Source organism: Bacillus massiliigorillae (genome assembly GCF_000380245.2).
GTDB lineage: Bacteria > Bacillota > Bacilli > Bacillales > DSM-1321 > Bacillus_AD > Bacillus_AD massiliigorillae.
Genome location: NZ_HG428741.1, coordinates 1,702,895 through 1,751,271, shown reverse-complemented (window position 1 = coordinate 1,751,271; position 48,377 = coordinate 1,702,895). Strand labels below are relative to the sequence as shown.

Here is a 48,377-nt window from a genome sequence, read left to right as displayed (position 1 = left end):
TTTTTTTATGTAATTAATTATTGCACTCTATTAATTAAAGGCAATATGAAATAAAAACAGCTTCCTTCTCCTTCTGTGCTCTCAACCCCTATAGAACCTTTATGGAATTCTATAATTTCTTTCGAGATAGCTAAACCTAAACCAGAACCATTATGCTGTTTACCTTCGTAGTTGTTTTTGTAAAACCGTTCAAATACTTGCGTCACGTCTTCTTCTTTTATACCAACTCCATTGTCTATTACCTTAACTTTAACAAAGTGAGTTTGTCTCAAAGCTATCTCTATTGTAATGAATCCACCTTCTGATACGAAACGTTCAGCATTAGTTAAAAAGTTAGCAATAATTTGTTCAATCCTTATTGGATCAATTAATACCATAGGGTCGATATTTGAAGGAAAGTAATCGTGGTAGGTGAAAGTTATTCCTTGCTTTTCAATATCCCATTTATATTTATGGTAGATGAGTTTTATATAGTCTCTCATATTTATTTTTTTAAATTCAAATTGTACTTGTTTATTTTCAATGTTGGTAATGGCTCTTAAATCATCGAACATTCGTGAAATATATAAGCCTTTTTCGTGTACGATTTGAATGAATTTTTTTTCGCTTTTAATTATCCCATCTAACATAGCCTTTGTATGTAAATTAATACTAGTTAAAGGTGTGCTAATTTCGTGGGAAATATTACTAATTAAGCGACTTCTTGATTGTTGAACTTCACTTAGCTTTTCATTTGTGGTTTGTAATTCTTTATTCATGGCTTCTAGTTCCATTGTACGATCAAGGACTTGTTGTTCTAATGATTCATTTAGTACTGCTAAATCTTTGGAAAGACGTTCATTCTTTTCGGAGGATTTAGCATATTTTTTAGAAATGATAATAGATTGTGAAAATAGAAAGAACAATAAACCGATTGATGATAATTCAGCCGTATAAATAACCCTATTAAAATATAAAATATCATTTACAGCTGTTAAGCATATGATCAAGGCACCAAAAGCATTTAAAAACGCATTTTCACGTTTCTTTAAATAAGCTTTTACGTATACAATGAATAAATATATAAATGTTAAGAACATGAATATTTGTAGTAAAAGCATTGTTTTCGTATATATGATAGGTGGTGTAAGAATAACAAACATACTATACAACGACATACTACCGATAATAACATTTCTCCATTTCCAGCTCATATCTTGCGAGAATTGTGTATAGGCGTATAAATAAAAAAAGAGCAAACCTAATGAGGCACCTAAATAACCCAGTTTTGAAGTTACCTCATAACTTAAGAAGGAAAAGAGTATTTCTGCCAATGTTGCTTCTAAAAGTGTGGCTCTTAGTGAAACAATTAAACAAAGCATACCAAAAATAAGTAATGAAGTTTCTTTTCGACGGAAAGAAAACAAGACAATGTGATATAACCCCATTGTTCCTAAGCACATGCTTATCATTGCTCTATAGGTAATCTTCTTATTTTGATAGCCTGATATTGCTTTCTGCTCCCCTAACTTAAGTGAAGTGATCATACCAGATTTCTCATTCTGATAAAAATTTGAAACTTGAATAACAAGATCAACATTTGTAGAAGGAATCTCAAATGAGACGACGTTGGCGTTAACTATAGGTTTTGAAGATTGCTTGTTTTCTCCGACAATCCCTTTTTTCATAATAAGTTTATCATTCACCCATAACGCAGATGAGGTAGGGATATTGGGAATATAAAGACTTTTTATCCTGCCAACTTGGTTTTTCTGAAATATCAATTGTAAACGATATGTTGCATAGCCTGTATTCGGAATTTTCTTTCTTTTTATTATGTAATGGGTCCATGTATTAGGAACTTCTACATAATGTGCGGAGACTAGTCCGTTATCATTTTTAAAATCTGTGGGGCTATATAATTTATTCCAATAAAACTCCCATTTTCCATTGAGCGGAATTACTTCTGTTGGAGATTGTTGTTTAACTTCAAAAACTCCCTTCTCAGCTGCTGAATTGGCATGTGCATCATGTACTTTATAGGTTATTAAGATTAATAGCATAGTAAGAAGAATGATTATATGTTTCCCTTTCATTTCTTATATCCCCAACTTTTCTAATCTGTTTTAAAATCAATGATACCATTTAATGATTGTTAGAGTGTTGATTTATTGTTTTTTTTGGTATAATGTTAATGGAATTTAAGTGGGCTTTCTCATAAATTTATTATCATAACCGTTGAGAAAGCCCTGATAAAGTTTATAACTTAATATATTTTGGAGGATGAGATGACCAATCTAATATCTGCTCTAAATCATGAAATGAAATAATAAGTGTTGTTGTATTTATATTTGGATGAATGCTAACTGTGTCTTCATGATCAATGCGTTCAAATGGAATTTCTAATTTTTCTAGTATCTCATAAGCTTCTTTCTCTGTAGCTTTTACCATTCATCTTTCCTCCTATAATTAAATAGTTTTATATATTAACTATTAAAGCATGAACAAACGATGTACAAATGTATAATCCTTGTGTAATTATTGAATGTTTAAGTGAAAAAACATATTTACTTGCTTTTTTTCTTAATTTCATCAAAAATAGAAACTGTTGTTCTTCTATTAGAATAACAATAGTAAACTAAGTGTATTTAAGGAGAAAAGTAATGAAAAAGTGGTTAAGTCTATTATTGACACTAGCTTTATTAACAGGCTGCAGTGATGTAGATTCTAGTTCAAGTTCTAAAACAAATGAAGTTGAAAATAAAAACATAGTTTCAGAATATCCTACATATGAAGCAACTGTTGAAAAGGTTACAGATGGAGATACATTAACAATCTCATATAAAAATAAACAACAAAGAGTTCGATTATTATTGGTTGATACTCCGGAATCAGTGAAACAAGGTGTTGATCCACAGCCTTTTTCAATTGAAGCCTCTAATTTCGTTAAGGAATTATTACCTATTGGTACTAAAGTAATCATTGAACCTGGTGTAGAAGGTCACGAGTATGACAAATATAATCGTTTACTTGCCTATGTATATGTAAATGGTGAAATGTTGAATAAAACGCTTATACGTGAAGGATTTGCTCGTGTTGGATTTATCTATAAGCCAAATACTCGCTATTTAGATGAGTTCTTAAAAATTCAAGACGAAGCGAAGTTGAATAAGAAGAACATCTGGAGCATTAAAGGGTATGTAACAGAAAAAGGATATAATGTAGACGCAGCAACAAATGCAACTATGAATACCACTAATCAATCAGAAAATAATTCTTCGCGAAACCAACAAGAAAAAATTAAAGGAAATACGAACAGTAAAATATATCATGTTCCTGGTGGGAAATATTATGATACACCGATGAAGAATATTATATGGTTTGATTCAGTAAAAGAAGCTGAACAAGCGGGATATCGAGCTTCTAAGGAATGAGAAAAACGGCTGATTTAGGTTAATATAAATCAGCCGTTTTTTTAATAAAATTGAATATTATTTGATTTTATTTACCCTTTTTTATCATTATCTTCTACTTTAGCGACAATAACTTTAGACTTTAATCTTTCCTCTTCATATTCTTCAAGTGCATATTTATCATCTTCATTATCTCTAGTTACCTTTTGTACAGTTATTGCCCCTACAACGGTTAATATCATTACTGCAATATAATAACCTTTTTCATTTAACTCCAGATTATCTGCATTATATAATCCAACACTAAGTAACACTATACCTGATATGAACGCTATCCAAGCAAGAAAAGTAAATGCTGTTGTGTTTTTCTTTCTATAACGTTGCATGTATTACACTCCTTTTACATTTTCGTTTAAAAATGAGCAAAGATTCATGTTGAAAATCATAGTTCTGAAATGAGCACTTCTGGAATTATGTTAGATAGACTTGATGTAATTATTAATTGCAAGTTCTTTATTACCTCATAATTATATATGGAATAGAATTGGAAAAACATAAAACTTTAGTTGTGTTTTAAACTGAAATGAAAACGAAAGATGTAAGAATAATAATGAAAGATATGCAAAACAATACAAAGTAATAGTAGTATTTTAAATCATTTATATTTAGGTGAGAATTTTATGAAAAAACAAGTTCCTGAACAAACATCTACAACTGATTCATCTTCAAATCTACAAATAGAAGAATTGGAAAATGCCCTAAATAAAATGGTAGATGCAGAATTTAAAAATCTTGAAAAAAAAGAACAGAAAATCAAGATGATTTACATACGTACTTTAGTTAATTTAGAACGAATAAACGAAAGTATTATCATGCCGTTTCGCTTTGGTAGTTTAACTCTCTCCCCTTTTAGTAAACCGTTAACTGCTAAAGAATGGGGAGATATTTGGAAGAATTGCAAAGTAAATGTTCAATATGAAGTACGTTTTAAACCACTAACAAATAATTTAACTAATAAGCTAATTCATGCCGAATAAAAATAAGAAGCTGTCGTACTTCCGACAGCTTCTTATTTAAATGTACTAACTAGCCTTTATAGTGTAATTAATTGTATTGTTGCTTTATACTGTCCAACAACAATTTCTTCTCCATCTACTTTTTTATCTTGAATAACAATGTTTTGCATGAGTAAATTCTCTTTCAGCATAGGTTTAAACTTTTCAATAACATGTTGTAAATAATCATCAGCATTTACTACAATATCAATGTACATATTAATTGGTAGATTCAACTTCTTACGATACTCTTGTATAGCTCGAATTAATTCGCGTGCCACACCTTCTTGAATTAAATCCTCTGTTAGAGCAACATCTAATATAACGGTAAATTCACCATTGGTAGCGGAAGAGAATCCATCTTTAGCTACTTTTTCTACCAAAACATCTTCAAGAGTCACTTTCACTGATTCACCAGCATCTGTTTCCATCATTCCGTACCCAGTATCTATAAATGCTTTTGCTTCTTCTTGACCTAGTTGTTGAACCCACTTGTTAGCAATGTTAGCGTATTTTCCGAATTTAGCACCAGATTTTTTGAAATCTAGCTTCAGCTTTATTGTAGCAAATTCTCCTTCGTCTCCAATTTCATAAAATGTTTTTACATTTAATTCATCCAATACGATGTTGCGGTAAGAAGACCAATCCATTTCTTGATTAGAGCTAATAAGAGATAGGCTCGCTAATGGTTGTTTTACTTTCATTGATGCTGTATTTCTAATACTTCGACCTAATTCGACAACTTGTAGAACAGCAGCCATTTCTTTTTCTAATTGAGCATTGATTAGCGTATCGTCATATGTCGGATATGCTGATAGATGAACACTTTTACCAGTAAGATTAGTATAGACGTCTTCTGCAATAAATGGTGTTAATGGTGCAAGTAGTTGACTTGTTTTTGTTAGCACTTCATATAAGACTTGATAAGCTGCAACTTTGTCCTCGTTCATGCCATTAGACCAGAATCGTTCTCTTGAGCGTCTTACATACCAATTACTTACTTCTTCAACTAATTTAGCTATCTCTCTTGCTGCATTTGTGAAATGATATTCCTCAAGATTATGCGTAACGGTTTTTATTGTGCTGTTCAGACGTGATAAAATCCAGGCATCTAGTTTATTTTCTTTGCTTCATAGGTTTTATTAGGACTGTATCCATCTAAGTCAGCATAGAGCGCATAGAAGCTGTAAACATTGCCAAATGTATCAATTAATTTTGATTTAGCCTCTTGAACCACTCGCTCTGAAAAACGTTTTGGATTCCATGGTGCACTGTCTACTAATAACGCCCATCTTAATGAATCTGCTCCATACTTTTGAATTAAATCCATCGGATCAAGTGCATTTCCTTTACTCTTAGACATCTTTTGCCCATTTTCATCTAATACATGACCTAAAGATAGAACGCGTTTATATGGTGTTTTGCCAGTATATAAAGTAGAGACAGCTAACAGGCTATAAAACCATCCACGGGTTTGATCGATACCCTCAATAACTACATCAGCAGGGAATTGTTTTTCGAACAATGCTTTATTTTCGAATGGATAATGATATTGAGCAAATGGCATGGAGCCGCTATCAAACCAAACATCTATTACTTCAGGTGTTCTTGTCATTGTGCCACCACACTCTGAGCAGCAAAGTTTCACTTCATCTACATACGGTTTATGCAATTCGATTTCTTCTATTGGTTGAACGGAATGTTGCTTTAAATCTACTATGCTTTTCGGGGCATATTGATGATTACAACTATCACATTGCCAAACATTTAGCGGAGTTCCCCAATATCGTTTACGACTGATATTCCAATCCACCATTTCTTCTAAAAAGTTGCCAAATCGCCCGTGTTTAATATGGTCTGGATGCCATGTAACTTCTTCATTATTTTTTATAAATTGCTCTTTCATTGCAGTTGTTTTAATAAACCAGCTTTCATTTGCATAGTATAAAAGCGGTGAATCGCATCGCCAGCAGTGAGGATAATTATGTTCATGTTTTTCTTTACTGAAAAGTAAATCCTTTTCAGCTAATGCACGAACTATATCTACATCACAATCTTTTACAAAACGCCCTTGAAAAGGATTAATGTCTGATGTGTATTGGCCTTTTTCATTTACAACATTTACGAATGAAAACTCATTTTCTTGGATTACTTTATAATCATCTTCCCCATATGCTGGAGCAATATGAACTATGCCGGTACCACTTGTATCTGTTACATAATCCGCTTCCACTACTTGATGTCCTATCTCAACGGTTACGAAATCAAATGGTGGTATATATGATATACCCTTTAACTCTGATCCAAGATGAACTGATAAGATGTCATATTCATCTTTTAAGACAGTGTCAACTAATGACTTGGCTAGAATGTATATATCATTTCCTTGTTTAGCACGAACATATTTCATATTTGGATTTACAGCTAATGCAACATTGGCTGGTAATGTCCAAGGTGTTGTAGTCCATCCAAGAAAATATTCATTATTCTTATCAACTAACTTAAACTTGGCTGTTGCAGTTAAGTCTTTCACTACTTTATAACCTTGAGCCACTTCATGTGAGCTAAGTGACGTTTGGCAACTCGGACAATATGGAGATACACGATGTCCTTTATTTAATAAGCCTTTCTCATGAATCGTACCAAGGATATTCCAAACACTTTCGATATAAGGATTTTCAAGTGTAACATATGGATCATCCATATCTACCCAATATCCTAGTTTCTCAGTAAACTCACGCCATTGCTTTTCGTATATAAAAACACTTTCTTTACATTTATCAATAAAAGCTTGCACACCATAGTTCTCTATTTCGTGTTTACCCGAAATTCCTAATTGTTTTTCAACACCTAGTTCAACAGGTAGTCCATGAGTATCCCATCCTGCTTTACGAATAACTTGATGTCCCGACATGGTTTTATATCTTGCTACAACATCTTTAATCGTACGTCCTAAAGCATGACCAACATGGGGTAAACCATTTGCGGTTGGTGGACCTTCATAAAAAACAAATGATGGCTTTCCTTCTTGGTTATTAACTGATTTTTTAAATATGTTTTCTTGCATCCATTGTTTTCGAACTTGTTCTTCTCGCTGAATTATGCTTTCTTTTTTCATTGGATATCGCTCCTATACGGTAATTTAAAAGCATACAAAAAACCCGTCCCTATAAAAAGGGACGGGTTGAACCGCGATACCATCCTAATTCTATTGAAGATTCCGTTCATCAATAGCACTTAGCCACGTACGATCATACGCGTTCCTTTTAACGGTAGACACCCGTTCAAGCTTACTTTGTATTCAGCTTGACTTCTCGGAGAGGATTTTCATTAAAGACCTGAACACCAGCTTTCACCAAATTGCCGGCTCTCTTTAGGACAGTTTCTAAAATTACTTGTTCTCGTCAATGAATTTGTATGCTTTTATTGCAATTATATTAACACTATGGAATTTTAGTGTCAAATTACTCTGTAATTTTATTTTGTGTACATTTTCATATATATCTACACTAGAAAAATTAACTAAATACTACACGGTTAAAATTTTGATTATATAGTTTAGGTAAAGAAATAAGTAAGAAATTAAGTTGTTTTTTATGTTGAATTAAATTAACTTTAGTTCCAGCGTCAGTAATACCCTCAAATCTAATCATATCTGAACCACTGTAATGTAGTCCTGTTAAGTAAAAATGAAAAGCTTGTCCGTTATTAACTAAACTAATACCTACTTTTTCATCTTCATTAAGGTTAAGCTCAAAATCTCTTACCATATTTAAGATTTCAGTGTACAGCCCCTTTTCTTGACCTTGTTTATTGCTTAAAATTTCTGGGTCAATATTCAAAGTTGCTAATGTTGTTTCTACACTCATGATAGTTCCCCCTAGTTAATAATTACTTATCTATAAAGGAATCTACCCTATTTAAAAAATTCATAAACCGTGAAATAGATATGAGTTGTAATTCTTCGAAAACTTTTTGGCATCTTGATGTATTACCAAGCAATTATTTAATTGTATTCATATAAAAACCCGTCCTTAACTAATAAGAACAGGTCTATATACTTAATATAATTTATCAAAAAGGATTAGCTTTCATCATTACTTTTTCCAGCTTCTTTAGACAATTGCTCGAATGTTTTTACTTTGCCATGTGGATTTTGAGATTGCTTTCGTGTATTAAACTGTCGCTCTTCTTGACGTTTAGATTGAGTCATTATTGTAATTACTCCTTTTTATAGCTTTACATTTTTTGATTTTCTAGCCTTCTTTGCTTTTTCTTTATGAGCACGATTTGCCGCTGCACTGCCAAATTCCTTTGAAAATTCAGAATCAGTTTTACTAGAGTCAAATCCTTGTTTGTTTTTTTGCTGCGGGTCATTTTTCTTTGTTCGTTTTGGCACGCATATCCCTCCTTCTTGCTTTTAGTATTAGAAGTGAAAAAAGAAATATGCACGATTCATTTATTCAGGATTAGCAAGTACATTAATAACGATGTATCCAATATATTCATCATCAAGATATGCATCCAGTTTTCAAATTCCTGTTGTAGGCAGTTTTAAATATCCTACTAATTCTACATAACCTGGAAATGTATTTTTGCTTCATTTCTAGGAATATTAGTATTTAATAAAGCTTCAATTGGCAATGTTGATGTGTTTTTTAAGACTGTTACTGTTGATGTGTTATCTTTTATCATACCTAGAATGAAGTATGGTTTCATTTATAGAAATAAAAGTGGCTTTTTTATGTAAAATAGTATTCATTATACATAAAAAACAAGCTCACTTGATTTGAATAAGTGAGCTTGTTTCTATTGGAATTATATAGTCGCATTATTTTAGTTTGTATTTATCCCATCATAACAATCGGTTTTACTGTAACACCTGTTTTAGAGTCTTCGAACGCTTGATTAATATCTTTAAAATCATAAAATTTAACAAGCTTATCTATTGGGAACTTACCCGCTAAATAGTAGTCGACTAGCTCAGGAATAAATAGGTGTGGTACAGCATCTCCTTCAATTACACCAACCATGGCTTTTCCTTCTGCCATAATGTCATTATGAACGTCGAATTGCATTTCTGGCGTTACTCCTACAATTGCTACTGTGCCAAGTGGACGAAGAGCATGTAGGCTTTGACGGACAACTGGTGGTACACCTGTTGTTTCTACCGCATAATGTGTTCCACCATTTGTTGCTTTTTTAATTTCCTGAACTACATCAACATTTTTACCGTTTAAAGTAAGTGTAGCTCCTAATTCTTTTGCTAATTCAAGACGACTATCATGAACATCAATAGCAATAATATGTTTGCAACCTACAATTTTAGCAGCCATAATAGCACTTAATCCAACAGCTCCACAGCCATAAACAGCTATTGAAGTACCGAATGCTGGTTTTAGTTTATTCAATACTGTCCCACTTCCTGTTTGAATTCCACAGCCTAATGGTCCAAGCAATGCAAGATCTGCATCTTTATTAACTTTTACAACATTACGTTCATTAACAACAGCATATGTAGCGAAAGAAGATTGTCCAAAGAATGTGGAAACATTATGGTCATGTTGATGTAAACGATCATATCCTTCTCCATCGAAATTTAGAGCGTTGAAATTTTGACAAGTCGATGGATGAGCGCTTAAACAGTTTTCACAGTGGCCACAAGAAGAATAAGATAGAACCACATGATCTCCCTCAGCAATGGTTTCTACTGCATCTCCTACTTTTATTACAATACCTGAGCCCTCATGTCCTAAAACAACTGGAAATGGAGCTAAGCCTAAATCTCTGGCAACGGCATCTGTATGACAAACTCCAGTTGCAATGACTTTTATTAATACTTCATTTGCTTTTGGTGCGTTTAATTCAACTTCTTCTATTGAAAATTCTTTACCTAATTCGTGAGTTACTGCTGCTTGTATTTTCATAGTGATGATACCCCTTTCAGTAAAAAAATGATGTCCCCAACATCTATTATAAAACTATTCTGAAATATTTTCTAATAAGACGGGTTGTTATAACCAATTATTTACTATAGATATCTTTTGGATTCCTTCTGATTTGCAAAAGATTTTCAGGTGTATCAATTAACTTAAAGCCATATTGTGCATACAATTGATGCGCATCTTTAGTTGCTAACATGAATCTACGGACTTGCTGTAACTCTGGGTGTGTTGTAATAAACTGCATCAATTGTTTTGACAATCCGATTCCTCGATATTCAGGAAGAACAAAAACATCACATAGATAAGCAAAAGATGCTAAATCAGAAACAACTCTAGCAAACCCTACTTGTTGTATCGTGCTTTCTTCTTTCTTATAAACACCAAAGCAAAGAGCAGAATGCTGAATGGATTTTATCACAGTTTCCTTTGGAATATTATGTGCCCAGTAAGATTGTTTATTTAAAAATTGAAAAATAATATCAATTTTTAATAAATCTTTATCGGTTGAAATAAAATAGTTTTGATCAATTGTCCACTTTTCCATGTTAAGTCCCCTTTTACAAATAAATCTCTTATTCCTATGCATTTATTTTGCTATAAACATTTGTAAAGTGTTGTAAATTTTCCAACCTTTCCAGTATGTCATGTTTGTATTCTTCTAATTTTTCATACCCTGTTTCAGTAATCTGATATAGTTTCTTCGGTGGGCCAGAGGTGCTTTGCTCCCAATGTGAGATTATGCAGTTGTCTTTTTCAAGTTCTTTGAGAGAGAGATAAATTGCTGCTACATCAATCGTGTTATCTAATAATTCCTCGTTACATCGATGTAATAATTCAAATCCATACGAAGGTTTTTCGGCAATATATAAAAGTATAAATGCAGGTGTATGTCTCCCTCTTTGAAATTTCATTGTGTAATCCTCTCTTTTCCTATTTAGAACTGTTTAATCTTTTCATATATCATCGTCTTAAATGTTTGGACATAAATACGTCCATCACATAGTTTCCTACAGTATATACAATTCATCTACTAATCACATGAATCAAACCTATCAAAAAAACGATTCCTCAAGACGAAGAATCGTTCAATTAAAAATATATTCATCTTCATCTTCATCTTCTAGTTCAGCAAATACCTCAACTTCATCAACACGAATTTGTTTCTCTTCGTAGTCAACAAAACTTAGGACAGAATCATCCAATACTAGAATAGTTACCGTATCATCTTCATTAATTTTTGCTCTAAAAACAATATCTCCAGTTTCAAAGAAATTATTAACTATGAATACTTCACCTGTGTGAGGATGGAAGAAAGCTAATAAACTTTCAGAAGCAGTATTCTGTAATAGTTCCCATCCATTTGTTAATACAATAGCTAAATACTCCATTGCATGTTCAGTCATTTGAAAGACCTCCTACAATGTTAATATTAGGCTTATCATAAGCAAATTTAATAGAAATACCTTCAGATCCTCCATCAAGATCAACAGCTACCCCATTATTTGTTAACGTTAAATTAATAACTTCATTAGAGTATTTAATATCATAAAAGCGTACTTTATGCTCATGAGCTAGCACGATTATATCTTCACCCTTCGGAGTAGACATGATGAGATTATAGTCCCCAAAAGGTACAGTCACTGTTTCGAACTCTTGCTTTTTAATCTTCATCATCTATACCATATTCATCATCTGCATAAGCAGGATTAGCACTAATAGTGGCTGTATGTGTTTTGTGATTTACTGTAATGATTTTATCAAAAGATAAATGTAATATGACCAAACTTTCATCTTCTTCTACCATTAAAGTAGCCATTTTATCATGTTCCCTATCAACGATTAATAATGTTTCTTCATCTTCACTGCGGAATGCAGTCATTTCATTTTCTTCAGTTTGTTCAAGAATTATTGTCCATTTTCCGATTGTTGTCATAGTAAAATCCTCCGTAGATCCAAGCTGTCACAAACGTATTATAGCTTGAATACTACGAAGGTTCTATGCCATTTAGAAAAATTGTTATATTAGAATTATTTCGTTTGTTATTAGGCTAAATAATCTGAAATAATGACTTCAATATTATAAGGTGTTACATTGCCGTTAAAGGCAAAGATACAATCTGCTTCTTTCGGATTTTCTACGATTTCTCCTCTAGCTAATGTATGAAGAAGAAATAAATCATATAAGATAGGCTTTACTAATGACGTCATGGCTCTTCCCATTGCAATAATTCCAGTTTGATTGCCCTCTATATTATTTTCGTAAAATGGATGGCTTCTTAATGCTAAATCACACCAAATCATTTTTCTTTCTTGTAAGTCAATAATTACAGGAATAGAAATGGTTGAATTTGATGCTAAATCTAGTTTATCACCCACGGTTGATAACTCGATAATTTCACCAGAATTAGGTTCATTCCTCATCATCCAACCCGCAAATCTTCAGGTAGAGATATGAAGTGGTGATTTGTAAATAAGTATAATTGAGCTTCAATGTAACGCCCTCCATAATTTTTATATACAAGAAATTAAAGAAATGTTTTCTATATTCTAATTAGTGTATATTTAGTGGTAATAGTTTTTTAATTTTCAGTCTTTATTAAGAGGTGAATATATTGAAGTATGATGTCATTATTGTTGGGGCAGGGCTTGCAGGATTAGTCGCAGCATGTGAACTTACTGATGCGGGTAAGCATGTTTTGCTTTTGGACCAAGAGCCAGAAGTATCATTAGGCGGTCAAGCATGGTGGTCGTTTGGAGGTCTATTTCTCGTTGATTCCCCGGAACAAAGAAGAATGGGTATTAAAGATTCTAAGGAATTAGCTTGGCAAGATTGGCTTGGCTCTGCTGGGTTTGATCGAGATTATGAGGATTATTGGGGTAAGCAATGGGCAAAGGCTTATGTTGATTTTGCGGCTGGTGAGAAACGTGAATGGCTTCATAGTTTGGGTGTTCGATTCTTCCCCGTTGTTGGATGGGCAGAACGTGGTGGCTATACAGCAGAGGGACATGGCAATTCAGTGCCAAGATTTCATATCGTTTGGGGTACAGGTCCTGGATTAGTTCAGCCTTTTGAAGCAAAAGTTCGTCAAGCAATAGACAGAGGAATAGTTGATTATCGGCCACGTCATCGAGTTGATGAACTGCTAACAGATGATGGTACTGTTATTGGTGTACGTGGAAGTATTCTTGAACCTAGTAGTGTAGGGCGTGGTGAAGGTAGTTCTCGTGTAATCATTGGTGATTTCGAATTTCAAGCAGAAGCCATAATTGTATCTAGCGGTGGTATCGGTGCAAACTTTGACCTTATACGGAAAAATTGGCCAACTCGACTTGGTGAGCCACCTAAGCAGATGATTTCTGGAGTGCCTGAGCATGTAGACGGTAGAATGTTAGCAATTACAGAGCGTGCAGGTGGTCGAATTGTGAATCGTGATCGTATGTGGCATTATACTGAAGGATTAAAGAATTGGAATCCTGTTTGGGCTAAGCACGCTATTCGTATTATTCCAGGCCCCTCTTCCCTTTGGTTTGACGCCACGGGACAACGGTTTCCAGCTCCTAATTTTCCTGGATTTGATACATTGGGAACGCTCGAAGCTATTCAGCGCACAGGCTATGATTATTCTTGGTTTATTCTTACTCAAAAAATTATAGAAAAAGAATTTGCTCTATCAGGAAGTGAACAAAATCTCGATCTTACAGAAAAAAGTATTAAAAAAGTATTATCGCGAGCGCTTCCAGGCGCCCCCCCTGCTGTACAAGCATTTATGGATAAAGGTGAAGATTTTGTAGTTGCTAATAACCTTCTTGAATTAGTTGCAGGAATGAATAAACTTGTTGGAAATAATCTGATACGCTACGAAGACATTGAACGACAAATTTTGGCTCGTGATCGTGAGATGGATAATAAGTTTACGAAAGATCTACAGATTACTGCACTACGTGGAGCACGACAATATATTGGAGATAAGCTTATTAGAGTAGCCTCCCCCCATAAGTTTTTAGACCCCAAAAATGGTCCATTAATTGCTGTTCGGCTCAATATTCTAAGTAGGAAAACCCTTGGCGGCTTACAAACTAATTTATCTGGTCAAGTTTTAAATTCATTAGGTTCACCTATTAAAGGCTTATATGCGGCTGGAGAAGTATCCGGTTTTGGTGGCGGGGGTGTTCATGGGTACCGCTCCCTTGAAGGCACGTTTGTTGGAGGATGTCTATTCACAGGGCGACAAGCAGGTCGAGCACTTGTAAAAGAATTAATATAGATAAAAAGCAAACGTTTAAATTATTTTCTAAACGTTTGCTTTTTATTTTACTTCCTCCTTTTTCGAATAGAGTAATAGAAGTATTTATTTCAAAAATCTCGAATAAAATGAAATAAATTCTCTACTCAAAGGAGGTGTTTTTATCTTCTGGAATAAGTTAAACAAACAGCAAAAGCTCCCCGCTTCTCTATTAAAAATAAAAAATGATTTAATAATGACTGATGTGCCAAATGACAAGAAGCATGTTATTTCATCGAAAGAAAAGAAACTTATCGAAAATATAAAAGCCCAAACTAATGCTTTAAACAGTAACAACATAACTAGAACGAAAGCCTATTTAGATTTTTATCAGCGCCACACTGAAATTCATTGGGCCTTTTTAGGTCATATGGTTTCACGTAATGGTGGCTGGAATATGACTGATTTAAATGGAACATTACTATCACGTCTACTTTCAAGTAAACAACGAACGTCATTTTTTACTTTTTTGGAACGTGGAAATTGGCTTATCTTTCAAGATGCTTATCCTCAATTTTTACTATATGAAGAATCTTTAAAACAAGGAAAAAATCTCTTTCACCTTCTTCCCTATTTTCATGTATCAATCTTTATGAGAATCATTTGGAACCATTTCTATTTAAAACGAGATTCATATATTCTTACTATTGCTTTAATCATTAATGAGCAAAGTTATTTAGAGTTAAGGGTCATTCAAAACCCTTCTTATAAAAAAACAATCTTTAATACACTGGAATATCAATTGCAAGATTTACTATCGATGAATCAGATTCTATTTCCATTTCATAAAGATGGAAACGTAAAGTTAATTGGAGCAACACTTCATCATTTTCAAAATTTACATAAGCGTATTTTATTAGGAAAACGATTATATTCCATTCTCTTTAATAATCCTAGTAACTTGAAGTTAGTAGAGCGGTTTGCATACGCTACTCCACACACAGGTTCTAGAAAAGATTATTGGTCTCATATTTTTAATGATGTTGATGAAAGTGTCCCTTGGAATAAATTAAAACCTAGACTAAGATCTTGTCGGTTAAATGCAGGTGCAGCACGTTTCTATAGCCCTAAATTAGAATACGCTTGGAAGAATTACAATCATGCTAGTGCAGAAATTATTGATTGGTATGAAGATTGGCAGATTATAAATTATCTAATCCATGCCGAAGAAAATGTATTAGGAGAGATCGAAGATGAATATTGTCAAACAATCGAAAATATCGAGCTTGCAGCAATTGCCAAAAAAACGTTCTTCTCATTTGATTTGTAAACTAACGAAGTTTCTACCCGCAATGCTTCTTGCTTCCTTGCTTGGAACGTATTTAGACCTTTTTTTTGTTGGAAAAGGCTTATATGTGTTTCCTAAGCGATTATTTCCCGATGTTTTTACTATTAATATTGTATTTACTTTATTCGCTCTCCCACTTTTTATTGCTTTGTTTCTATACATCAGTAAAAAAATAAATTCGTGGGCTAGAGCAGCGCTTATTTTGGTCTTGAGTTTTATCATGTCGATTATAGAGAAGCAATCTGAAACATTTGGTTTTTTTATACATCATAAATCATGGGAGCATATATATTCTTTCTATGGCTATATATTGTTTTTAATAATTATTTATTCATTCCATCATTGGCAAAATAAGCAATAACCTTTAAAAAATAGACTAACTATATACGTCTTAGCAAGCTAGAATAGTGAAATTTACAAATAAGAGTGAAAAATTCCCGAAATAGCTAATCGATTATTAATTAAAGTGAAGATTTTTAAATTTTTTTCAAAAAAATTGTTTAATAATGTAGGATATTCCGAGAATTAGTGTTAAAATGAGCAATAATTCAAATAATTTTGATATAATTGATAACTTTATAAATGGAGATGATTTTGCATGACTGAATTACGTAGCAACATGATTAAGCAAGGTGTAGACCGTGCTCCACATCGAAGCTTGCTTAGAGCAGCTGGCGTTAAAGAAGAAGACTTTGGCAAACCGTTTATTGCCGTTTGTAATTCCTATATTGATATTGTTCCAGGACATGTTCATTTACAGGAATTCGGAAAGATTGTAAAAAAAGCAATTCGTGAAGCTGGTGGTGTTCCATTTGAATTCAATACAATCGGAGTAGATGATGGTATTGCAATGGGACATATCGGTATGCGTTATTCTTTACCTAGCCGTGAGATTATTGCTGATTCGATTGAAACAGTTGTTTCTGCTCACTGGTTCGACGGAATGGTTTGTATTCCAAACTGCGATAAAATCACTCCAGGTATGATGATGGCTGCACTTCGTGTTAATATTCCAAGTATTTTCGTAAGTGGTGGTCCGATGAAAGCTGGTAAAGACAGCGAAGGTAACGCTCTATCTCTTACATCTGTATTCGAAGGTGTTGGAGCATATCAAGCTGGACAAATTGATGAAGCTAGATTACAAGAAATTGAAACAGTAGCTTGTCCTACATGTGGTTCATGTTCAGGTATGTTCACAGCTAACTCAATGAACTGTTTAGCAGAAGGCTTAGGTTTAGCGCTACCTGGCAACGGAACAATTCTAGCTATCTCTGAAGATCGTAAAGAATTTGTGAAAAAATCAGCGAAGCAATTAATGGAATTAATCAAAAAAGATATTAAGCCTCGTGACATTGTAACAATCGATGCAATTGATAATGCATTTGCATTAGATATGGCAATGGGTGGTTCAACTAATACCGTATTACATACCCTTGCATTAGCTCATGAAGCAGGCATTGAATATCCAATGGAGCGTATTAATGAAATTGCTGAGCGTGTACCTCACCTTGCAAAAATTGCTCCAGCATCAGATTATCATATTGAAGATGTGCATAATGCTGGTGGTGTAAGTGCTATTATCAATGAGTTATTGAAAAAACCAGGCGCGTTTAACGGAGATTGCCTATCAGTAAGTAGCAAAACAATTCGTGAAAATGTAGCAGGTGCTGATATTCTAGATAAAGATGTTATTCATCCATTAGATAATCCACATTCTGAAAAAGGTGGACTTGCAGTATTATTCGGCAACTTAGCTCCACTTGGATCAATCGTAAAAGTTGGTGCAGTTGATCCTTCTGTAGGTGGATACCATAAAGGACCTGCAATTTGCTTTGATTCTCAAGAAGATGCATTATCAGGCATTATCACAGGTAAAGTTCAAGAAGGTCATGTAGTTGTTATTCGTTATGAAGGACCTAAAGGAGGACCAGGTATGCCAGAAATGCTTGCTCCTACTTCACAAATTGTTGGTCGTGGCTTAGGCGCTAAAGTTGGTTTAATTACTGATGGACGCTTCTCTGGTGCATCTCGTGGTATTAGTATCGGCCACATCTCTCCTGAAGCAGCTGAAGGCGGTCCAATCGCATTCGTTGAAGATGGTGATATTATCGAATTAGATATGAATAACCGTACTATTCAATTAGAAATCTCTGATGAAGAAATGGCAAAACGTAAAGCCAACTGGAAAGGCTTCGAACCAAAAGTAAAAACAGGTTACTTAGCTCGATATTCTAAACTTGTTACTTCTGCTAATACTGGTGGAGTAATGAAAATTTAAGATAACTACCAAAAAAAACGCAACCTCCTATTTTTTAAGGTTGCGTTTTTCTTATGCAGAGATTGTTTCAAAATTTGTTTGGTACCTTTCTATTACCTTACTAAATAGTGATGCTAACACTTGTTGAAACAGCATTCCAAATACAACTGGCATAGCCACTTTTGCTGGAAAATAAGTACTTGCTACAACAACACCAACAGCGATATTTCTCATACCTCCAGTAAATACGAGAGTTATAACATGACGTTTGTCTTTCCAAAGAATATGACCGATGATTAAAGCAAACGTATAGCCAGATGCTGCAAGGAAGAAAACAACTAAAACGATACCTACCAGTTCCCATGTGAAATTTTTCAAATAAGGAGAAATGGCACTACTATTAATCATGACAATACTGAAAATACATAGCTTAGAAAATGGTGCGAGTTTTTTACTAAGTGTTATCTCAATCTTCCCTTTTGTTAGTTCATTTAATAGAACACCTGTAATCGATGGCAGTACAATCATCCAAAGTAAATTGATTATAAGCGAAGATGTGTCAATAGAAATGGATTCACCAACAACAATATGCAATAAAGTAGGCATAATAAGCGGCGATAATAGTGTATCAATCAATATTATGGATAAACATAACGGAAGATTACCACGGCATATACTCACCCAAATGAAACTGGTAATGCCTGTTGGTACAGCCATTGAGATAATAAAGCCAATTGTTAGTAAATGATCGTGAAAGATTGCTGTTGCTACAAAGTACGCCCAAACAGGCATAAGAATATGTAAGAATGCGATGGTAAATAATATAATAGTATGATATTTAGTAAAGCTCTTTACATCCTTAAAGTTCATACTTAAGCTACTAGAAAACGTCATAAATGCGAAGAGCCATGGAACTAAAAATAAAAAAGAATTTCCAATATTGTCAAACAATGCACCTACCACAAGACTAAGCGGTGTCAAAATAGGCATCCATTTTTGTAGGTTTTTATTCAAACTAGCTAGCAAAGTTTACTCCTCTTTTCCTTACTTAATTACATGCATTTGAGTATACACCTCTCTTTAGTAGTCTGTCTATTCTGTATATTTACACGAGAGATTTTTCAGTATATTTATACAAAATCACTAAAAATTATCCCTTTTTGTCTACAAATTAAAAATAAGATTAAAATGAGACTGATTTCGAACGAAAAATAGCGTAAAAAGGCGTCCCGAAAGTGATTTCAATCACTTTTGGGACGCCTAAGTCATTATAAAATACTAAATTGATCATTCTTTAAATCTGTAATAAACATATAGCCAGGAGCATGAGTTATCATAATCTCTGGTTTTACATGCATAGCTACTGCTTGCGGAGTAACTCCACAAGCCCAGAAAACAGGTATTTCTCCCTGCTTAATAGTAACAGCATCTCCAAAGTCTGGTTTGTTAATATTTTGAATACCTATTACTTCAGGTTTACCAACATGAACGGGCGCTCCATGAACAGATGGAAAACGACTAGTAATTTGTATAGCTCGAATCGCATCCTTTTCCAACATTGGACGCATACTTACGACCATTGGTCCCTCGAAATGTCCTGCTTTAATGCTTTGTATATTCGTTTGATACATAGGCACATTGCAGTTTTCTTCGATATGTCTAATAGGAATACCATTTTTTAAAAGAGCTTCTTCAAAAGTAAAACTACAACCAATTAAGAATCCAACCATGTTGTCGTCCCAAACAGAAGTAACATCGGTTAGTTCTTCTGTTAGCTCTCCTTTTCGGAATACTCTATATTTCGGAATATCAGTTTTTATATTGGCATTAGGAGCTGATAATATTGGTACACCAGAACCTGGTTCAGTAACATCAATAATTGGACATGATTTAGGATTTCTTTGGGCAAATAAAAGAAAATCAAATGCCTGTTCCTTAGGTAATACTGCTAAGTTTGCTTGAATATAGCCTTTTGCCAAACCAGTAGTAGGCTTAATCCATTTATTATTTCGAATAAGTTCTCTAATTTGCTTTGGTGATTTATTTTCCAACCTTAGGTCCCTCCTAATAGTTTATTTAAATAATTGTGGAATACCGTCAATTAATGTTACTACTCCCATATAAGCCATTGTAATTACTATAAGGACGCCAAATATCGTCATCCATAAAGGATGCTTATAATCCCCTACAATACTCTTTTTGTAGACAGCAATAAGCATAACACCTAGTGCAATTGGTAAGATTAACCCATTTACAGAACCAGCTAATAAAAGAATATTAACTGGCTTACCAACCAAGACAAATACTGTAGTAGAGATAACGATAAAACCCATTACGAACCACTTTTGATATTTATCAACTGTCTTGCTAAACGTTTTAATAAAAGAAACGGAAGTATATGCGGCACCTATAACGGAAGTAACAGCAGCTGCCCAAATGATGATACCGAACATTTTATAACCAACATTACCTGCAGCATGCTGGAATACAGAAGCAGCTGGATTATTTGAATCTAATGGCAGACCTTGAGTGACAATTCCTAGAGCAGCTAAAAATAAGAATATTCTCATGATAGATGCAATTCCAATTGCACTTACTGCACTTTTTGTAACCTCAGGTAATGCTTTTTGTCCTTTAATTCCAGCATCAATTAGTCTGTGTCCACCAGCAAAAGTAATATAGCCCCCTACTGTCCCCCCTACTAATGTAACTATTGCTAAAAGATTAATTTCATCTGGGATAAATGATTTTACTACCGCTTCACCAACTGGCGGCTTAGCAGTAAACATAACGTATACCATGAGAATAATCATGACAAAACCCATGATTTGTGCGAAGCGATCCATCGCCTTTCCAGCTTCACGTACTAGAAAAATACATAAGGCGATAATCCCACTGATTAATGCTCCCATTTCTGGAGATACACCGAATATTACATTTACACCTAAACCTGCTCCAGCGATATTTCCTATATTAAAGGCGAGGCCTCCTAATACAATTAGCGCTGCTAGAAAATAACCTAAGCCTGGTAAAACGTCATTTGCGATATCTTGAGCTCGTTTTTCAGAAACAGCAATAATTCGCCATATATTCATTTGAGCTCCTATATCAATGATAATGGAGATTAAAATAACAAAACCAAAGCTTGCCAGAAGCTGTTCTGTGAAAACGGTGGTTTGTGTTAAGAAACCCGGACCAATTGCTGAGGTTGCCATCAGGAAGGCGGCTCCTAATAATAAACTCGTATGAGACTGTTTTTTCATATGTATTTCCTCCTGTTCAGTTGTCATAGATCAAAAGATGTTAAGTGCGGATAGTTCATTATGTTAAGTATGAGAAGAAAAATTGAAGAAAAATATATTATTTTAAGAATTCGGCTATTTTAAGAATATTAATATCAGCGTTCTGAAGTGTAGTTGAAATATATTTTGCGAAATCTAAAGCACTCTCACCATCACCATGTATACAAATGGTATTTGCTTCAATGGCTATTTCCGTTCCTTGTAGTGATTGGACTTTTCCTTCTTTTATCATTTTAATAACTTGTTTAACAGCTACATCACTCTCTTTTATAAGTGCATTGCTATTGTTTCTTGATGTTAATGTTCCATCATGCTGATATGTTCGATCAGAAAATACTTCATTGGCTGAGCACAAACCAATTCGTTTTCCGGCCTTCACAAGTTCACTTCCTGAAAGGCCAAATAATATTAATTCAGGATTCACTTTATAAATCGCTTCAGCGATTGCTTCTGATAGTGCTGTATTTGTTGAAGCCATATTATATAGCGCGCCATGGGGCTTTACATGCTGTAATACTCCACCTTCCGCTTTAACAAATGCATACAATGCACCTATTTGATAAGTAACGATGTCATACACTTCCTGTGGTGATACATTCATATTTCTTCGACCAAACCCTACTAAATCTTGAAATCCAGGATGTGCGCCAATCGCTACATTTTTTTCTAAAGCTAATTGTACCGTTTTCCGCATTGTTGTTGGATCACCAGCATGAAATCCACATGCTATATTGATTGAAGTAATATGATCTAGTATTTCTTCATCTCGTCCCATTTTATAAGCTCCAAAGCTTTCTCCCATATCACAGTTAATATCAACATAAGCCATATGCTTTCTCCTCCTAATGTAATTTGAAATTTATTGCTTTCTTTAAAATATTCATCTTTATTTCTCGTCTTAGATAGAGTTTTTGAGCTTCTTCATGACTAACTTGAAGAAATCTCAGCTTGTCTCCTGGCTTTGCCTGAGCCAAATGAGGTAAATCGACAGAAACGACTTGAGCAATTTTAGGATAACCTCCAGTCGTTTGCCGATCAGCCAATAAAATGATAGGGTTTCCTTCAGCTGGGACTTGAATAGTGCCAAAGCTAACTGCTTCAGAAATCATTTCTTTTTTGTTTTTCAATGTTAGATGAGGACCCTTTAATCTATAACCCATTCTATCTGAACTTATTGATATTTCGAAATCTTCCGAAAAAAACACATTCAAACTATCTTCACTAAACAAATGATATTGTCGTCCTTGGATTACTCTAATTATTTTATTTGAGTTTAAATTAGGAACTAGCTTTGTAGTTGGTCTCCAATTATTACGTATATTAATATGTAGGGGTAAATGTGTTAATTGTATTTGGTCATTTTTTCGCAAAGCTCTACCCTTGAAACCACCTATTTTTCCTCTTAAGTATGTAGATTTACTATTCATTATTTCAGAAATTGCAAAACCACCTGAAACAGATAAATAGGCTCTACATCCTCTCTTAGCAGATCCTATTGTTAATATGTTCCCTCTTTTCACAATGACGGGCTTCCACATCGAAATTAATTTTCCATCTAATAAAGGAGAGAAATCTGCTCCACATAAAGCAATTACTACGTCTTGTTCAAATTGTAGCGTAGGTCCCACTAATGTAATTTCCATTACTGCTTCATCTTCTTTATTTCCAACTAACATATTGGCTATCCGATGTGATAGTGGATCCATTGCTCCGCTTGCAATAACTCCATATTTTTGAAACCCAAAACGACCTAAATCTTGTATCGTCGTTAGGAGCCCAGGTTTTAAGACCGTAATCATATATGTTGCCCCTCCAATTCTAAAAATTCAGTGTAGCTTATAGATTTAAATTTTATGATGTCACCAGATTTGAGCATTGTAGGAGGATTTTGATTAGGTAAAAATAAAGGTAATGGAGTCTGTCCAATAATTTGCCATCCTCCAGGTGTTTCTATAGGATAAATGCCAGTCTGCTCACCAGCAATTCCTACGGATCTTGGAGGTATTGATAATCTAGGAGATTGTCTTCGTGGTGTGGCTATTTTTTCACTCAGACCTCCTAAATATGGAAAGCCTGGTGCAAAACCAATCATATACACGAGATATTCTCCAGAAGAATGAATATGAATTACTTCATCGGTTGTTAAGTTGTTATATTCCGCCACATATTCTAAATCAGGCCCCAATTCCCCACCGTAATATACAGGAATCTCTACTACTCTAGGTTCTAACGTGTTATTCGTTTGTAAATTATTTAGTAGTTGGCTAATCTCATTGCAAACAAAATGGTATGGAAGTATGTAAGAATGTTTACTTAGTATTTTTATTGGGTCATAAAAAAGTGTAATAGTAGTGAATGCAGGAATATATTCTATCAGCCATTCTGGCATAGATTCTTCAATGAAAGTTGAGATAATTTGTACTTTTTGTTGGATATCTGGATGGATTACTTGACCAAACTCGATTAATATAGCTCGATCTCCAAGTGGATAAAGCGAATAATTCAACTTTGGCACCCCCTTTGGGTTGATGATATCAGAAAAGATAGTTTTGTATAAAGATACAATGGATTGAAAGTGTATTGTTTTAATTATACTAAAATAATTTAAAAAATCAATTCTATTTTGTATTTTCTGTTATATTAATGGTGTTTTATAGAGGATTATCGACATTTATTTTAAGTAATTCCATAAAATATTAAAAGAATGCGACAAAATATACATTGAATTCCCAAGGGACAAATCTATGGATGAATAAAATAATGCATATTTTCCAACCTCCTATATAGTTAAAAACCGTAAAGCATCCCAATAACTTTGTGGTTTTTACTTTTATTTATCTAATTTGTTTTGCTGTTTCTTCATGTTCTGTTCGTAATACATTTTTGCGATTCTTATTAGTAAATTTTTTCTTCTAAAGAGTTCATTCTTTTCACACCATCATCACATATGTGGACTTTAGTATAGTATGTATAATTATCCCTGTTAATGTCACCGAGTAATAGTCTTTATTACTGAAAATCATATTATGAGCACAGTATAAAACTATCAAAAACGAAATTGACTGATTTGGTCAATAGACTTATACTTAGTGTATTGACTAATATAGTCAATACACTTTCAAGAAGGAGGTGCTGTAAGATGAATGACAAATTCAGAAACTTACCAAAAGAAAAACAAGACCGAATTTTAAATGGTGCTATTTCGATTTTCGGTAAACACGAATATAAAAAAGCAACTACGGATGAAATTATTACTAGCGCTGGTATTTCAAAAGGTTTACTTTTTCATTATTTTGGTTCCAAGAAGAAGCTTTATCTAAGTTTATTTGAATACTGTATCGAATATTGTGTAAATATCATGAATGATTCGATGGATCAAAGTGAAACTGATTTCTTTGAAATACTAAGAATAACGACATGCAGTAAATTAAAAATCATTCAGCAATACCCTGCTATTTTTGATTTTCTAATGCGTGTATATCATGAAACAGCATCAGAAGTTATCGAAGAAGTTAATACTGAAAGTAATAAGCTATCACAAGAATTTATCGCTTCTTTGTTCCAAAATGTTGATTACAGTAAATTTAAAGAGCATATGAATCTTGAAATGATTATAAATACAATTACATGGGCTGCAAAAGGATTTGTTGACCAAAAGAATCAACAAGGGGAAATTAATCCAGAACAAATTATAGAGGAATTTGATGCTTATTTACAAATGTATCGCCAAGCTTTTTATAAGGAGGAATATGTATGAAAAACGCAATTGAGATTAAAGGTTTAACGAAGCTTTATGGAAAAGAACGCGGCATTCAAGACATTGATTTAAACATTAAAGAAGGCGAAATCTTTGGATTTATTGGACCCAATGGTGCTGGAAAATCAACTACAATTCGTACATTACTTTCTCTTATATACCCTACTAGTGGTACAGCAACGATATTCGGTAAAGATTGCATCAAACATGCTAGTGAAATAGCGAAAGATATTGGTTACCTACCGAGTGAAGTTTTCTATTATGACAATATGAAGGTGAAGGATTTATTAAAGTACTCTGCTTCCTTCTATAAAAAAGATTGTAGTGCAAGAACGAAAGAATTATGTGAAATTTTAGAGCTTGATCCTAATAGAAAGATTGAAGATTTATCTTTTGGAAATCGAAAAAAAGTCGGTATTATTCAAGGCTTATTACATAGTCCCAAACTCATTATTCTTGATGAACCTACCGGCGGCTTAGATCCATTAATGCAAAATAAATTCTTTGAACTCATTAAAGAAGAAAATAAAAAAGGAGCGACCATCTTCTTCTCATCTCACATTTTATCCGAGGTTCAAAAGCTATGTGACCGAGTTGGATTTATTAAAGATGGCAAAATCATTAAATTAGAAACGATTGCCGCATTAAGAGAAAATAGTTATAAAAAAATCACTCTAGAAGCAGATACATCAATTGATGCCGAGATTTTCGAAATGGAAGGTGTCACACAGCTTGAAGTGATTGAAACACATGCTTCCTTTATCTTTAAAGGTAATATTAATGAATTAGTAGCTAAAATTAGTACTCTTTCATTAATCAATCTCGATATTACTGAACCAGATTTAGAAGAGATTTTCATGCACTACTACGATAAGGAATAAAGGAGGCCGTTCTTATGAATGTTTTAAAATATGAAATGAAAATCAATATGAAATCAACAATCGTTTGGGCTATTGCACTTGGCTTGCTTGGTTTTGTTTTCATTTCAATTTTCCCTGCATATACAAGTGATGTAGAAGCGCTTAAAACATTAATGGCGAGCTATCCACCTGAGGTGTTAAAGGCGTTTGGTTTAGGTAACGCTGGTATTGAAACGTTCAATGGATTTTATAGCTTCTGCGTTGTCTATTTAATTTTTGTTGGTGCGATTCAAGCTCTTATTTTAGGAATTAATGTAATCTCTAAGGAAAAAACACGTAAAACGAGTGACTTTCTTTTTACAAAACCAATGAATCGACTGCAAATTTTAGGAGAAAAGTTCATTACAGTATTTATTTGTATTATCTTCACAAATATTATTTATCTTATTGTCACCTACTTTGCGGCGATTACTTATGTAGAAAAAATTGATTGGAACGTATTTTTCTTACTCGTTGGTGCCCTTTTCTTTACACAAATTATGTTTTTAAGCTTTGGTTTTTTCATGGGCTGCCTTTTTAATAAAATTAAATCGCCAGTTACAATAGGAATCGGTATTGGTGCATTGTTTTTTGCACTTGAAATGGTTGCGAATATGTATAATGATACAGCATTAAAATATTTATCACCTATGAGTTATTTAAATCCTAGTTATATTGTTGATCATCACTCCTATGAAGTGTCGACGTTTATTACAGGTACAATTCTTACCCTTTGTTTTATCGTACTGGGTTTTTATCTGTATAAAACAAAAGACATTAATGCTTAAGGGAGGAGAAATAAGATGAGTTTATTATTTCATGAGTGGAAAGCGAATTTTAAATCATTATGTCTTTGGCTAATTGGTACGATGGTTTTAATTGGAATTAGTGTTGCCAAATCGATGGGTATGACAAATGATAACGGACAATCAATGACAGACTTATTAGAGCAGATGCCAAAATCGATGCAAGCCTTATTCGGTGTTGGTATGGTGGATTTCACGAATATTACCGGTATCTTTTCTGTTATTTTTCTATATATTGCTGTTATAGCAGCTTTTCATGCTTCTAGCATGGGTACTTCTATCTTTTCAAAAGAAGAACGAGATCGAACTTTTGAATTTTTATATGTAAAAGGAATGAAACGTTCTCAAATATTGAGTTATAAACTATTAATATGCATGATTAATATGTTTCTACTAAATACCGTTACTTTCTTATATAGCGTATTACTAGTGAAAGTAATTGATAAAACGAATATTTTTCATGACCTATTGCCAATGATGACGGGTCTTTTGTTTATTCAGCTTATATTCTTTAGTATTGGTTTATTCATTTCCTTTCTTACAACAAGAACGAAAATGGCAAGTAATATCTCATTTGGGATTGTAATGGCGTGTTTATTCATGTCTATTTTCTCGGATTTAAGTAAAAAAGCGGATTTCTTCCGATATATCACCCCTTTCAAATATTTTGATGGAAAAATAATCTTACGAGATGGCCTTGATACTAAATATATTTGGGTTTGTGTAGCAGTCTCTATTGTTTGTGTTACTGGCTCCTTCATCTTGCATAATAAAAGAGATTTGAAATCTTAATAATTCAAAAAGCAATGGTGTATTGTATATATTTTTAAATAAGTTAAAAAAACCAGCAAACATGGTATTGAGCCATATTTGCTGGTTTTTTCATTTAGTATAATAGTTATTAATCTTACAAACTATTCTTAATCTATAGCTATATTCTTGTCGGTTCTAAATATGGAACATTTTTAGAACCAATATGTGACTCTTTCACTACTTTCATGAGATTTTCATATATATCTGCCCATGTATCATCTAAATTTAGAGTCATAACTTCCATTGTAGTCCGTTTATTCCAGCGATATATTTCGTTAATTGTGGTGCCGTTATACGGATAAATCAAAATTCCTCTTATGTCTTGGTCTTCTGCTTGATGCATCATGTACGTAAACAATTGATACATATTGTGACTATGAAATGATGATTTACCGAAGTTTTCTTGGAACATATTTTTGTAAAATTTCGCATCAATAATGATTTTTTTAGCTTCTTTTTTATGAGTTAATGAGACATCAGTTCGCATTGTTGGCAGTAAAGAACTATTTCCTTCTAAATTCCATTTCATCACTTCAGATGATACTGTATAGTTTTTTTGTTCAACTCGAAAAAAAGTTAATCAAAAACTTCTCAAAAATGTGATTAAGTGCTTTATCATCTATTTCTGCAGAAAATAAGCTCCAATTACCATGTTTATGAGACAATAATGTCAGTTCATGTAGCATTTTAGCAATATGAATCATTCGTTTATAATGATTCGTATGTCTTTTGAAATGGATGCGTGAAAACATTTCCTTTGTTAAAGCGATATCGTCAATCTCTGTTAACAATTCTAAGTCTATGAAACTTTTCACTCTAGTTTCTTCTTTTACGTAGCGATTTCGACATATAGCTTTCAAAGTTGCTTTCAGCACTTGATTCAGTAGTATATTATTGGAATACTCGTCTTTTTCACAAACCACAACAGGCTTCTTCGATATGATAAATGACATAGACTCATTCATCATGACGCGACCACCAAGTCGACTAGTTTCTTCTTTATTTACAATATAATCTTTTAACAATCCTCGTCGATGTAAATAGTGCACTTCGGTAAGAAACTGTTTCGCGATAAAATCATATGTGATTAAATCTTCATCAACATCGTTTAAGCTATTAACAAGCTCTGGCATTTCATTCATGTAGCTAAGTAAACAATAAAGATTACGAATTGGAACTTTAAAAAGCTGTTCCATTTCATATTTCCTCTAAGATTGTTGCTACAATTTCTGGGCGATCGTAAAAGTATTCTTCAAGTAGTGGACTAATTTCAAAAGAAATAATTCCATCAAACCATATTTGTTCATCTAAGCTTTCTGGCTTTGAGGTAAAGAAAGAATGCCCTATTAAATAACCTTGTCCTAGTTGAAAATCAGATGAGATCTCTTTATTCATTATGTTTACAGCTCGAAGAATTCTAGAAATCATTTGATCTGAAATTCCATATTGATGCATCGTTTGCTTCCATTTCTCATTAAATGCAGGTACAAGTGTGATGAAAGCGAAACGGCGACGTAAAGCAATTTCTAGCTGAGCTAAAGATCTGTCAGCCGTATTCATTGTTCCGATTATATAAACGTTACTTGGAACAGTAAAACGGTCTTTTGAATACCCCATCGTTACAAATTCATCCCTTTTATCACGCTCAATTAGCATGAAGAGCTCTCCAAAAATCTTTGATAAATTTCCTCGATTAATTTCATCGATAATAAAATAGTAATCTTTTTCAGGGTTTTCTAATGCCCGTTGACAAAAATCATAAAAGACACCAAATTGAAGTGAAAAACCATGTTCATCTGGACGGAAACCCATTACAAAGTCTTCATATGCATAGTTTTGGTGAAACTGAACTAATTCTACACGAGTTTCGTCTTTAACACCCATGAGAGAATAGGCTAATCGCTTCGAAACAAATGTTTTCCCTACTCCTGGAGGTCCTTGAAAAATGATATTTTTCTTATATTGTAATAAATTAACAATAGTCTCATATTGATCATCATCAATAAATACTTCTCTTAAGAAATCATCTTTCGTGTATGCTTCTAGAGTACTGTTTCTAGAAGTTACTTCTAATGCACATTTTAAGTTTGGTTTTAGAATCCAGTTGAAATGTCCATTTTCCAGCTCTTCTCCTTCGAAAAGCATATTCCAATAACATAGGGATCCATCTTCCCTAGTATGCTTTGGAACTTTATTTGTCGCTTCCATAACACGTTTTGATAACTGAGCAACAGCACTATTAAATGAAGAAGGATGCTTATCTAAAGCTTGTGCCAATTGAGTTGCTGTTGCTTGCCCACCTAGTTTATACATGGTAGATAGATATTTAAAATCTATCTCTTTAAAAATAGTTTCATCCTCAATAAGATTAATCCACGATTCAACTGTTATTTCTTTATTATTATCGTCCACAGATAATGGCTCTTCCTTTTCTTGAAATGTATTTAATACATCGATCATTTTTTGTTGAAAAAGATTATATGAGAATAGTTCTATATCAGATTCGATGGAAGTGTCTTCTTGTCCCCTTTTCGGATGTTGATCACCATATAATAAACCATATCGTACTCTGTTCTCATCAATTGAGACAAAGAATTGAGGAGCCATCCGATGTGTGGAATAACCTTTTTCATAGACAGCTAGCCAACATTCTGAACAGCCGAAATTTTGATTCCAATTGAAGCCATTTAATACTTTTTCCTCTTCGAAATTTATACCTTGAAATGCTTCAAATGAACGTATTATTTCATGGATTTTTCTTTGTTCTTCTTTAACTTTCTGTTTAGTATTGTAATAATACAATTGAAATAAAATAGTGAAATTATTCCATGATTGCATAATATTCGTATCGTATCTCTGTTTAACTTGATTTTTGAATTCTTCCATTTCAATAAGAGTAATAGAGCCGGATTCTATTATTTGATCTAATACCATAAATTTAATAAGGTTAATTTTTTCCTTATTTCGATATTGTTCTCTTAATTTAAGCAATGTTTCACTGTCTTGTTTACACAGTGTTTCCAATAATAATTCGGGCTGTTTCATAAATATGCTTAGTTTTACTGCTTCACTGTATAAGTAATCAACAGCGCTTTCGACGATAACTTGATTATATTGCGTACTGCAATAAAAGAAGTCTTGTACATCTAGAATATTTATTTCGGAATATGTTTTTTGTAAATACTTGAGAGTTATTTCACATATTTCTACAAATGTTCCATAATTCATTCCAACAGAGCCTAGTTTTAATTCAATACCAAAGCTTTTTTTGATTGCAGTGAATATCTCCTGTTTATATAGAGGGTATTTCTTATAATCAAAAGCTGCAAATAAATAACCGAATAAAGGCGCTCCTAAGGAAATGGTACTGTTAAACTCTTTAGCTTTTTCACGGAACGCTTCAATTCTTTCTTCTAATGGTACAGTAGTATAAAATAACATATTTAGTAATTCTGCAACTTCTTCAGGACGTTCATCGGCATAATGCGTTAAATCTGCTGTATTACTCCAATGAACAAAGCTACCAGCTGATGGGTTTTCTTTTTGGATTTTTTGCACGATATCTTTAACTGTTAAACTATTGATTTCCTGCCCTTTTAAAAAAAGATGGAGACGTGTTAATATTTCTTTTTTATAATACTCATCATATAAATCTGTTTGTTTAAAAGCTAAATACCTTTTGTATGAAAGAATGATGTAATCATCTTTTAATAAGCTCTTCTTTAATTCATCATATGTCATATCTGCACCTCTACGTATGTTGTCAGTTATCATTATATTATAAATTTATTGATAAATAGAGAAAATGAGGTATTCAAGTAAATTTTAGTATTTAAAAAGTGCAATATACATGATTATAATTTATAATTATCTTACTTTGTACGAAGAGACAAAATTGTCTCAATACTCCGTAAAATTAGGAGATAATTGGTAATTTTACGTAATTATCAAAAACGTACATTTCCTCATTATTTCATCACATTTACATTCTATACTAGGTTTTAGGTAAGACATTATCTTTATTATTTATCTTATTATGAGGTGAAAATTATGAATAAAATCGATTCAACTATTTATGTAAAATTTGAACAAGAAGGACTAACTGCAGGTGAAAAGGCAGCTATATGGATGGATGTTTTTCCTTCTGATGTTGTAAGTACATTTTTCAAAAAAACACTTTCACTTTATGACAATTTTGCAGACAATAATTATTTTCCTAAAAATCCTTTTTTTCCAGAAATCTTAAATCATTTATTCTCCACTGATCAAGAGCTAGCTCAACTTTTCATTAAAGAATTTTTTCCAGAGCATATTTATCAAGCATTCATGCGCTCGGAAGAACTGACTCCAACGCATTAACTTCTAAATAGACTCACCTAAGAATAGGTGAACAAAAAAGATTATTGTTAAAACCTACCTTTAACCCAAATGGGATAAGGTAGGTTTTTTTGTTGTTATGTATTTGACATAAAAAAACCGAAATCCCTTTATATGATATGAGGAATTTCGGTTCATTTTTTTGAATATAATTATGCTTTAAATGGAATTTAATACCTCTTCACCTTGGTAAATTCGATATGCAGGTACAACAGTATCTGTCACGATTTCTTTTCCTTTTTCACGAATGAAGTCAAGTTTGTAATATGCATCAAAGCGCTGACTAATTTCTGTTTTAACTAGCTCTGGTGGTGTAACAACGATAAGTTGGAACTTTAATTTATCAGCAACAGCAAAGATTGGATCTAAAACATGGGCTGATGCTGCTTGACCGAATGGATTATCACAAACAAGCGGAACCCAGTTAGTATCATTTTCACTTTTAACTGATAGTAGCATCATCATCATAACCATACGCGCTGATAGTTTTTGACCGCCACTACCATCAGATTTTGTTCTTGAACCTTGGTTGATAGTTTGCCACGTTGAATAATGCTCTTTTTGTGGCTTTCCGTACATAAAAGCATTATCTGTGCGCATATTGTACACCAATAATTCAGGATAGCGATTTCGTAGTGATACAAATAGAATTTGTTCATCACCGATTAATTGCTTAATTTCTTGCTCAAGTGATTTATTATTATTATCAATTGTTTCATATTGACGTGTAATTTTATCAATGGCAGATACGAAATGCTGCTTAAGTAATGGCTCTACTTCTTCAGCTTTCTTCGGTAAAATATCTTCTTTTAATTGAACAAGTGGAAATGCTCCACGTTCATTTTTAATTTTCATTTTAGCAATCATCGAACGAATAGAGTCTGCAATACTCATTACCTTCATGCTGGCACGGCTTGCCCAGAAATCTTGTGCTTTTTCAGCTCGTTCTTTATCGCGATCTAATTGTTCTAACCCGCTATAAGAGAAACGTTTCATATTTTGAACAATCGTTTGAATATGCTCGTAATGGCGAGTGTCCATGTGGTCAAGTGAGGTTAACACTTCATTTTTGAAACGTAATTCCCAATCTTTCGCTTCTATTGTTAGCTTTAATTTACGTAAAGATTGTTCTAGCTTTAAATGTTTTGCTTGCTTTTCCTCTTGAACATTTTGATGAGAATCACACCAATTTAAGATACAAGTTTTTCCTTGCTTTTGTATTTGTTCAAGATGAGTTGCTGTGAAAGTTGAAGCTTCCTGCTTAAGAATAACAGATAGTGTAAGCTTATCACCTTCATATCCAGTAATATTAGCTTCCGTTTCTTTCTGTTTCTTCTCTGCTTTCTTTAAAGCATCTTTCGTAAGCTTCGTTTGGTCTTTAATTTCAGTTTCTTTAACATCTAAATCAGCATCTTCCCATGGTTCTGGTTGTTTCTCATGCTTAGCTACTTTCTTTTCCGTCTTTTCACATTGAACTTTTGCATGATTTAATGAAGTGTCCGCAACTGTCACAGCTGTTCCTTGCGCTCGCTCTTCTTTTTCCGCTTCTTTTGCCTCTTTATGAGCAGCCTGATGCATTTCTTCTAGTATTCGAATTGGTTCTTCGGCAACGGCTACATCTTTCCACTCTTCATTAAATGAACGTAATTTCTTTTCGATTTTACCTTGTTGCTTCTGTTCAACTTTTACAGTAGCCTGAAGCGCTAATAATTCTTGCGCTTGTTCTTCTTTTGATTTTTGTAGCTGATTAAGTTCAGTGATACTACCTTTTATTTCATCTAAAATATGTGGTGATAATTGCGGTACGTCTTCACTAATTTCGGCTTTTTCATTTGGTGGAAATGCAGCTTCATCCACAAATCTTGTAATATCTTTAATATCTTGTTCAAGCGATAGCTTCCATTCAAGATAAGTTTGATTCCATTCTTTCTGCAGTTGGAGCATATGTTGATGCTCTTTTTCTACTTCAGATTGCTGAGTAAGAAACTGAATTTTTTTCTTTTCTTTTTCTTCTTTCACTCGCTTGTTTTCTTGATGATTGCTTTTTTCTTCTTCAAAAGCAGTTAGAATTTCAGTTTCTTTTGAGCTTTTTTCAATCGTCATTTCTGCTTGTTCAATGCGTTCTTTAAATTGAGCTTGCTTATCTTTTTCTTTTTCTTCTTCTTTTTCAATCGTGTATAGTTCCGCTTTAGTTTTTGAAATAGCAGCTTCTTCATTTTGTAGTGCTTGATTAATTTCCGAACATAACTCACTTGCTGCAAGGCGATCAATTTCTTTTAAAATACGACGAAGTGAAACTTCTGTTTTCTCTATCTCGAATAAAGTTTCTTTTTTCTCTTCCATTTGCTCAAGGCTAGAAGCTTTCCAGTTTAAGAATGCCGTTTTACTCGTCAATAACCCTCGTTCACTACCATTTACAACAACGAAAGAATGGTCAGTTCCTCCTGACATTTCTTCACGCATATAAATAGGTACGGGACTCTTAAACATTCTACTAGTAAGAACTTGTTGATTAATTTTCTCCCACTGATGCTTACTAACAATTAAACTAAAAGGAAGAAGGGGGTACATATCTAAATACTGAAGGCGCTCCTCATCAGTTAATGATTGAAGAAATTGTGAGCCGTAGAACACGTCAATTCCGGTTTTTTCATCAATACTTTCTTTTAATTCTTTAATATCTTGGTTCGCAATCCAATAGCTTTCATCATTTAAAGATTGATCCAGTTGCATTTCCCATAATTCTTGCTTAAGATGCTCACTTTGCTCACGATTTTGCTTCAGCAATTCTTCTACACCTGTAGCATATTTTGATAATAACGACTGTGTAAACGGACCAACAGCATCATCTAATAAACCACGAAGCTTCGCAAGTAAAGTTTCTTCTTTTTCCTGTTGCTTATTATATGTTTCCGTTAACTGTTGGCACTTTTCATTCATATGTTGTAGTGCTTGACGTAGTTCACCTAATTTAAGTGATAGTGTATATTGTTGCTCTCTGGATGTTTTCTCGTCTTTTTTTAAGGAATCTATTTCTTGAAGATATTTCTCACTCTTTTCTTTAATGCTTTCCATTAAGCCTTTTAAATCATATGTTAAGCGGTCACCGAACTGTTTTACTAGTTTCGCTTCCTTATTTTCAAAGGTATGAATTTGACTGTATAAGCTATCAATCTCGGAGTCAAGCTGAGCGATTTCTTTTGTTTTTTGCTTATCTTGTATTGCAAGTTCTTTCGCTTTTTTATCTATATAAAGCTGATAGCTGCGATATTGTTTGTTTTCGCTTTTTATTGCCTCATATGCTTCATCCCATTGTTTTTTTGCTTCGCTTTTTATTTCTTCCATGCGTTGATTAACTTGCTCTAATCCACTATTTTGTTCAAGCTTGTCCATTTGTTGAGAAAGTGAAGCGATAGTTTGCTCAATTTCAGCCCATTCTTTTTTCAAGAGTGCAAAAGCCAATTGTTCTTTCTTCTCATTTTTTTCTGTTACTTTTTCTTGAATACTTTGATGTTTTTCTTTTTCTAAAGCTAGTTGCTTCTCCCATTTCTGAATATCACGATAAGCCTTAGCATATTCTAAATTATCTTTTTCGAAGCGTAATTCAGTGCTTCGTTTCTGTAGTTTCTCAATTTCCTGTTCTAAGGCAACGAGAGATTCTTTTTCTAATTCAATAATATGGTCAAGAGCTCCAAGAAGTTGCTGACCTTCTTTCGTACTGCTTTGAACGATTTCTTCGTGCTCAACACTTACCGCTATTTGATGTTCAAATGGTACAATATCCTCTAAAAATTCTTTATGAGCTTGCTCTCTCTTTAAAAGAATTGGTAAATCCTTTGCGATACTTGCTTGACTTTTGAAAATATCAACTAGATCATTTTTTTGATGCTCTGCTCGATGCAAAACTTGGCTAACAGTTGGAATGATTCGTTTTTGAAATAGTGAATGGTCATCCTCTGCACCTTCAAAGTATTTACCAACTCCACCTTCATCTTTATTAATGTCTTTCATAATGTCCCAATCTTTTCGATTGATTCCATATGTATCGAGTATACGATAATGCTTTTTAATATCTCGGTACACATCATACCCATTCCATTTAAAATAGTCTTTTAGTTCCTCTGAATCTGCAACTTCACCATCTTCATATAGAGGGATATGCTCAAGAGCAACATCTTCTTTACGTTCAAATTCCCTTGCATAGAATGTAATGTTCGGAGTTATCTTTGCTTCACTTTCAGTAGTGGCACTTTCACTTTGACCTTCATCATTCATCGAAAAACGTTGTTCAGCAGAAAACATACCACCTGTTACAAGATGGCGATGATCAGCTCCATCAAGCTCCCACTCGATTAGTACGTGGAATGTATATGGTATAAACTGTTCTTTCTTATTAAAAAAGAATTGTTGATAATAACGGTTGTTTTGTTTTCCCCAAGACGTTCCAGGCTTTAGCACCTGAAAGATAGTCTGTAAAAAAACACCTTTCCCGCCTCCGTTCATCATGGCAATTAATCCATTTGTAGAAGTGATTTCATTATGAAAATCGAAAGTTGTATCTTGGTATTGCTTTTGCATACCGTCATATTTTAGTCCAACAATTCTAATGCGATGAATCTTCGGCATGCTCATTCTCCTTTGTTGTCATTAATTCTTTCAAGCTCTCATAACGATCATAGTCATGATATAAATATTCAATTCGTTCAAAAAGCTCTTGTTTAGGTAATGCTTTCGGAATGTCCTCACGATCTAATATGACAATCAAGCCCTCTACCTCTAACAAACGCATTGCGTTCGTAATTAAACCAATTCGTGTTCGTCTATTTCCTTTTCTAAAGCCCGTTTCATCAACTTCAACTTCCATATGCATCCATGTTGTAACAATTGCGTCCATATCCAGCATATGTTGTTCACCAAATGTTGGCTGTTCCTTTAAAATAGTAGACCAGTTCACAATAAGTTCGTTGACTTGGCGTTCGAGCGCATAGAATGTAACCCCATCTCGTTTTGTTCGAATCTTGGCAGCTTGATTTCGGTCGATAATTGCTAAAAAAGCCATTATGATAATACTAATTAAATGAAAATGTTTCTTGCTTTCTACTTGTCTATGCTTTTCTTTCATGTGTGTGAAATTGGTAGCAAACACAGAGCCAGTTGGCTGTACAACAAGATGAATGCGTTTTGGTGATTCAATAATATATGTACCTGATTCATCCGCAAGCATTAATACGGTCTGTCTAACATCAGGTTCGTAATAGATTTGAAAATGCTCACTGTTTTCGTCAATTACTTTATCTTTTAATAAAGCAAAGTAAACAGCAGAAGCTTTTTTGATGATTTCTGCGTTCATCTATTTTTCCTCCTGGACACATATTTTAAATGGTGTAATTTTTGTTCGATACCAAATAAATGGCTCTGCACGATGATCAAATTCTGTATAGATTTTACTACCTTCAAATGATAAGAATTGTGGGTATTCATTCATTAGTTTAAGCAGTAATCGTTCTCGTTCATCAGTGATTGTTTCTTCTTTACGGTTCGCTACTTGGACATGAAGCGGTTTTTTATCAAACATCATCCATAAATCTAATGTTTCACTTTCCTCAAACCATTCGTCTTGTACTTCGCTTGGTAGTTTCGCAAGATCTGCCAGTGAAAACTCGCCATAACGCTGCAAATGATCAAATACATAGCTCCATGCATGTACGACAGAAGACCAGTCTGTGATTTTTCTTTCTATTAAATCTTCTGTTTCTTCCTCTTCATTCACTTCATCGATATCTTGCTTTTCCACTAATTCCTGCTCTCCCCATATCCATTCTAGAGGGAGAATGAAGTCATTCTTCGGTGAGAAAAGTGGAGCAAGAATACGTTCAACAACGGAGAAATCTTGAACTCCTTCCTTCATCAACCATTGATCATAGATTTGCTCACGGAATGAAACAAGGCTGTTTTCCCAGAATAGTGATGGATTTTCTACCTTTAACTTCATTTCAAAGGATATATTTTGAATAACTAATTTAGCAAATCTGTCATGAAGCTGTCTTGTATGCTCGATTTTTTCATGAAGAAATAACAGTTCCTTTTGAACCATACTATTTTCCTCATTACGTTTTGCTTTATCAAGCATGGATGATATTGTCCGAAAGTGATTCTTTTCTTCCTCAAATTGCTGTTCAATTTCACCACGGTTATCTTCTCGTTGCCGCTCTTGTTCAAATACAAGAATCTTTGGATTGTTCATCATTTCCTTTTGGAAACTGTATTCCTTTGTCATTAACCGATTTACACGTGAAATAAGATGATCTAAATTACGTGTTGCTTTTCGGAAATTCCCATTTTTAATCAATTGAATACTATATAACTGTTCAATTGATATCGAAAATTCCTCTGCCATTTCTCGACTCATAAAAATCATTTCCTGTGCAACATCTGTTAATTTATAAACAATGGCTCCACCCATTTCAAGATTCGTGTATAGCTCGTCCATCGTTACATAACGAAATACTTGTGTTTCCCATTCTTGTCTTAGTTCATTAAAGTATAAAGCTTCAAAGGGTTTGCTATATTCTTCTTTTCCTTGATATAGTAAACCGCTTGTTATGCGCTCTAGTTGCTTTTCATCACAAGTTAATTTCATTTGTTTGATTGTTTCTTCTACCATATACATGATATCTGTTTTTCTTCTACTATCATCATCATTTAACTCTCGATAAAAAATTGAAAGCAATACTTGCATTAGAATGGTTTGGATATAAGGCTTTAATTCACCAATTTCCATACCTTTTCCAAGCTCGAACAATGGATTTAAGCGTTTCATTCGCTGGGCAAATCCTTCCCATGACTCGTTCACATCTCTCTCCTCCATGTTTCAAGTGTTAGCACTTCTAGTGGTATACGTAAATCTTCATTCCATAGTTGCAGCAGGATTGCTTGCTCATCTTCTGTGAACCAACTGAAAAAATGATTTCGATGTTCAATATTTTTTACTTGTTTTATTTGTTTATTTGCTTTTTCTACATTCTCCAACATCTTGCGATAAATTTTCAACGCTGGCTGAATACAGCAATCACTATGCTTTTCTATTAATCTATTTAGAATACTATAGCCTTCCGGATCAATGTCACCAACATAGTAGAATAAATACTCTTGCTCAGGGAACATTCGAAAGAAAAATGAAAAGCTATTTTCAATTTTTTCACCATCGCCAAAAATGATAAGCTCTGGCTCATAATCTAATTGCTCTGATACAAGTAAGTCCACACATGTATGGAATACAGAAAGCTTTTCAACAATTAAGATACGCTTAATATCTTTTAGCTCTTTTCCTGGCTTTAGCCAAAAAACAAATGGTTCTGCAAGCTCTATACATTTTAATTCTTCCATTGGTACATTAATACGATTTAAAAAGCCCTTACCTTCAGGGAATAAGTTTTCATCTGTTAAGAACTTCTCATGCCCAAAGAGCTCCACACTTCTTTCTTCTATTGAAACGATTATTCTTTCTTCTTTTGATTGTAGAAAGGTATAAAGCTTTTCAATACGTTTCCACTCTTCTTGTGTTTGCCATTCTGGGTTATGCTCATAATAGGAGAAGTCGAATAAATTACTAAGTCGTAACATATCTAAGCGATTCCATTGCGTAGTCGCTTTTTTTATATTTACCCAATAATATAATGGAAGACTTGGTGATTTTCCGTTTTGTTGCATATTTCTAATAGGAGTTAACTGACCTTCGTTTTCCAACTTCTCAATGGCGTAATAAAACAATGTATAACCATCCATATCAAAATAAGCTTCGATTTGTTGCTCCAATTGATATTCTAAATCATTAATATTTACCTTCTTCTTTTGATTCGGATGCTGAATATCTTCAATAAAGCCTCGCACCCGAGTTTCAATTATATCCATGGTACTCACCTACTTTTACTTCTTCATACTTAAAGGATTATAACAAAAGCAACTTCATATGAATATGTTTTTTCACTGAAATCAATGCTTGTATGAACTTAACGAAGGAAGTTTTTGATCATTTTTATTTGGTGTTTCATAGTAGATCTTATAAAACTAATAACTTTATTCATTAGAGTTCGCTTGAAGGATTATCTCATTACTCTACCATAGCACTTTGAAGAAACTTCTCTGTTTTAATTCTTATAGAAAAGCATAACGAAATGTCATTCTTTAAAGAGAATGACTTAAATTTTTATATTTGATATAATATTCTAAAATAACAATATATAAATTTAAACTTATTATTAATGAACTTTAACATAATTATCTGATTGATAGATTTTACATAGTTCTACTCACAAATTACTATTAGGAAATGCAGTTCATACTATCTTTTCACATGAAGGAAAAAAACTATGCGAAATATTGGAAAATTCACTATACCAAAGTTATTTGTAGGAACAATCATAATTGCTCTTCTAGTTATTGTCTATGCAAGCTGTACATTTGAAGTAGATGACATATCAATTGATACAGATGAATTAAGCAATTTCAATACAAATTGGTATTATACAAATCAAGGAAATAGGGTCTTTATTCCGACTACTCCTACTTCTGTAAAAGTGCCAAATAAAGAAAAACTTATTATCCATAAACAACTTCCTACACACCTTACGCAAGATGAAGTTCTTTGTGTAAAAACAAACCATCAATCGCTCGAAGCATATATTGATGATACATTGGTCTATGGACATGGGTTGAACAATAAGGCATCATTCGGAAAACAGTTTGGAACGATATGGAACTTCATTGAAATCCCAAAGGAATCAGCAGGTCAACTAGTAACACTGCAATTAGATAAGCCCTATAATCAATCTAAAGAATTGATCTCTGACATTAAAATCGGGAGAAAAAGTGCTGCTATATTCTTCATGTTGAAGAAAAATTACCATCTCCTATTCTCTTTTTTCTTTACATTTCAATTAGGGGTACTATTTATCGTTTACTCATGGATTTTAAAGAATCGACATGTTGATTTCAATCGTAAAAGCTTTTTATATGTAGGAATCTTTTCACTATTGTCCGCTATATGGATGATAACAGATGCAAACATATTACAGCTCTTTACTGGAAATATAATTGTTATCTATTTTCTATCATTTTTTTCTTTTATGTTATTACCAATACCTTTTCTATTGTATTTAAAGGAAAATACGAAGCATGGAAAGAAACTGCTAGACTATTTATGTTTATTATTCATTGCTAGCTTTTTAATAAATATTGGTTTGTACATATGTAATGTATTGGATTTAATACAATCAGTTGTGATGACACATATCCTACTAATTATAACGCTCATCCTTATTTTTTACATCTGCTTTAAAGAAGCTCTTACATATAAAAATAAAGATATGCGAGAAATTATATGGGGCTTACTGAGTTTATTCATACTAGCCGTAATGGCCATCACTAATTTTTATGTAAAAATTAGCACTGATAACTCTCTTTTCTTTCAATACGGCGTGGGCATTTTTATTTTATTATTAGCCATTAATACTATCAAAAAAAGTATTGCTCTACTTAACAAGAGAACTGAAGCCGAGATTTATAAAGAACTTGCATACACAGATACAATGACTAAGCTATCGAATCGTGCTGCCTTTGAAAAAGAAATGACTCATTTAGAGGAAAACATACAAAACTACCAAAGTATCGGATGTATTGTTATCGATCTTAACTATTTAAAAAAAGCAAATGATACATACGGTCACAAAGAAGGTGATAAATTAATAGTAGGTTTAGCTGATTGCTTACGGGCCGCATGTCAGCATAGAGTTCCTTGCTATCGCATCGGTGGAGATGAGTTTGCAATTATTTTAACGAATAAAAGTGAAGCTGAAATTCAGCAGATACTAAATCAAATAGAAGAAAAGGTAGCAAATCAAAATAAATCAAATTTCATTCCTATTGATTACGCTTGGGGCTACACAATAGAAATAATTAAGACATCTAAAGAGGTTAGTGTGTACACGATATTTAATGAGGCAGATACTAATATGTATACTCAAAAAATGAGCATGCGTAAGGGTAGAAAATAAGAATAGAGTAATCAATAAAAAGCCAGAAACCCTGAAAATAACAAGGTTTCTGGCTTTTAATTTTTAATATTTTGACATGGATTCTAACCCCCGACCCCATCCTTGTAAAAGAAATCCCTTTAAAATTTGTATCTATTTTTCTAATTACAATTTAAATCTTGATATTTTAACATACAATTCATTCGTACGCTGACGTAAATCAGAAACTTTCTTGACTACGCGCTCGATGGCTACTAATTGTTCAGCTGTTGATGATGAGATTTCCTCACTTCCTGCAGCCGTTTCTTCAACTATAGCGCTTATATTTTCTACTTTTGCTAAAACATTTTCACCCAGATGTTTAGAACTAGTCATACCATCTGCAACTATTAATAACTCCTTCATAATGTTTTGTACTTCTTGATCAATCAAATGAAAGGCCTCTGTTATTCTCTGCATCGATTGCTGTTGCTTCTGAGCAATATTGACTCCAACGCATATCCTGTATACCTGATTTAATGGAACTAACCATTTTAAAGATTGCAGAAGTCGATGCTGATGATTCTTCTGATAGCTTACATACTTCTTCGGCTACAACAGCAAAACCTCTTCCTGAATCACCTGCTCGAACGACTTCTATTGCCGCATTTAAAGCTAAAAGATTTGTCTGTTCAGATTAGGATTAAATTTTCATTTATTATCGTTCGCTTCTTTATATTCATTCCACGCTGTAATCCCGCCTTCTAATAAGGTAACTTGATATGCTTTATCAGCTAGAATGCTTGCACATTTTCTTGCTGAATTTCCTGTCGTACAAGTAACGATTATTTCTTTGTTTTTTGGAAGTGCTGCTAATGTTTCAACATTATGATTATCTAATTCAAAAATAGACGTCTTAGGGATATTGATACTATGTACGTTAGAATCACTGATATGGTTTTGTTCGTATTTCTCTTTTGCTCGAACATCTAGAATAATGACTTCATTTTCTTTGATTTTACTTTGTAATTCTTTCGGAGATATAATTTGCATTTGAAAAAGACACCTCTTTATAATTTTTGTTTATTTTATCTTTTAAATTAATATTTTTGCAAATATTGTAGCTTATATAATGTTGAAAATACCTTCAAGATAATATTTTCATCTAAAAGTCTCAATCAGTAGTTTACCACAATATTGAAATTCATTTTGTCTTCGCTGTATAGTTTGTAACTTAAAAAAGAAAGATTATAATTTTTTGACTCATAATTTTATTATGTTAACTGAATTTGTAGACTTTATTTAGTAGACAATACAAAAGCACCGAATCAAATTAATTCGGTGCTTCATTCATACTTAAAAAGTACTAAACCAATATCCAATCGCGGATCCTATATAATTACCTACGATGTATCCAAGTGTTCCCACTAGCATAATTGGTGCAATTAGTTTTGTCCATCCTTTTGAAATAGCCATAGCTGCAGCAGTTGTTGGACCACCAATATTGGCGTTACTTGCCACTATAATTTCTTCTAGACTGAATTTAAATACTTTTCCTAACCCTAACGAAACAAGCATGTTTACGACAACCATGATTAGTACGAATACAAGTAATAACGGAGCTTGTTTTATAATCATAGAAATAGATGCTGGGATTCCAATAACAACAAAGAATAAGTAAATTAAATATGTACCAATTTCTTGAGCCCCTCTAATTTTTTCAAAAAAGTTAGAGAAAACAGTTACAGCTATTAACGTAATGGTAGTAAGTAATAAGTATTTATCGCCTAAAATTCCGCGTAATAACGTGAAAATGAAATTTTCTCCTGTAGGGATTAAATTTCCAAAAACCTCTGCTAATTTAAAAGAAACAGCAACGAGAATAAAGGCGGAACTTACTGCAAGAGCAATATCTTTTAAAGAGATTTCTTTGCTTTTCCAATAGGAAGCAGCATTATTTTCCCCTGTTACACTATTTCTCTCAACTTCTTCAATATGAGGTGTACTGAAACGTTTTCTAAAGAAATGCAGTGAAGGTAATAACATTAATACAAAAATGTATAATGCCATAATCATATTATCGGCTACAACTGCAGAAGAAACAAGATCTCCTGGTGCTTCAAACTTTGTAGATAGTGCTGCGAAGTTCACACCACCACCAATATAGGAACCTGTCATCATAGCTCCTACCTTATCAAGACCTGGAATCACATCTTTTAGAAGAAAGAATCCGATAATTGACCCTGCTACCGTCCCTACTGCACTTAAGAAGAACATGATTAGGAGCTTACCACTCTCTTTCCATATTTTTAATATATTTGCTTGGAATAATAAAAGAGGAATGGCTAAAGGAATAACATAACCCCAAACAGTGTCATAAACGACTGATTCAGTAGGAATAATCTTTAAGTTTGATAGTAGCATTGCACCTACTAGTGCGATGACTGCTCCTGACATCTTTGATGCCCATTTATACTTTTGCTCCAAACAAATACTTACTGCGGCCCAACCAGCGAGAAAAGCCCATAGTATCCATATATCATCTGGTTTAATCAATGTGTTGCTCATTATCTTCTCCTTTGTAAAATAATTTCTCTATATAATAGTACATAAAATACTGTAGAAAATTGATTATAAAAATATTCAGTTAATTATATAGATACATTTATTTTATAATAAGAAAAAAACGAGCTTGTTTAAGCCCGTTTCTCATTACTATTCATTTGTGGCAAGATTGCACTATCTTTTCTCGAATAAACGCTTAATATAATCCCAATTAAAATAGAATTAAAGATTAATGGTGTAGAGCCATAACTAATGAAAGGTAGTGAAACACCTGCAAAAGGTAAAAGCCCAAATGACATACCTATGTTATACAAGATTTGGAATAAAAAAAGAGAAATTGCACCAACGATAAGCATTTTTCCGAATGGATCTATAATACGTTTTGTTAATAGTATTAACCGAATTAAAAAGAAAGCTAAAATGGCTAATAATAGTAGCGAAATCCCCCATCCTAAAGAATATGTAATCGTTGTAAATACCATATCAGTCTGAAATTCTTGAATTGGAAAGTCTTTTTTCGTAATAGGTTGTGGAAACCATGTCGTTTTATCAATCATTTTTTTCGCTAGTGAACTAACATATCCCATTCCATTTGGGTTTGCTTGAGGATCGAGAAACAATAAAAGTCTATTTATTTGATAACTTGGGACATTCATTACAAATAAGCTTCCTCCAACAACAATCCAGGATACGATAACTAGAGATACTTTCATTAGATTATCTTTTCGACTTACACCATACATTATTACTAACATAAATACATACATAGCTAGATTTGAATAGCTGAGTCCAATATAGAAAATTAATACAGAAGTAAAAATAATAAAAATACTTAACATCCAACCTTTTATCTTTTTATCCAATAAAAATGATGCCCATGGAATTAGATAAAGAATGAGAACGATTGAAGTATCTGTCATAAATGGTCCAAAATGTAATCTAGGTTGACCATTTACAGTAACCACTAATGGATCGTTCAAAGTGGCAAACATGAGTATGAAAGTGCCTAATCCAAAGAACAATAAGCTGTACCTTTCCCATTTACGATAATTCGGAATAAATAAACATATAACTAAACCAATTCCAATTACGATGCCTAGTATTTTTGAAGGCCAACTAAAAGGGAATTCGAAATTTTTGAAAAGTAGCATCGGGATAATGCCAATTCCTATCGTACAAATAAACAGAGTTAAAACACTCCACTCAATCTTCCGTTTATACAATTTATTAAACTTCTTGCTTAATTTTTCGGCACTTCCCATTTGTTCAATGGCCTTTTGCTCTGCATCTTCTACAGTAAACCCTTGTTCGACATAACCCTTCATTACTTCTTCGATATGATGATTCAACTCTTTAGCTACACTTTCCTTTGTATCTTTCTCACGAATGGCTTTCGTAACACAATCTAGAAATATTTCTCGATTCATGATTTTGTCTCTCCTACTAGTGCTTTCACTATTATTGCTGATGATGGTTTTTTTCTTCTATTTTGTGCAATAATTTTCTCCCTTTTTCTTCAATTTGATAATATTTTTGCTCCTGTTCATCCCAACGACTTCTAATGTATTGTTGTTGTTCTAGCTTATGAAGTGTTGTATAAAGGAACCCTTCATGGTTTTCAAATTTAGTAACTCCTCTTGCTCTTAAAACACTTAATAAATCCATTCCGGTACGTTCCTGACTTAGAAGTTGTAAAATAGATTCTACAACACTTTCTTTTCGAAGTTCTCTATGAATATCAGCTTTATGTTTTTCAGTGAAATTTAAATCTTTAAAGGCAGACTTTTTTAATGCTTGCTTTAAGTTTTGTAATCCTTTATTCAATTTCGATTCCCTCCAACTCTTGACGTAAAAGTTGTTTTGCTCTTCTCATTCGTGTTTTTATTGTATTTTCATTTATATTGATGATAGAGGATATTTCCTTGAAAGATAAGTCCTCATAATAATGTAAATACACAACCTCACGATATTTTACAGGAAGCTGTAAAACGGCTTGTGCTAATTTTTTCCCATCCTCATGAACTTCTATTGTTTTTTCTACATTATACTTTGATGCACCAGCATAGCTTGTGATTTTTTCAGTAATCATCACTTTGCGGTGATACCATGAACGTAAATAGTCCTTACAATGATTAATGGCGATGCGCCATAGCCATGTTTTAATTTTTGATTGACGATTATACGTATGAATCGCTTTATAGCACTTCACAAATATCTCTTGGGTTAAATCTTCTGCCAATGATTGATCACCAACATAGGAATATGCGAGTTCTAATATACGTTGACCATATTTTGTCATGATTTCATCTAGCAAGTCTTCATCATTTGCGTACTCAATTAATTCGCTGAAATACTCTTCCAATGGTTCTCCTCCTGTTCTTCTAGTAATTAGACGATTCCCGATTACAGCAAGTTTTAAAATTTTCATTTTTTATAAAAAAATTTGTCTTTTCAATATATCTGTTATAGAAATGTAAAGATTGAATATCTTCACTTTTTTTTACAAACACTATTTTATATTAAAAGAAATTATGTATGACTTAAAATGTTTGAACTTCAAATACAAGTTCGGCATTCACCTTTTAGATTAAATAGGAGGATATATTTGTGAGATCATCGACACAAAATCAAGCAGTAGGATTTTTACTTGGTATTGGCTTAACTCTACTCATCGCTTTACTTGCTGGGCAAATTACAAAATTACCATTCTTCTCAATCATGGGCATGATGATTGTTTCTATCCTGATAGGTATGGCGTGGAATGCTGTATGGAAAGTGCCTTTATCGATAAGCGGTGGAGTGAAATTCAGTAGTCGATATTTGTTAAGAGCAGGTATCATTTTAATGGGATTACGTTTAAATCTGCAGCAAATTATAGATGCTGGCTTCCCCGTACTTATAACAGATATTGTGGTTATCATAGGAACACTTGTAGGAATGTATTACATAGGTAAATTATTAAAAGTAGATCAACATTTAAATATTCTACTTTCGGTAGGTACAGCAGTCTGTGGAGCAGCCGCTGTCGTTGCAATTGCGTCCGTAATTAAAAGTAGACAACAAGAAACGGCAATTGCTGTTGCATGGGTAGCGATACTAGGAACAATTGCTTCCTTGTTTTATATTTTTTTATTCCCGATTCTAGAGTTACATCCATATAATTATGGTGTTCTTGTCGGTGCTACATTACATGAAATTGCTCATGTCGTCGCATCGACGATTCCAGGTGGAACTGAATCAGATACGATAGGAATTGTCGTGAAATTAGGTCGTGTTGCTCTTCTAATTCCTGTAGCTTTAATAATTGGATCGCTTTTTGGTCCAAAAACAGATTCAACGAAGAAACGCTCTTTGAAGGATTTACCAATTCCTTGGTTTATTTTTGGATTTTTAGCAATGAGTGTTGTGAATACAATTAATATTTTCCCTCAATCCTTTACAGATGCTTTCATACCAATTAGTTCATACTTATTAGCAATGGCTATGGCTGGCTTAGGACTCGGGATTAATATAGCTGATTTTAAAGCATCTGGTATAAAACCAGCTATTCAAGGTGTTCTTGGTACAGTTCTAGTATGCGGAATAGGCGTATTGATGCTTTTATTCTTTTTCTAATACAAAAAAAGCT

The 48,377-nt window shown here is 33.3% G+C and carries 45 protein-coding genes, 2 pseudogenes and 1 other annotated feature; of the genes and pseudogenes, 13 read left to right on the top strand and 34 right to left on the bottom strand.

All coding sequences use genetic code 11. The features are described from left to right. Positions 1 to 17: 17 nt before the first annotated feature. Positions 18 to 2,075 carry a sensor histidine kinase gene (locus TX86_RS08085; RefSeq protein ID WP_042347862.1) on the bottom strand — a complete coding sequence of 686 codons (2,058 nt, stop codon included), beginning with the start codon at positions 2,073 to 2,075 and terminating at the stop codon, positions 18 to 20. Positions 2,076 to 2,238: 163 nt separating this feature from the next. Then, positions 2,239 to 2,430 (bottom strand): YbaK/EbsC family protein, encoded by a 192-nt coding sequence (locus TX86_RS08080; RefSeq protein WP_042347860.1) that lies wholly within the window; start codon positions 2,428 to 2,430, stop codon positions 2,239 to 2,241. A 212-nt stretch (positions 2,431 to 2,642) separates the two neighbouring features. Here TX86_RS08080 and TX86_RS08075 point away from each other — a divergent pair, with 212 nt between their 5' ends. Beyond that, on the top strand, positions 2,643 to 3,413 hold the full coding sequence (locus TX86_RS08075; RefSeq protein ID WP_042347857.1) for a thermonuclease family protein: 771 nt from the start codon (positions 2,643 to 2,645) through the stop codon (positions 3,411 to 3,413). A 71-nt stretch (positions 3,414 to 3,484) separates the two neighbouring features. Here TX86_RS08075 and TX86_RS08070 read toward each other — a convergent pair whose 3' ends face one another. Then, entirely contained in the window at positions 3,485 to 3,778 is a 294-nt protein-coding gene (locus TX86_RS08070; protein WP_042347854.1) for a YiaA/YiaB family inner membrane protein, read from the bottom strand. A 294-nt stretch (positions 3,779 to 4,072) separates the two neighbouring features. Between TX86_RS08070 and TX86_RS08065 the strand changes: the two genes are divergently transcribed. Further along, on the top strand, positions 4,073 to 4,429 hold the full coding sequence (locus TX86_RS08065) for a hypothetical protein (RefSeq protein WP_042347852.1): 357 nt from the start codon (positions 4,073 to 4,075) through the stop codon (positions 4,427 to 4,429). Positions 4,430 to 4,485: 56 nt separating this feature from the next. Here TX86_RS08065 and ileS read toward each other — a convergent pair. The 11 genes and pseudogenes from ileS to TX86_RS08020 form a co-directional block, all read right to left on the bottom strand. Next, positions 4,486 to 7,565, bottom strand: a pseudogene (gene ileS / locus TX86_RS08060) (isoleucine--tRNA ligase). A 54-nt stretch (positions 7,566 to 7,619) separates the two neighbouring features. Then, positions 7,620 to 7,864: a binding site (T-box leader), on the bottom strand. A gap of 101 nt (positions 7,865 to 7,965) precedes the next feature. Next, positions 7,966 to 8,316 (bottom strand): DUF6173 family protein, encoded by a 351-nt coding sequence (locus TX86_RS08055; RefSeq protein WP_052343593.1) that lies wholly within the window; start codon positions 8,314 to 8,316, stop codon positions 7,966 to 7,968. 215 nt (positions 8,317 to 8,531) lie between these two features. Then, a complete protein-coding gene (locus TX86_RS27195; protein ID WP_230203590.1) occupies positions 8,532 to 8,660 on the bottom strand; it encodes a DUF6254 family protein in 129 nt (42 codons plus the stop codon). Between the two features lie 18 nt (positions 8,661 to 8,678). After that, entirely contained in the window at positions 8,679 to 8,846 is a 168-nt protein-coding gene (locus TX86_RS26985) for a hypothetical protein (protein WP_195892873.1), read from the bottom strand. A 448-nt stretch (positions 8,847 to 9,294) separates the two neighbouring features. Continuing rightward, on the bottom strand, positions 9,295 to 10,374 hold the full coding sequence (locus tag TX86_RS08050) for an NAD(P)-dependent alcohol dehydrogenase (protein ID WP_042347850.1): 1,080 nt from the start codon (positions 10,372 to 10,374) through the stop codon (positions 9,295 to 9,297). Positions 10,375 to 10,471: 97 nt separating this feature from the next. Beyond that, complete coding sequence (locus TX86_RS08045; protein WP_042347848.1) at positions 10,472 to 10,936, bottom strand: GNAT family N-acetyltransferase; 465 nt, start codon at positions 10,934 to 10,936, stop codon at positions 10,472 to 10,474. Between the two features lie 34 nt (positions 10,937 to 10,970). Then, complete coding sequence (locus TX86_RS08040) at positions 10,971 to 11,303, bottom strand: PadR family transcriptional regulator (protein ID WP_042347847.1); 333 nt, start codon at positions 11,301 to 11,303, stop codon at positions 10,971 to 10,973. Positions 11,304 to 11,477: 174 nt separating this feature from the next. Beyond that, positions 11,478 to 11,795, bottom strand: a complete 318-nt coding sequence (locus TX86_RS08035) for a hypothetical protein (RefSeq protein ID WP_042347846.1) — start codon at positions 11,793 to 11,795, stop codon at positions 11,478 to 11,480. Beyond that, positions 11,788 to 12,066, bottom strand: a complete 279-nt coding sequence (locus tag TX86_RS08030) for a hypothetical protein (protein ID WP_154663082.1) — start codon at positions 12,064 to 12,066, stop codon at positions 11,788 to 11,790. The genes TX86_RS08035 and TX86_RS08030 overlap by 8 nt, the downstream gene beginning before the upstream one ends. Further along, positions 12,053 to 12,325 (bottom strand): hypothetical protein, encoded by a 273-nt coding sequence (locus tag TX86_RS08025; RefSeq protein ID WP_042347842.1) that lies wholly within the window; start codon positions 12,323 to 12,325, stop codon positions 12,053 to 12,055. Before TX86_RS08025 ends, TX86_RS08030 begins: the two co-directional genes overlap by 14 nt. Before the next feature lie 110 nt (positions 12,326 to 12,435). Further along, a complete protein-coding gene (locus TX86_RS08020; RefSeq protein ID WP_081707606.1) occupies positions 12,436 to 12,816 on the bottom strand; it encodes a hypothetical protein in 381 nt (126 codons plus the stop codon). Between the two features lie 188 nt (positions 12,817 to 13,004). On the opposite strand from TX86_RS08020, the gene TX86_RS08015 reads away from it, so the two are divergent. The 4 genes from TX86_RS08015 (at position 13,005) to ilvD (ending at position 18,241) form a co-directional block, all read left to right on the top strand. After that, positions 13,005 to 14,657: an FAD-binding dehydrogenase gene (locus TX86_RS08015; protein ID WP_042347840.1), complete on the top strand. Its 1,653-nt coding sequence runs from the start codon at positions 13,005 to 13,007 to the stop codon at positions 14,655 to 14,657. A gap of 214 nt (positions 14,658 to 14,871) precedes the next feature. Next, positions 14,872 to 15,945, top strand: coding sequence for a DUF2515 domain-containing protein (locus tag TX86_RS08010; RefSeq protein WP_081707605.1), 1,074 nt, complete (start codon positions 14,872 to 14,874; stop codon positions 15,943 to 15,945). Further along, positions 15,869 to 16,324, top strand: a complete 456-nt coding sequence (locus tag TX86_RS08005; RefSeq protein WP_052343592.1) for a CBO0543 family protein — start codon at positions 15,869 to 15,871, stop codon at positions 16,322 to 16,324. The genes TX86_RS08010 and TX86_RS08005 overlap by 77 nt, the downstream gene beginning before the upstream one ends. Positions 16,325 to 16,561: 237 nt before the next feature. Next, a complete protein-coding gene (ilvD, locus tag TX86_RS08000) occupies positions 16,562 to 18,241 on the top strand; it encodes a dihydroxy-acid dehydratase (RefSeq protein ID WP_042347835.1) in 1,680 nt (559 codons plus the stop codon). 51 nt (positions 18,242 to 18,292) lie between these two features. Here the strand turns inward: ilvD and TX86_RS07995 are convergent, their stop codons facing one another. From TX86_RS07995 to pxpB, 6 genes are all read right to left on the bottom strand, one after another. After that, a complete protein-coding gene (locus TX86_RS07995; protein WP_042347833.1) occupies positions 18,293 to 19,246 on the bottom strand; it encodes a bile acid:sodium symporter family protein in 954 nt (317 codons plus the stop codon). A 242-nt stretch (positions 19,247 to 19,488) separates the two neighbouring features. Next, complete coding sequence (locus tag TX86_RS07990; protein WP_042347831.1) at positions 19,489 to 20,271, bottom strand: putative hydro-lyase; 783 nt, start codon at positions 20,269 to 20,271, stop codon at positions 19,489 to 19,491. A gap of 21 nt (positions 20,272 to 20,292) precedes the next feature. Continuing rightward, positions 20,293 to 21,483: an NRAMP family divalent metal transporter gene (locus TX86_RS07985; protein ID WP_042347828.1), complete on the bottom strand. Its 1,191-nt coding sequence runs from the start codon at positions 21,481 to 21,483 to the stop codon at positions 20,293 to 20,295. A 97-nt stretch (positions 21,484 to 21,580) separates the two neighbouring features. After that, on the bottom strand, positions 21,581 to 22,351 hold the full coding sequence (locus TX86_RS07980) for a LamB/YcsF family protein (RefSeq protein WP_042347826.1): 771 nt from the start codon (positions 22,349 to 22,351) through the stop codon (positions 21,581 to 21,583). Between the two features lie 13 nt (positions 22,352 to 22,364). Continuing rightward, positions 22,365 to 23,321, bottom strand: coding sequence for a 5-oxoprolinase subunit C family protein (locus TX86_RS07975; RefSeq protein ID WP_042347822.1), 957 nt, complete (start codon positions 23,319 to 23,321; stop codon positions 22,365 to 22,367). Further along, positions 23,318 to 24,028, bottom strand: coding sequence for a 5-oxoprolinase subunit PxpB (pxpB, locus tag TX86_RS07970; protein ID WP_052343591.1), 711 nt, complete (start codon positions 24,026 to 24,028; stop codon positions 23,318 to 23,320). The genes TX86_RS07975 and pxpB overlap by 4 nt, the downstream gene beginning before the upstream one ends. Positions 24,029 to 24,661: 633 nt before the next feature. Between pxpB and TX86_RS07965 the strand changes: the two genes are divergently transcribed. Genes TX86_RS07965 through TX86_RS07950 form a run of 4 tightly spaced genes read left to right on the top strand, consistent with a single transcriptional unit; the run spans position 24,662 to position 27,776 of the window. Continuing rightward, entirely contained in the window at positions 24,662 to 25,279 is a 618-nt protein-coding gene (locus TX86_RS07965) for a TetR/AcrR family transcriptional regulator (protein WP_042347818.1), read from the top strand. Then, positions 25,276 to 26,160 carry an ABC transporter ATP-binding protein gene (locus TX86_RS07960; protein WP_042347816.1) on the top strand — a complete coding sequence of 295 codons (885 nt, stop codon included), beginning with the start codon at positions 25,276 to 25,278 and terminating at the stop codon, positions 26,158 to 26,160. Before TX86_RS07965 ends, TX86_RS07960 begins: the two co-directional genes overlap by 4 nt. A gap of 14 nt (positions 26,161 to 26,174) precedes the next feature. Continuing rightward, on the top strand, positions 26,175 to 26,966 hold the full coding sequence (locus TX86_RS07955; RefSeq protein ID WP_042347815.1) for an ABC transporter permease subunit: 792 nt from the start codon (positions 26,175 to 26,177) through the stop codon (positions 26,964 to 26,966). A gap of 15 nt (positions 26,967 to 26,981) precedes the next feature. Further along, positions 26,982 to 27,776, top strand: coding sequence for an ABC transporter permease subunit (locus tag TX86_RS07950; protein WP_042347814.1), 795 nt, complete (start codon positions 26,982 to 26,984; stop codon positions 27,774 to 27,776). A gap of 139 nt (positions 27,777 to 27,915) precedes the next feature. Here TX86_RS07950 and TX86_RS27395 read toward each other — a convergent pair whose 3' ends face one another. The 3 genes from TX86_RS27395 to TX86_RS25705 are packed head-to-tail and all read right to left on the bottom strand — an operon-like array spanning position 27,916 to position 31,538. Continuing rightward, on the bottom strand, positions 27,916 to 28,326 hold the full coding sequence (locus TX86_RS27395) for a 5-methylcytosine restriction system specificity protein McrC (protein ID WP_268258257.1): 411 nt from the start codon (positions 28,324 to 28,326) through the stop codon (positions 27,916 to 27,918). A 31-nt stretch (positions 28,327 to 28,357) separates the two neighbouring features. After that, positions 28,358 to 28,993 carry a 5-methylcytosine restriction system specificity protein McrC gene (locus tag TX86_RS27390; RefSeq protein ID WP_042347810.1) on the bottom strand — a complete coding sequence of 212 codons (636 nt, stop codon included), beginning with the start codon at positions 28,991 to 28,993 and terminating at the stop codon, positions 28,358 to 28,360. Between the two features lies 1 nt (position 28,994). After that, the gene (locus TX86_RS25705) at positions 28,995 to 31,538 is read right to left on the bottom strand and encodes an AAA family ATPase (RefSeq protein ID WP_052343590.1); all 2,544 of its coding nucleotides are present in this window, start codon (positions 31,536 to 31,538) and stop codon (positions 28,995 to 28,997) included. Between the two features lie 309 nt (positions 31,539 to 31,847). Between TX86_RS25705 and TX86_RS07930 the strand changes: the two genes are divergently transcribed. Next, complete coding sequence (locus TX86_RS07930) at positions 31,848 to 32,156, top strand: hypothetical protein (RefSeq protein ID WP_042347807.1); 309 nt, start codon at positions 31,848 to 31,850, stop codon at positions 32,154 to 32,156. Between the two features lie 177 nt (positions 32,157 to 32,333). Here the strand turns inward: TX86_RS07930 and TX86_RS07925 are convergent, their stop codons facing one another. Genes TX86_RS07925 through TX86_RS07910 form a run of 4 tightly spaced genes read right to left on the bottom strand, consistent with a single transcriptional unit; the run spans position 32,334 to position 40,085 of the window. Continuing rightward, positions 32,334 to 36,800, bottom strand: a complete 4,467-nt coding sequence (locus TX86_RS07925; RefSeq protein ID WP_042347806.1) for a coiled-coil domain-containing protein — start codon at positions 36,798 to 36,800, stop codon at positions 32,334 to 32,336. Then, positions 36,778 to 37,524: a DUF6063 family protein gene (locus tag TX86_RS07920; RefSeq protein WP_042347804.1), complete on the bottom strand. Its 747-nt coding sequence runs from the start codon at positions 37,522 to 37,524 to the stop codon at positions 36,778 to 36,780. The genes TX86_RS07925 and TX86_RS07920 overlap by 23 nt, the downstream gene beginning before the upstream one ends. Further along, a complete protein-coding gene (locus tag TX86_RS07915) occupies positions 37,525 to 39,027 on the bottom strand; it encodes a hypothetical protein (protein ID WP_042347802.1) in 1,503 nt (500 codons plus the stop codon). Continuing rightward, a complete protein-coding gene (locus TX86_RS07910; RefSeq protein ID WP_042347799.1) occupies positions 39,024 to 40,085 on the bottom strand; it encodes a Wadjet anti-phage system protein JetD domain-containing protein in 1,062 nt (353 codons plus the stop codon). The genes TX86_RS07915 and TX86_RS07910 overlap by 4 nt, the downstream gene beginning before the upstream one ends. 458 nt (positions 40,086 to 40,543) lie before the next feature. Between TX86_RS07910 and TX86_RS07905 the strand changes: the two genes are divergently transcribed. Further along, the gene (locus TX86_RS07905; RefSeq protein WP_042347797.1) at positions 40,544 to 42,226 is read left to right on the top strand and encodes a GGDEF domain-containing protein; all 1,683 of its coding nucleotides are present in this window, start codon (positions 40,544 to 40,546) and stop codon (positions 42,224 to 42,226) included. Positions 42,227 to 42,370: 144 nt separating this feature from the next. Here TX86_RS07905 and TX86_RS07900 read toward each other — a convergent pair whose 3' ends face one another. The 7 genes and pseudogenes from TX86_RS07900 to TX86_RS07875 all read right to left on the bottom strand — a co-directional run bounded on the left by TX86_RS07900 (position 42,371) and on the right by TX86_RS07875 (position 47,111). After that, positions 42,371 to 42,664, bottom strand: a complete 294-nt coding sequence (locus TX86_RS07900) for a methyl-accepting chemotaxis protein (RefSeq protein ID WP_154663080.1) — start codon at positions 42,662 to 42,664, stop codon at positions 42,371 to 42,373. A 90-nt stretch (positions 42,665 to 42,754) separates the two neighbouring features. Next, positions 42,755 to 42,881: pseudogene (locus tag TX86_RS27785) on the bottom strand (methyl-accepting chemotaxis protein); the annotation flags it as partial. 14 nt (positions 42,882 to 42,895) lie between these two features. Then, positions 42,896 to 43,237 (bottom strand): rhodanese-like domain-containing protein, encoded by a 342-nt coding sequence (locus TX86_RS07895; RefSeq protein WP_042347792.1) that lies wholly within the window; start codon positions 43,235 to 43,237, stop codon positions 42,896 to 42,898. A 303-nt stretch (positions 43,238 to 43,540) separates the two neighbouring features. Further along, complete coding sequence (locus tag TX86_RS07890) at positions 43,541 to 44,752, bottom strand: DUF819 family protein (protein ID WP_042347790.1); 1,212 nt, start codon at positions 44,750 to 44,752, stop codon at positions 43,541 to 43,543. Positions 44,753 to 44,880: 128 nt separating this feature from the next. Next, positions 44,881 to 46,176: an FtsW/RodA/SpoVE family cell cycle protein gene (locus TX86_RS07885; RefSeq protein WP_042347788.1), complete on the bottom strand. Its 1,296-nt coding sequence runs from the start codon at positions 46,174 to 46,176 to the stop codon at positions 44,881 to 44,883. Positions 46,177 to 46,207: 31 nt separating this feature from the next. Then, positions 46,208 to 46,573: a PadR family transcriptional regulator gene (locus TX86_RS07880; protein WP_042347786.1), complete on the bottom strand. Its 366-nt coding sequence runs from the start codon at positions 46,571 to 46,573 to the stop codon at positions 46,208 to 46,210. Next, positions 46,566 to 47,111 carry a sigma-70 family RNA polymerase sigma factor gene (locus TX86_RS07875; RefSeq protein ID WP_042347784.1) on the bottom strand — a complete coding sequence of 182 codons (546 nt, stop codon included), beginning with the start codon at positions 47,109 to 47,111 and terminating at the stop codon, positions 46,566 to 46,568. The genes TX86_RS07880 and TX86_RS07875 overlap by 8 nt, the downstream gene beginning before the upstream one ends. Before the next feature lie 245 nt (positions 47,112 to 47,356). On the opposite strand from TX86_RS07875, the gene TX86_RS07870 reads away from it, so the two are divergent. Next, a complete protein-coding gene (locus TX86_RS07870) occupies positions 47,357 to 48,364 on the top strand; it encodes a YeiH family protein (RefSeq protein WP_081707602.1) in 1,008 nt (335 codons plus the stop codon). Positions 48,365 to 48,377 lie beyond the last annotated feature (13 nt).

Bases quoted from the DNA above. Each gene is read 5' to 3' on its own strand.
- TX86_RS08040 (WP_042347847.1), bottom strand. From the start codon at position 11,303: ATGAAATTTCAAAGAGGGAGACATACACCTGCATTTATACTTTTATAT.
- TX86_RS07920 (WP_042347804.1), bottom strand. From the start codon at position 37,524: ATGAACGCAGAAATCATCAAAAAAGCTTCTGCTGTTTACTTTGCTTTA.
- TX86_RS08070 (WP_042347854.1), bottom strand. From the start codon at position 3,778: ATGCAACGTTATAGAAAGAAAAACACAACAGCATTTACTTTTCTTGCT.
- TX86_RS27395 (WP_268258257.1), bottom strand. From the start codon at position 28,326: ATGAAATGGAATTTAGAAGGAAATAGTTCTTTACTGCCAACAATGCGA.
- TX86_RS08065 (WP_042347852.1), top strand. From the start codon at position 4,073: ATGAAAAAACAAGTTCCTGAACAAACATCTACAACTGATTCATCTTCA.
- TX86_RS08020 (WP_081707606.1), bottom strand. From the start codon at position 12,816: ATGATGAGGAATGAACCTAATTCTGGTGAAATTATCGAGTTATCAACC.
- TX86_RS08050 (WP_042347850.1), bottom strand. From the start codon at position 10,374: ATGAAAATACAAGCAGCAGTAACTCACGAATTAGGTAAAGAATTTTCA.
- TX86_RS07900 (WP_154663080.1), bottom strand. From the start codon at position 42,664: ATGCAGAGAATAACAGAGGCCTTTCATTTGATTGATCAAGAAGTACAA.
- TX86_RS08080 (WP_042347860.1), bottom strand. From the start codon at position 2,430: ATGGTAAAAGCTACAGAGAAAGAAGCTTATGAGATACTAGAAAAATTA.
- TX86_RS07955 (WP_042347815.1), top strand. From the start codon at position 26,175: ATGAATGTTTTAAAATATGAAATGAAAATCAATATGAAATCAACAATC.
- TX86_RS07910 (WP_042347799.1), bottom strand. From the start codon at position 40,085: ATGGATATAATTGAAACTCGGGTGCGAGGCTTTATTGAAGATATTCAG.
- TX86_RS07950 (WP_042347814.1), top strand. From the start codon at position 26,982: ATGAGTTTATTATTTCATGAGTGGAAAGCGAATTTTAAATCATTATGT.
- TX86_RS08010 (WP_081707605.1), top strand. From the start codon at position 14,872: ATGACTGATGTGCCAAATGACAAGAAGCATGTTATTTCATCGAAAGAA.
- TX86_RS08025 (WP_042347842.1), bottom strand. From the start codon at position 12,325: ATGACAACAATCGGAAAATGGACAATAATTCTTGAACAAACTGAAGAA.
- TX86_RS08035 (WP_042347846.1), bottom strand. From the start codon at position 11,795: ATGACTGAACATGCAATGGAGTATTTAGCTATTGTATTAACAAATGGA.
- TX86_RS08005 (WP_052343592.1), top strand. From the start codon at position 15,869: ATGAATATTGTCAAACAATCGAAAATATCGAGCTTGCAGCAATTGCCA.
- TX86_RS07960 (WP_042347816.1), top strand. From the start codon at position 25,276: ATGAAAAACGCAATTGAGATTAAAGGTTTAACGAAGCTTTATGGAAAA.
- TX86_RS08085 (WP_042347862.1), bottom strand. From the start codon at position 2,075: ATGAAAGGGAAACATATAATCATTCTTCTTACTATGCTATTAATCTTA.
- TX86_RS07980 (WP_042347826.1), bottom strand. From the start codon at position 22,351: ATGGCTTATGTTGATATTAACTGTGATATGGGAGAAAGCTTTGGAGCT.
- TX86_RS07885 (WP_042347788.1), bottom strand. From the start codon at position 46,176: ATGAATCGAGAAATATTTCTAGATTGTGTTACGAAAGCCATTCGTGAG.
- ilvD (WP_042347835.1), top strand. From the start codon at position 16,562: ATGACTGAATTACGTAGCAACATGATTAAGCAAGGTGTAGACCGTGCT.
- TX86_RS07965 (WP_042347818.1), top strand. From the start codon at position 24,662: ATGAATGACAAATTCAGAAACTTACCAAAAGAAAAACAAGACCGAATT.
- TX86_RS07930 (WP_042347807.1), top strand. From the start codon at position 31,848: ATGAATAAAATCGATTCAACTATTTATGTAAAATTTGAACAAGAAGGA.
- TX86_RS25705 (WP_052343590.1), bottom strand. From the start codon at position 31,538: ATGACATATGATGAATTAAAGAAGAGCTTATTAAAAGATGATTACATC.
- TX86_RS07985 (WP_042347828.1), bottom strand. From the start codon at position 21,483: ATGAAAAAACAGTCTCATACGAGTTTATTATTAGGAGCCGCCTTCCTG.
- TX86_RS08075 (WP_042347857.1), top strand. From the start codon at position 2,643: ATGAAAAAGTGGTTAAGTCTATTATTGACACTAGCTTTATTAACAGGC.
- TX86_RS08055 (WP_052343593.1), bottom strand. From the start codon at position 8,316: ATGAGTGTAGAAACAACATTAGCAACTTTGAATATTGACCCAGAAATT.
- TX86_RS27390 (WP_042347810.1), bottom strand. From the start codon at position 28,993: ATGGAACAGCTTTTTAAAGTTCCAATTCGTAATCTTTATTGTTTACTT.
- TX86_RS08030 (WP_154663082.1), bottom strand. From the start codon at position 12,066: ATGATGAAGATTAAAAAGCAAGAGTTCGAAACAGTGACTGTACCTTTT.
- TX86_RS08045 (WP_042347848.1), bottom strand. From the start codon at position 10,936: ATGGAAAAGTGGACAATTGATCAAAACTATTTTATTTCAACCGATAAA.
- TX86_RS07895 (WP_042347792.1), bottom strand. From the start codon at position 43,237: ATGCAAATTATATCTCCGAAAGAATTACAAAGTAAAATCAAAGAAAAT.
- TX86_RS07925 (WP_042347806.1), bottom strand. From the start codon at position 36,800: ATGCCGAAGATTCATCGCATTAGAATTGTTGGACTAAAATATGACGGT.
- TX86_RS07905 (WP_042347797.1), top strand. From the start codon at position 40,544: ATGCGAAATATTGGAAAATTCACTATACCAAAGTTATTTGTAGGAACA.
- TX86_RS27195 (WP_230203590.1), bottom strand. From the start codon at position 8,660: ATGACTCAATCTAAACGTCAAGAAGAGCGACAGTTTAATACACGAAAG.
- TX86_RS07975 (WP_042347822.1), bottom strand. From the start codon at position 23,321: ATGATTACGGTCTTAAAACCTGGGCTCCTAACGACGATACAAGATTTA.
- TX86_RS07890 (WP_042347790.1), bottom strand. From the start codon at position 44,752: ATGAGCAACACATTGATTAAACCAGATGATATATGGATACTATGGGCT.